The sequence below is a fragment of the Cryobacterium sp. CAN_C2 genome, from assembly GCF_015751745.1.
GTDB lineage: Bacteria > Actinomycetota > Actinomycetes > Actinomycetales > Microbacteriaceae > Cryobacterium.
In genome coordinates, this window is record NZ_JADOUX010000024.1 from 1 (window position 1) to 41,859 (window position 41,859).

Sequence of the window (41,859 nt, forward strand, 5' to 3'; positions counted from 1 at the left end):
CTCCTTCAGACGGGCTCGCTCCGGGACCGTCAGCTCCGTCTCGGTGCCGCCGTTCGCTTCGCGATGCTTGTTCAGCCAGTTGCGCAGCGTCTCGGCCACATCCTTGATCGGTTTCGACGTGTTGATCACCTCGCGGCACAACTCGTCTTTGAACTCCTGGGTGAATTTCCGGCGTGGTGCGGTCATGCGGTTCTCTACTTTCAGTGAACCCTCATTTTAAGAGGGCCCACTGTCCGAGATATCCGCAGCAGCCCACTCGTCGATCTGGCCATCCTCACCACAACGATGCGAATCGACGCACGCCAACTCCGCATCAGCGTCCACACCGAAGCGCACCACCGACACCTGGCCCCATTCACAACGCTCCAGGTACCACGTGGCATGACCGACGGATACCGCAAAGTTGCCAAGACCGTCCCCCTGCTGAGCGACTGCCTCGACCCGGAGGATGCGGCCTCCCTGATCAACGCGATGCTGCAGCCAGCCCTCAGCGCCGAGATCGAGGACGGCCATTGGGAACCAGCGCAACAGCAGTGGGTCCGCCCGAGCTGACCGGTTCGAGACCCGCGACGGAGCCACACAGGGCGCGAAGCATGGTCAGTTGCGGTGCTGACTTTTCTTCACCGGGCGCGCCGGAGTCATCAGTCGGCGACGCGCGTGTACCGTTATGCATTGGAGTCCCCCACTCCAACGATTAGCCCCGGTCCTCATGTTCGTCTTCCCCAAGCGATACATGCCGGGGCTTTTTCGTTCGTTCCGGGATCTGGCCCGTTGCGGAACAGTGGTTGGCGCTAAGCGTTGGTCCGGAGTCGAAGAAGCCGGGGATCGGTATACGCTGTGAGTGACACGGGGTGCCCGGGCTGTATGACGCTGGGCTGAGATGACACCCGTTGAACCTGATCTAGTTCGAACTAGCGAAGGGATGTCAGTGGGGGATTGCGCACCGTACTGGGGCCGAACCACATCCTTTCGCCTAATTTAAGGTGAAGAAAATCCATGCAATTAGCAGAACAGATTGTCTTGGTCACCGGTGGCGGGCGAGGCCTGGGGCACAGCATTGTGGCGGCCTTCGCCGCGCAGGGCGCCAGAGTGATCATTAATTATCGCACCAGCGCGGCCGGCGCGCAGGCTCTCGCTGCAGATTATGGAAGTAAGCAGGCGATTGCTGTGCAGGCCGACGTCACGGACGCCGCTCAGGTCGCGGAACTGCTCGCTGCGGCTGCAGCACATTTCGGTTCCCCCGTCACCACAGTGGTCAATAACGCGCTGGCGGATTTCTCGTTCAACGGTGACGCCCGCTCCGGTGCTGCAGGAATCACCTGGGAGGAGTTCGAGGCCCAGTTCTCCGGGAGCGTGCGCAGCGCGCTGAACACCACTCAGCAGGCACTGCCCGGCATGCGCGAACTCGGGTTCGGCCGAATTATCAATATTGGCACCAACCTGTTCCAGAACCCGGTGGTCCCGTACCACGACTACACTTCCGCCAAGGCGGCCTTGCTGGCCTTGACTCGCACTCTGGCAGCAGATCTTGGCCAGCACAATATCGCGGTGAACATGGTCTCTGGCGGGCTTTTGCGCACAACGGATGCGAGCGCTGCCACCCCCGAGGAAGTGTTCGATTTCATCGCCGCGGCCACCCCGCTGGGGAAGGTCACCACCCCGGCGGAATTCGCCGACGCCGTTCTGTTCTTCGCGTCCCCGTGGGCACGGTCCGTCACGGGCCAGAATCTGGTGGTCGACGGCGGCCTGGTCATGAACTGAAAGGGTTTGTAATGTCGAACCCACGCCAGCTTCATTTCAATGCGTTTCTCATGGGCTGCGGCCACCACAGCGCTGCTTGGCGTCGCCCCGGGTCGTCACTGGAGCAGCTCGGAGATATTGGTTATTACGAGAGTCTTGCTCAAACCGCGGAACGCGGCCTTTTTGACGCTGTGTTCTTCGCCGATGGGCAGTCCGTCGGCGACGTCACTGCTGGCCCTCGGTGGTTTTTCGAGCCGTTAACGGCGTTGGCGGCGATGGCACGGGTTACGGACAGGATCGGTCTGGTCAGCACTGTTTCTGCTACCTTTTACACTCCCTTCCACGCAGCGAGGATGCTGGCCTCCCTCGACCACATCAGTAATGGACGGGTCGGCTGGAACGTGGTCACCTCCATGTTCGATGCCGAGGCCCGCAACCACGGGCTGGAGGTGATGCCCTCCCACAAAGACCGATACAGCCGGGCGGCCGAGTTCATCGAGGTTGCGCTGCGCCTGTGGGATTCGTGGGCCGACGACGCCCTCATCCTGGATCGGGCCGGACTCTTCGCCGACCCGGCACGAGTGCGGCCGATCAATCATGCCGGTGAACACTTCCGCGTGGACGGCCCGTTGACCGTTCCGCGATCGCCACAGGGCCGACCGGTGCTGTTCCAGGCCGGCGCGTCCGAGCAAGGTCGGGATCTGGCCGCCCGGTACGCGGAGGGAATCTACGCGGTCGCCTATGATGTACAGAGCGCCCAGGATTATTACGCGGATGTGAAGCGGCGGATCGCCGCGGCGGGGCGCAACCCGGAGAACGTATCCATCATGCCGGGACTGGTCACCTATGTGGGCTCCACGGAGGCCGAAGCCCGCACCAAACAGGCCAAGGTCGACGCACTGCTCCCGGCGGAGCAGTCGTTGGCCCAGTTGAGTGTGTTCGTGCAGGAGGACTGCAGCGGCTGGGAACTGGATGCCCCGGTGCCGCCGTTGGCACCGCTTGGCGACTTCAGCGGCCCGCAGGGCCGGTACGCCACGATTCTGCGCCTCATCGAGGCGGAGCAACCCACGGTGCGGCAATTGCTCGGCCGGCTCGCCGCCGGGGGCGGCCATTGCACCATGCTCGGCACCCCGGAGCAGATTGCGGACCAGATTGAGCTCTGGTTCCACTCCGGCGCCGCAGACGGATTCAATCTCATGCCGCCCCTTCTGCCGGAATCGCTGGATGACTTCATAGACGAGGTCATCCCGGTGCTGCAGCGACGCGGACTCTTCCGCACCGCCTACACCGCCGGCACGTTGCGCGGGAATCTGGGACTGGAGCGGCCCATGGTGTCACGTCGGCGCTGAAATTAGAGTGACGTGCGGGATTGCTCGTGAAGAGTTGTGAGGAGTTCGAGTTCATGCTCCTTGAACACCGCCGAGGTCATCATCGACAACTGGCGTGGCCTCGGCAGGTTGATGGTGAGGTTCAGGCGCACAGACGTTGGCCGTGCGCTCAAGACGACCACCCGGTCGGCCAGGTAGATCGCTTCGCGAATATCGTGGGTGATGAGCACTGCGGTCCACGAGTTCCTGGACCACATGTCCTGCAACCATGATTGCATTTCCGTGCGGGTCAGCGAATCCAGCGCACCGAACGGCTCGTCCAACAAGAGAACGTCTCGGCCCTGAACCACGGTACGCAGTAGAGCAGCTCTCTGGCGCATACCGCCGGAGAGCTCGAACGGGTGCGATTTCTCGAAACCGGAGAGGTCGAAGGCCGGGAAAAGCGCCTGAGCGGCCAAACGGGCGTTCTTTTTACTCTCGCCGGAAGCTTCGAGGCCGAGAGCGGTGTTCTGAAGGATGGTGCGCCAAGGGAAAAGTAGGTCTTTCTGCGGCATGTAGGCAAAATGCGCGCGTTCCCCCGTGGCGGCTACGCCATCGACGAGGACGTCGCCTGTGGTGGGCTTTTCCAGTCCGGCCATGATGTTGAACAGGGTGCTCTTGCCGCATCCACTCGGGCCGATGATCGAAACGAATTCACCTGGCTGTGCAGAGAAAGAGACGTTGTCGATGACCTGCCGTGATTGCCTTCGACCGAGTTGAAAAGATTTACCAATGCCGCGCACTTCGACCTTGGGCGTTTTCGGCGGGGCGTTAGACATTCCGGCTCCTGCGTTCTTTCGAGTGCCACGGGATGATCAGCCGCTCGGCGACGTAGGTCAGGAGGAAGAAGGCGATGCTGATTGTCGCGGTGACCACGACAGCGGCGAGGACGAGGTCTGTGCGAAACGAGTTCTTCATCAGGGCCATGTAGATTCCGAGTCCTTGTTGGGCTCCGACGTACTCGGCAAAAATAGCTCCAGTGACCGCGTAGGCGATGCCGATGCGAAGCGCCGTGAAGAAAGACGGGAGGGCGGAGGGAAGCCGGACATAGATGAACTGTTTCCACCGGTTGGCACCCATGCTCCGCAGCAGATTAGTGGCTTCACGATCGGTTCGATTAAATCCGTCGATCAGTCCAACCGTGACCGGGAAGAACGTCACCAGTGCGATAACGATGACTTTGGGCAGCACACCGAAACCGAACCAGATGATCATCAGCGGCGCAATGGCGATGATGGGTATTGTCTGAGATGCCACGAGCAGTGGCATCAGCGCCCGCCGAAGCCACGGCGAGAAGTCGATCACGATGGCCAGGGCCCATGCGACCGTCAGGGAAACAGCGAAGCCGAGAAGGGTTGCTTGCAGCGTGGGTACAGTGTTCGCCCAGATGGTGTCCCGGGCGTTCCAACCCTGTTCCAGAATGCGCAAGGGAGAGGGGAGGATTGCCGGCTGCACTTGGCCCGCGGTCACGGCAATCTGCCACGCCGCCAGAAGAGCGATGACGATCACCAGAGAGGGAACCAGCGTAGTGAGTGCTGTTTTGACGCCCCGAATTGTTCGGCGGAGAACAGTTTTCGGCATGCTTTCGCCTCGAGTACTCGTCGGCGCGGTCACAGTGTTCACCTGGTTCGAGTCGCGCGACCGAGAGCGTTACTTCTCGCTGAGGTATTGGTCGGAAAATAGCGTGGCGGTGTCCAGGGGCGCGGTGAGTGGGTCGCCGTTTCCGTCAACCAAGAGGTCAGCCTGGTAGAGGAAATCGGCCAGTTGCTGCCACTGCGCGCTCGTTTGGGCGCCGACCTGACCGGTGGCGTCTTTGAGGTAGTTAGCGCTCAATTCCTTCTGGCTGCGGTAGACGAGTTCAGTATTTTCGAAGACACCGGGGTTCGCATCGATCAGGATCCTGGCCGCAGCATCCGGGTTGTCAGCGGCGTACTGATACCCCTTCTGGAGGGCCTGAACGAACTCCTTGGTAGCACTGGCGTGTTCCTTGATCCAGCCCTTGTTTCCTTCGACGATCACCGAGTATTGGTCGGGGACGCCGTAGTCAGAGAGGTTGAAGAACTTCATCGGAGTGCCGCGCAGGGACGCATCAATTCCTTCCCAGGTTGTGAAGGCCGACGTGAAGTCGACTTTGCCGGCGTAGAGCGCCTCATAAGCGGAGGTACCAAGCGTGACTTGGGTGAACTTGCCGGTGCCGCCCGCATTCTTGATGGCATGGGACGCTTCCGTGGAGAAGGTGGCGCTCGGACCAGCCGTTCCGAAGATCTTCCCGTCGAGGTCTTTCGGGCTAGTTATGTCCTCGCGGGACGCCAAAACACCGATCGCTGTGGCATCGTGCTGGAGCACCGACATGACCGAAACATTCCCCACCCCCGTTGCCGCCGCAAAAGTGGCGGTGTTCTGAAAGCTGATGCCGAAGTCGGCGGCGCCCGCGTTGATGAGGGCGTCGGTCGACGACTGGCTATAGGGGAGCACCTGAACGTCCAAGCCCGCCTCGGTGAAAAAGCCCTTGTCGATGGCTACATACAGTCCCGTGTGGTTTGTGTTCGGCGTCCAGTCGAGCGCGAAACTAATCGGCGTGGTCTCGTTGCCGGAAGCGGAGCTTAGCGGTGACGCCGACGCGCAGCCGGTCAGCGCTGCCGTGGCCGCAAGTGCCAGGGCGCCGATCATCCCCCCTGCACAGCGTCGTCGATTGCGGACGGAATTATTCGAATGTGGTGCGTCCATTGTCGTGCCCTCCTTGAATACTGGGATTTGGGCACGGGATGTGAGATTGATGGCCTCCCTGCGCTGGCATGATCCAGATCAGGTTCAACGGTCGAAGCTTGAAGAGCTCCCTCTCAGCCCGGCTCACCGGACTCCCGTGTACAAAAGCGAGCATAACCGAGAATGGACTCGATGTGCTTCCAGCCGCCGCATCCCACGGCGGCGGCGACCTGCTAAGCCTTCCCCGCGGCCCAGAGCTGATGAAAATGGTGAATGGGACCGCGCCCAGAGCCGACATGGAGATCGTCAGCATGCCTCAAACTGTCCTGCAACCAGGCCTTGGTCACAGTCAACGCCTCGTTCCAATCATTGTGCCGCGCTTGGAGAGTTGCCATTGCCGAGGACATTGAGCATCCTGTCCCGTGCGTGTTGGAGGTGGCCACCCGCGGGGCGCTCACCTGGATGATCTGGCGGCCACCGGCCAGCCCACCCGTGGCATCAACCAAGGCGTCCGGACACTGGGCCCCCTCCAGATGACCGCCCTTGACCAACACGATGACGTTGTGGGCGGCTGAAAGTCGGTGTCCCTGCTCAAGCGCTTGCGACCAGGCCAGGGCTGTCGGCTCTCGAAGCAGCACCCCCAGTTCCGCCAGATTCGGAGTGACAAGGTCGGCACGATTGAGCAGTCGGATCACGGCCTCTTCGGCCACCGGTTCCAACAGCCGATCCCCGCTGGTGGCGACCATCACCGGGTCCACGACCACTACCGGGGGGTTCACTTCTTTGAGCCAGAGATCTACCACGTCGACGATTTGCGCATTGCCCAGCATGCCGATTTTGACCGCGTCGATGGTGACGTCGTCGCTGACGGCCCTCAGCTGCTCGCGCAGGAACTGCGCGGGCGGGATGTGCACGGAGCGGACCCCGTGGGTGTTCTGAGCGACGAGCGCGGTAACGACGGCCATGCCGTAGCCGCCGTGCGCGGAGATGCTCTTCAAGTCCGCTTGGATCCCTGCGCCGCCGGTGGGGTCTGTGCCGGCAATGCTGAGTACGCGGGGGATGGGCTGGGTCATCGAATGTATTCCTCTACGAAACGTTTGGGGGCTGACGGCACCGGATCGGCCGGGTGGCGAGGACGGCGAGCGGGGCGCAACGAACTGAGAGCGACACCGGCGAAGACGAGCACCCCGGCCGCTCACGCACGAGGATCGCCGCAAGCACCACCATCATCACGGCCGGATTGGCCGCATTGATGAGCGACGCAGGCTGCGGCGTCGTGTACTGCAGCGCCGTGTACAGCAGCAGGTTGTACCTGGCGATACCAAGCGAGGCGAGCAGCAAGAGCCGAGGCCACGAGTCTGCCACCACGCGCCAGTCTGGCTTCTCCACGATCTGGGCGAGGAGGAGCAGCGGGATGCACGCGAGCAGTCAGCGTAACCAAGTGAGTTCCACGGTCGACATAGTCTGCACCGCGATATGCCCGACAACGTAGCTGCCGGCCCACATCAGTATGGCCAGAACGAGCGCGATCGATGCCTTCACTACGCGAGCGAGGGTAGGCAGGCGCGCAGCTGTCGGGCGGCCTCCGTGGGGTCGTCGGCCTCGGTGATTGCGCGCACGACCACGACGCGGCTCGCGCCGGCGGCCACGACCTGCTGGACATTGCCGAGGTCGATGCCACCAATGGCGAACCAGGGAAGACTGCTCTTGGAGTGCCGTACTTGTTCGGCCGCGTAGCGCACGAGCTCCGCGCCTACCGCACTCCGCCCCGGTTTCGTCGGCGTCGCCCACACCGGACCGACGCAGAAGTAATCCAGTCGAGGGTCTACCAACGCGGCGCTCACCTGCTGTGGGGTGTGGCTGGAGCGGCCGATCACGGTCGCTTTGCCCACCAGCCGGCGGGCATCGGGCACCGACAGATCCTTCTGCCCAACATGTAACACCGGGGCCTCGCTCAGAACGGCGATATCGGCTCGGTCGTTCACTGCCCACAGCTTGCCGCGGCGCTCGGCAACCGCCCTCAGGACGCTCAGAAGTTCCAGTTCTTCGGCGGCCTCGATCGATTTGTCCCTCAGCTGGATCACGTCCACGCCGCCGGCGAAAGCGGCATCCAGGAACGATGGGAAGTCATTCTCCGTTTTACGGGCGTTGGTGCAAAGGTACAGCTGGACCTGGTCGAGGGACATAAGAACTAGACTAAAGGCGATCTACGGGAGCCTGCACCACCAGGGGAGACAGGCTGAGAGGGCATCGGTTATTCACTTACCGGCCGACCGTGTTGCTCGCGCAACGAGACCTGATCCGGCTAATACCGGCGTAGGGAAGGAACAGCTTCATGGTCGAACCAGCCGTGCTATGCACCGTGGACGTCGCCGTCATCGGCGCTGGCATTGTGGGCCTCGGAATCGCCTGGGCGGTGGCAGAGTCGGGTCGCACCGTGGCCATAATCGACCCGGCACCAGCCTCGGGTGCAACCTATGCCGCGGCCGGAATGCTCGCGGCCGTCAGCGAAATGCACTACGAGGAGGAGGACCTCCTCGAGCTGACGCTGGCGTCGGCAGCCCTATACCCCGACTTCGTGCGCCCACTCTCGAGTGACACCGGCGATTCCGGTTACCGTATGACACGCACCCTCGTGGTGGGCGCCGACGCGGCAGACCGGCAGGCGCTGGCCGATTTGCGCGGCGCGCAACTGACGCAGGGACTCTCGGTGACGCCGCTGCGCATCCGTGAAGCGCGCGCCCTCGAACCGATGCTCTCGTCCCAGCTGTCGGGCGCGTTCAGCGTCGACGACGACCACCAAGTTGACCCCCGGCGGTTGGCCACGCAGCTACTGGGCGCGATCAAGGCCCGGGCGACGCTAGATGCCTGGGCGCACGATCACCTGATTCGGCAGAACGCCATCGGGCTGCTGCACAGCACGCAGACGGATGCTGCCTCCCGGGTCACCGGCGTCAGCCTTGTCGATGGGAGCACGGTTCGGTGCGACGAGGTCATCGTCGCGAACGGACTCGGTGCGGCGAACCTCGACGGGCTGCCCCCCGGGCCGAAACTTCCACTGCGCCCGGTATACGGAGACATCCTGCGCCTGCGCGTTCCCGAACACCTCCGGCCGCTGCTCACCGCCACGATCCGTGGCGTCGTGCGCGGGTTGCCGGTGTATCTGGTGCCGCGCTCCGACGGAACGATCGTGCTCGGCGCGACATCGAGGGAAGACGGGTCTTCCGCGGTATCGGCCGGCGGCGTGCACCGACTGCTGCGTGACGCGCAGGTGCTCGTGCCCGCTGTTGCCGAGCTCGAACTCGTTGAGTGCACCGCCCGTGCGCGCCCCGGAACGCCCGACAATGCGCCGCTGCTCGGCCGTGTTTCCCGCCGCCCGGTATCGCCGGACTCTGGTCCTGCGCCCGAAGGCCGTGACGACGAGCCAGACGAGGTCATCCCCGGCCTTATCGTCGCCACGGGATTCTTTCGCCACGGTGTGCTGCTCACTCCGATCGCGGCGCAGGTGTGTGTGCAGCTGCTGGACGGCTTCGTCGACGCCCGGTGGCTAAGATTTCGTCCTGACCGCTATTCTGTGCCTGGCGAATCCGCCGCACCGATCGAATCCGCCGTGCCGGCCACTCCCGCCGCGCAGAAAGCAGCCCATGTTTGACACCAGAGCAGTCCACACGCCGCCCCCCGCCAGTATTACTCTCAACGGAGCCCCGCGTTCGCTCGTGGTCGGCGAGACCGTCATTGATCTTGTCACCGGCGCGACCGGCCGGCAGATCGCGGCCGACGGGCAGGCCGTTGATGGCGACCGGCTCGGCGTTGCCGTGGCCCGCAATTCCGAAGTGGTGCCACGCAGCCGCTGGGCCACCACGGTTCTCGAAGCCGGCGACGACGTCGAAGTCGTCACCGCAGTACAGGGCGGCTGAACGATGTCCACGAGCATCGCAACACACCCGGTCGGGCCGGGCCCAGAGGAGTCCAACGAGGACCTGTTGGTGATCGACGGGGTGCCGTTCACGTCTCGCCTCATCATGGGCACGGGCGGTTCCCCCAGCCTGCTTGGGCTGGGCGGGGCACTGCTCGCCTCGGGTACCCAGCTCACCACCGTCGCCATGCGCCGTTATAGCCCCGACGTGGCCGGGTCATTGTTCGACCTGCTGAACCTGCACAACATTCGGGCATTGCCCAACACGGCCGGCTGCTTCACTGCGCGCGAAGCGGTGCTCACGGCCGAGCTCGCCAGGGAGGCGCTCGACACCAACTGGGTGAAGCTTGAGGTGATCGCCGACGAGCACACTCTACTGCCCGACGCCGTTGAGCTCGTCGACGCGACGGAACAGCTGGTCAGCCGCGGTTTCGCGGTCTTCGCGTATACGAACGACGATCCGGTTCTGGCCCTGCGGCTCGAGAACCTCGGAGCCGCCGCTGTCATGCCCCTCGGTGCCCCGATCGGCACGGGGCTCGGCATTCTCAACCCGCATAACATCGAACTCATTGTGGCCAGGGCCAAGATTCCGGTCGTGCTGGATGCCGGCATCGGAACCGCCTCGGACGCCGCGCTGGCCATGGAGCTGGGCTGCGACGCCGTGCTCCTGGCCACCGCCGTGACTCGCGCGCAGAATCCCGGGATGATGGCTGCTGCCTTCAAGCATGCCGTCATCGCCGGGCGCCTCGCGGCTCGCGCTGGACGTATTCCCAAACGAGAACATGCCCAGGCTTCGTCGTCCATGGGGGGACGGCCCGACCTGTGAACACGCTTCCGCCCCTCGTAGAACCGGCCGACGGGCTCACCCGCGAGGAACTGGAACGCTATTCGCGGCACGTGATGATCCCCGAGATCGGCACGCTCGGTCAGCGGCGGCTGAAGAATGCCCGAGTGCTCGTGGTCGGCGCCGGGGGTCTCGGATCCCCGGTTCTGCTCTATCTTGCTGCCGCCGGTGTCGGCACGCTAGGGATCGTCGACGACGACGTGGTCGACCTCAGCAACCTGCAACGCCAGGTCATTCATGGCATGAACGACGTGGGGCGCACCAAACTCGAGTCCGCGCGCGACGCCGTCGCCCGGCTCAACCCGCTCGTCACCGTGCAACTGCACAATGCACGACTGACCGCACAGAACGCCCTCGACGTGATGGCCGGCTACGACCTCATCGTGGACGGAACCGACAATTTCGCCACCCGCTACCTGATCAGCGATGCCGCGGCCCTGCTCGGCCTGCCCTGCGTGTGGGGCGCGATCTACCGATTCGACGGGCAGGTGAGCGTCTTCTGGGAAAAGCACGGTCCCACCTACCGCGACCTGTACCCGGAAGCCCCGCCGGCCGGCTCGATGCCGTCGTGCGCTGAGGGCGGCGTCTTCGGCATGCTGTGCGCAGCAGTGGGATCGATGATGGTGACGGATGCTGTCAAGCTCATCACCGGCGTCGGCCGCACGCTGCTCGGCCGCGTTCTACTATTCGACGCACTGACCTCATCATGGCGGGAGATCGGGCTATCGCAAGACCCGGACCGCGCGCCGGTCACCGCCCTGGCCGACTACGAACTGTCCTGCGGGTTGGCGCCGACACCGATGACAGATGCCGACGCGACGATCACCGTTCGCGAGCTGGTCACCATGCTCGAACGCCGCGATGCGGGACTGATCGACTTCGACCTGATCGACGTGAGGGACAGCGACGAACGCGAGATCGAGAGCATCCCGGGCTCACGGCTGGTGTCCCAGGGCCGGATCTTCGCCGGCGATGCCGAGCACGAACTGTCGCGCGACCGGGATCTGGTGCTGCACTGCACGGCCGGGTCGCGCTCGGCTGCAGTACTCGCCGAACTGCAACGGCGCGGCTACTCGCGGGTGAAGCACCTGCACGGAGGCATGCGCGCCTGGGTTGCTACGGGTCAGACCCCGAATCGAGAAATCCGTTGATGCCCGAGTGCGAACGTCGGTGAACTGCACTCCCAGAGCCAAGGAGGCGCTTAGTGAGTTATTAGTGATTTCGCGGGCGAGCAGAAACGTTCACTTCAGACCCCGATCAGGTCAGTCGGACCAGCCCAGTCCGAGGATGGCGAACGCCTCGACTAACTCGGCGGTTTCTGGAGTGAGTGCCACCGAGACGATGCCTGCAAGAAGAGGAGACAGGTCAGCATCAGCCGATGGCCGCTCAAAGATCGCCCACAGGGGAAGGTCATCGCCATGACGGGATCTGAATTGGATGCCATCAACAGTGGGATCAGTCAGCTGGTACAGCCAGCTGGCGACCGAGCGAGTGAGGTCGCGTGGGCCTGAATCCTTCAGCGCAGCCGAGTCAACGGCAGTCGCGCCCAACTCGTGAGCCAGCAAGGCGAATCGTGGCCGTAACGCCGAGATGGTTCCAGTGGCTGTCACCACACAGAAAGATCCATGCACACTGGCGCTGGATGCACACCGGCCCTCGAGCCAGCGGTAGCTCACGAAAGCCGGTGGCCGGGCGGGATATTCTTCCGTGTCCGCCAGATCCTCAAAAATTTGATCCAAAGCATCGGCGAGAGAGGCGTCTACCCGGTACTTCGCGAGAACTTCGATCAGGCACGCGAAAAGTAAATCGCCGGCATAGACCGTCCAAAACTGCCCATGAACGTCATCCCAGCGACCGTTGAAACGCCCGCCTTCGGCGGCGTACTTCCAGTCGCTGCACGCCCACGGTTCGGGACGGAATCCGACCCGCCACAGCTGTTGGTCGATAGTGACAATGGCCAGGTCTGTGCCACTCACGCCTGCTCAGCCGAACGCCACGAAGGAACGAGCCGCCGCAAGCACAGCGGGGCCCGCAGTCTCGAGCTCCTGCTCCCGAAGGACTCGCGCCGGCGAGACGTCATTCAGTTCCGGGTTCATGCCCTGGAACCAGCTTGCGACGGTCGACGCCGATTCGCGGTCCCGCAGTATCGCCATCACATAGAACGACGTACGCAACCGGAGCACAACGTCGCTCGACGGCGCCCTTGTTCCTTCGGCCCACTCTCGAACGGCGCGGGTCTCACGAACGCCTCCCAGATACGCCACGAGCTTCGCGCCCAATGTCTCCCGCAGCCCTCCAACGATTTCAGCCGTCGAAAGCCGAAGGGAATCTTCGTAGCCCTGACGTCCCGGGCGTGCCGTTGTAGTACTCATACACTCATCCCACATCATCTACACGGAAAAGACAAGTAGATCACAGGACGAAAGCATCCACATCACACCCAAAATCCCACCCCAAATGATTGATAATAGATATTATGACAAGTAGTAGTCAAACAACTTGCGTTAATTGCAGGTTGTTTCAAAGTGGCGATGCGCTGGCCAGGATAGCGAATTATGACGCTCATCAGGAATTATGCACGTCTACACCGGACCGACCAGACGAGAAACTACTACTTCTCGTTCGCTATAATCGATGATCGAAAAGGGCTCGCCTGACGTAACCGTGGGTTAAACACGGCCGGGGAGCACTGGCCGATGGCCGCCGAGGCTGAGCATGGCGAGGGCGATGAGGGCGTCGGGGGATTTGAAGCCGAAGGCGATGCGGGTGATGAGTCGGATCTTGGTGTTCATGGATTCGATGCGGCCGTTGGAGAGTCCGTGTTCGATGGAGGCGAGGATCGCAGCGCGGTGTTTGACGATGCTGCGTTGGAGTTTCACGAACGAAGGGATCCGGCAGCGGCGGGCCCAGCTGACCCATTTATTGAGCGCTTCGGTCGCTTCGTCGAGGGGCAGTTTGAAAATGACCCGGAGGCCTTCCTTCAGGTAGTAGGCGCGTGCCAGCCGTGGGTCGGTTTGCACGATCCAGGCGAGCTTTGCTTGCTGCTTCTCGGTCAGGTTCTCCGGATTTTTCCAGAGCGCGTAACGGCAGTTCTTGATGCCGGCCGCTCGGGCGCTGTCCGGGCGAGCGGGAGCATCGGCGGCAGGTCGGCCACGGCCCCGCCGAGCTTCGTTGTGCCGGGCAGCTTTGCGGGCATCGTTCCACGCGCTGCGTCGGACCTCGTCGAGGGCTTCGGTGGCCCACTTCACAACGTGGAACGGGTCAGCGCAACGGACGGCGTTGGGGGCTCGTTCCACGACAACACTGGCGATCCAGGCCGCGCCGTCCGCAGACACATGAGTGATCTGCGCCGAACGCTCCGGGCCCAACGCGTCAAAAAATGTCGCGAGGGTGGCTTTGTCTTGGCCAGGCGCTGCCCACACGAGGCGGCCGGAATCGTGGTCGACGACACAGGTCAAATACTTGTGGCCGCGCTTGTAGCTGATCTCGTCGATTCCGATCCGGGTGAGGTCCGCGAACTGGTCGTATTGCTTCTCGGTGTCGGCCCAGACCCGGGTGATGGTCGCGCCGACGGTGCGCCACGCGATGCGCATCAGCACGGTGATGGCGGTCTTAGATGTTTGCGTGGCCAACCATGCGACCTGGTCGTCGAAGAACAGGGTGTGACCGCTTTGGTGCCGGGCCCAGGGCACGGCGGCGACGATCACGCCGTGGACGCGGCAGGACACTCGGGGCGCGTCAGCTTCAAGGTGAACTTGAATCGAGCCCACGTCCAACGCACGCCAGCGCCGCCGCCCATCACCGAGGTCGTAACGGGGGCTGCGCTTCTGACAGGACCCGCAGCGGTTCCGCTTCGACGCCATCGGACGCACCGACGCGATCAGAATCCTGCTCTCCAGATCAAGATCGATGTCTTCGACGAACGTCTTCTCGACACCGAGAAGGGTTCGCCATATTCTTAGAGTTCGCACGCCGCTTTTTCCGTTCCCGAATTTCTTACCTTTGACAGTTAGAAACCTAGGCGGGGAGCGGCGTGCGGCCGTTAAGGCGCTCCAAAAGACCCACGGTTATGTCACAAGAGCCTCGAAAAGGGCCTTTTATCGGGAAGTCTCGACCGGAGAAGTCCGATTCTGCATCGATCCGGGGGCGGTCCAGATTCTGAATCGTGACACCGGTAGTTACTGATTATGTCTGAACCATCGGCTACCCAATCGCCGTCGAGTTACAGGCAGGCGCGGGTCGGCATAGCGTCGTTTCGCCGGTGCGCCTTCCTCCGTGCTCGGTTTCCGGGGCGGCGGCGGTAGCGGTTCGGGAGAGACGCCGGGACACCCTGCCACCCGCCAAACGCCGCTAGGCTGGGCGCTGACACCCTTACCGGTGTCAGCGACCTCGCACCGCGACAGCCTAGGCGTGCCGAACACACCAAGGCAGAGGACGCACCCGTCAACGCATTCGACCTTCGGACCGTCTTTCAGGCACGGCGGGCGAACCGTTATCGCTGCGCCCGGCGCGGCCGTCGAAGAGGTGTGCCATGGGTGATCCGTCCCGAACGAACGCGATCGAGCAGGGTGTTGTGAAGACCGAGCCGTTCCGGTCGTTCCTCCGCCTGCTCCGGCCCTACCGCGGCCGGCTCTCGCTCTCCACCCTGGCTTTTCTGGTCAAGGACAGCCCAGCTTGGCTGCTCCCTCCACTGACCGCGGCGATCATCGACATCGTCATCGCCCGTGGTCCCCTGCCCAGCCTGTGGTTGCTAGCCGGGCTAGCGACCGCACTGCTCACCCTGAACTATCCGTTCCATATGCTCTACGTACGCGGCTCCAGCCGGGCCACCCGATCGATGGCCGTCGACGTGCGCAACGCCCTCACCGAACGACTGCAGCGCCTGTCGATCGGCTTTCACAACCGGCAGAGCGCCTCGATCGTGCAGACCAAGGTGGTGCGCGACGTCGAGAACCTCGAGCTGATGATGCAGCAGGCATTCCCTACCGTACTTTCCACGGTGTTCACCCTCACCGGTGCGATCGTGATCACCGCGATCGCGGTTCCCGCGTTCGTGGGCGTGTTCGCGATCACCGTACCCGTGGCCGCGCTGCTCGTACGCTACATCCGCGCCAGGGCCGGGATGCGCAACGAGAGCTTTCGCCTCGAGGTGGAACGATTCTCGGCCGGCGTCGGCGAGATGGCCGCGCTCATCCCGATCACCCGCGGCCACGGCCTGGAATTGGTGGCCTCCAAGCGGGTCGCCGGGCATGCACGCAGCGTCAGCGTCGCCGGGCAGGAACTGGACACCCTCAACGGGCGGTTCGGCGCGTTCTCCTGGGTCTCTTACCAGGTGCTCGGCGTGGCCTGCCTAGTCGGAGCATCCGCCGCCTCGATCACCCAGCTGATCCCAATTAGCCCAGGCCAGGTCGTTCTCCTGGGTACCTACTTCACTGTGCTGACCGGGGGAATCGTTAACCTGCTGAACGTCACGCCCGTGGTCTCCCGCGGCCGCGAGTCGATGCGCTCGATCGCGGAGATCATGGAGGAACCCGACATCGAGGTCAACGACGGCCGCGACCTCGTCGCATCAGTCTCCGGGGCAATCGAACTCGACGGGGTCAACTTCCGCTACCTCGGCGGGCGTCCCGCCCTCACCGACATCACCCTCTCGATCCGGGCCGGCGAGACAATCGCCCTGGTCGGGCCCTCCGGCTCCGGCAAGTCGACCCTGCTCAACCTCGTGCTCGGCTTCGTGCGCCCGTCCACCGGCCGGGTACTGCTCGATGGCCACGACATGAACACCCTAGACATGCGCAGCGTGCGCGGCCACGTCTCGATCGTGCCGCAAGAATCCGTCTTGTTCGAGGGCACGATCCGCGACAACGTGGCTTACGGCCTCACCGGGATCGACGACGAGACCATCCTCACCGCCCTGCGTGGTGCGAATGCGCTCGACATCCTCGGCCCCGCCGATTCCCCGGCAGGCGCCGGCCTCGACGCCATCGTCGGCACCCGCGGCTCCGGTCTCTCCGGCGGGCAGCGGCAGCGCCTCGCGATCGCACGCGCCCTCGTGCGCGACCCGCGCATCCTCATCCTCGACGAGCCGACCAGCGCACTCGACGCCGACTCGGAAGGCATGGTAAAGGATGCCCTCACCACCCTGTTCCGCGACCGCACCACCCTGATCGCCGCGCACCGGCTCTCGACTATCCGGGAAGCCGACCGGATCGCTTACATCGAGAAGGGTCGGATCGTCGAGCTCGGTAGCCACGACGAGCTGATGGCCCTCGGCAACCGCTACGCCCGCATCGTCTCCCGTCAGACCACCTGACGCTACCCCCAGTCCACCGAAAAGACCCGCAATGCCTCGGTTCTACCTCAGTATCCCGGAGCTCCGGGACTACCACCCCCAGGTCGCTGAACCGGCCGACTTCGACGAGTTCTGGCGCAGCACGCTCGCCGAGGCCCGCCTATTCCCGACCGAACCCCGGCTGAACTCGCCGCTGACCCAGGTCGAGGTCTACGACCTAGTGTTCCCCGGCTTCGGCGGCCAGCCGGTGGACGCGTGGTACCTGCTTCCCGCCGGTACGACCGGGCCCCTGCCCGCCGTGGTCGAAGACAACGGTTACGGAGGCGGGCTCGGTCCCCCACGCGCGGCTGACCTGGGTCCCCGCCAGCTTACACCTATCTGTTCATGGACACCCGTGGCCACGGCAGCGTCTAGGGCTCCGGCGGCCACACCTCCGACCCGCACGGAACCGGGCCGTCCGTACCCGGATTCATGACGCGCGGCATCGAATCACCGCACGACCACTACTATCGCCGGATCTACACGGATGCCGTGCGCGCCATCGACGCCATCCGCACCCTGAACCGGATCGACCCCAATCGCGTCGCGGTCCGCGGCGGCAGCCAGGGCGGCGGCATCGCCCTCGCCGCGGCCGGGCTCACCGACGGGCTTGTCGGCGTGATCCCGGACGTGCCATTCCTCTGCCACTTCGAACGTGCCGTCGGGATGACCGAGGAAGACCCCTATCAGGAGATCGTGCGCTATCTCTCGGGACGCCAGGCTGCTTGGCTGCAGCGTCGGCTGGGCTAACCGCCTGGCGGGCCAGCCCGCTCAGCGCGGCGGCGGGATCTCCCCCGACCCGCGGTGGATCACCCGGGTGGGGAGTTCGAGCTGTTTGGTGAAGTCCGAGGGGTCGGCGAGCCGCTCCAGCGCGAGCCGGGCGGCCGAGCGCCCGAGCTCTATGGTGTCGTAGCCGACGACGGAGATGCCGAGGGCATCCGCCAGTTCGAAGTCGTCGAAGCCGATGAAGGCGACCGCCGGCTCCCGGTCACGGAGCACCCGCACGGCCCCCGCGCTCGCCCGGTTGTTGCCGGCGACGATCGCCGTCGGCGGGTCGGGACGGTCGAGGAGATCGCGCACGGCCTGCTCCGGCGAGATGGCCGGGTCGTTGTCAACGTGTTCCCAGCGGGCCGTGTCCGTCACCCCGACCTCTCGAAGTGCCTCCCGGTAGCCGGCGAGGCGCTCGCGCAGCGTGTACATCGCGGACGGGTTGCTGACGAAGCCGATCTTGCGGTGGCCGAGCGCCGTCAACGACCGCACGGCATCCGCCATGCCCTGCCGGTTCTGCAGCACCACCGAGTCGGCGAGCAGGTTGCGGGCCGGACGGTCGACGCTGATCACGGGCGTGCCCAGCTGCCGTTCGCCATCGAGGTACGACTGATCGTCGGCCACCGGGATCAGCAGCAGCGCGCGCACACGCTGGGCGAGCAGTGCGTCGACGACGACCTCCTCGCTCTCCGGCGAGTCGTCGGTGGTTGCCAGCACCATGGTTAGCCCGCTCGCGGCGAGCTCCCGCTCGATCCCGGCGGCTACGTGGAAGTAGAACGGGTTGGTGAGATCGCCAATCACAAAGGCGACGGTGTTCGAGACGCCGCCATGGCGAAGGCTCCTGGCGAGGTTGTTCGGCCGGAAGCGCAGCCGCTTCGCCGAGCCGAGCACACGTTCCCTAGTCTCCGTGCTCACGTTTCCTGCCCCGGCGAACACCCGGGACACGGTCTTGGAACTCACTCCCGCCAGCCGGGCCACGTCGGCCAGGGTCGCACGGGACTGAGTGGTCATTCTCGATTCTCCGGCACCAAAACATTCTATGTCAACGTAAGACATTTTTACAGACAATTTTCCGAGAATTAGGGAAACTTAGGCCGCTATAAACCAATGAATTACTGTAAAACCCGCTGTATTGCGTGGAGTAGACACGTTAAGACAGCGCTGACATTTGCATTTGACACGGGTTTCTTGAGTCGCCTAACGTGAGCCCCACAGCAACACCGGAGATTCACGAGTCGCGAAGTCGCGGTCGTGCCTCAGCGGGTCAAGGGTGACACCGAACAGGAGAAAAACAGATGGCAAAGAAGCTCATCGCAGGTGCGGCCGTTCTCGCGGCCACCGCATTGCTCGCCGGATGCTCATCCGGCGCATCAGGCTCAGCCGATTCAGGTGAAGTCACCGGCGAGATCACCGTGCTGACAAACCGCACCGACATCGTCGACACGACGTTCAAGGACTACGCCGCCGAGTTCGAGAAGGCGTACCCCGGCACGAAGGTCAAGTTCGAGGCGATCGCCAAGTACGAGACTGACGTCGCCACCCGCATGTCGGGCGGCGACTACGGTGACGTGCTCCTCATTCCTAACACCGTCACAAAAGCCCAGCTCCCCCAGTTCTTCGAGCCCCTCGACACCGTGAAGAAGCTCAGCGAGACCTACCGCTTCGTCACCGAGGCGGCCTATGACGGCAAGGCCTACGGCGTCGCCCAGACCGGCAACGCGCAGGGCATCGTCTACAACAAGAAGGTCTGGAAGGCCGCCGGGATCACCGACCTCCCCACGACGCCGGACGAGTTCCTCGCCGACCTCACCCTGATCAAGGACAAGACAGACGCTGTCCCTTATTACACCAATTACAAGGACGGCTGGCCGCTGAGTCAGTGGGACGGCAACCGCGCCGTCACCGGCGACGCCGACGAGTCCAACAAGCTGGTCGCATCCGACGCCCCTTGGGCTAAGGGCCAGTACCACGAGATCACCGACGGGCTGCTCTTCGACATCGTCAAGGACGGCCTGAGTGAACCCGATCCCACCACGACCGACTGGGAGACCTCAAAAGGTTCCCTCGGCAGCGGCAAGGTTGCCTCGATGGTGCTCGGTTCCTGGTCGATTACCCAGATGCAGGATGCCGCCGTGACCGCGGGGGGCGCCAAGGAAGACATCGGCTACATGCCGTTCCCGCATCAGGTCGATGGCACGTTTTACTCCACCGTCGCTGGCGACTACAAGAACGGCATCAGCGCCAAGTCCGAAAATAAGGCAACCGCCCGCGCGTGGATCGACTGGTTTGCCCAGAAGTCCGGCTACGCGGCAGCGCAAGGTGGGCTCTCCCCGCTCGCCGACGGTGAGGTGCCGGCGATCCTGTCCGACTTCACCACTGCGGGCGTCGAATACCTCGAGTTGACCCCCGCCCCGGCCGGTAAGGAGGCCCTCGAGAACGATATCGTCAGCGCCTCGGAGATCGACCTCACCGGCAACATCTACCGGGCGAAGCTCATCGACGTCGCCCGCGGCGCGGCCGACGGCGACAAGGCCTCGTACTTCGCCGAGCTGAATAAGAAGTGGGCCGACGCGGTCAAGTCCGTCGGCTAAGGTCACGCGCCCGCACCACCAGAATCACGCACGACAGTGCACACCGTGGGGAGTATCCCCGAAGAAAGGATGCCGGATGTCTGAACAACTGGCTCGCCCGGCACCCGGGGATACTCTCCGCACCATCACCCCACACACCACCCCGCCCCGCAAATTCACGCTCCGCGGATTCGCCGGCCGCTTCGTCCGTACCGAGGCGCGAGGCGGCAAGACCCGCACGGCCATTGTCATGCCGTGGCTGTTCCTGGCCGTCCCTCTGGCTCTCCTGCTGACCTTCACATACATTCCAGTCGGCAACATGATCTGGTACAGCTTCACCTCTTGGGATGGCCTCGACCAGACCAAAGAGGTCGTCGGCTTCGACAACTTCCTTCGCATCTTCACCCAGCCACAGTACTGGCAGGTGTTCGCGGTCAGCCTCTACTACTTCGCCGCCTCGTTCCTGCAGATGGCACTAGCCCTCTACTTCGCGACCATCCTCAGTTTCAAGACCCGGTTCCGCAGCCTGTTCAAGGGCATTCTGTTCTTCCCATACCTGATCAACGCCGTGGCCATCGCGTTCATCTTCCTGTTCTTCTTCCGGCCGGGCGGTACCCTCGACGCGGTCCTCGGCTTCCTCGGCATGGGCGGCCTTTCCACCCAGTGGCTCGGCAACCCGGATGTCGTCAACTACTCCCTAGCCGGAGTCGCCATATGGCGCTACATCGGCCTCAACTTCGTGCTCTTCCTCGGCGCAATCCAGTCGATCCCCGGTGAGCTCTACGAGGCGGCCGACCTCGACGGCGCCAACAAGTGGCACCAGTTCCGCTACATCATCGCCCCTGGCATCCAGCGCATCATCAGCCTGTCCTTCATCCTCGCCATCGCCGGGAGCCTGTCGGCCTTCGAACTGCCGTTCATCATCACCGGCGGGGCCAACGGCAGCACGACCTTCGTGATCCACACGATCCAGACTGCGTTCGTATTCCGCAAGGTCGGGCTCGCCTCGGCCATGGCAGTGATCCTACTCATCATCGTGCTGCTCGTCACCTGGATCCAGCGCAAGGTCGTCCCCGACGAGAAAGTGACCCTATCCTCGTGATCCGTTCTCTCTGGACCACCGGGAAGTATGCTTCCCTCGTGCTCGGCTCCCTCGTCGCCCTCGTGCCGATCGTGGTGATCGTCTTCGCCTCGCTTAAGACCAACACCGAATACGCCACTTCCGGCCCGCTCGTCCCGCCCGAAAACTGGCTCAACTTCAGCAACTTCGTCACCGCGTTCGTCAAGGGGCGTATGCTCACCGGTTTCCTTAACACGACATTCATCGCCGCCGTCTCGGTGACCGGCACCATCCTCATCGGCACCATGGCCGCCTACGTGCTCGACCGGTTCGAGTTCCGGTTCAAAAAACTCGTCTTTGCGCTCTTCCTAATCGCCACCCTGGTACCCGCCGTCACTACGCAGGTGGCCACCTACCAGGTCGTCAACTGGTTCCACCTCGTGAACACCCATGGCGCTGCGATCATCCTGTTCATGGGCACGGACATCCTCTCGATCTACATCTTCATCCAGTTCATGCAGTCGATCCCCCGCTCGCTCGACGAGGCTGCCATGCTCGACGGTGCTAGCCGGCTCGGCATCTACTGGCGGATCATACTGCCGCTGCTCGGCCCGGCGATCGCCACGGTCGTCATCATCAAAGGCATCGCGATCTACAACGAGTTCTACATCCCCTACCTCTACATGCCCGGCCAAGACCTGGCCGTGATCAGCACCTCGCTCTTCCGCTTCCAAGGCCCGTACGGCGCCCAGTGGGAGGTCATCGCTGCCGGCATCATGATCGTAATCCTGCCGACACTCATCATCTTCCTTTTCCTCCAACGATTCATCTATAACGGCGTGACCTCGGGAGCTACCAAGTAATGAAGATCCACATCGACCAGACCGTACCCACCGACCAGTCCGGAGTAGTCGGCCACGCAGGGTCTGTCGACCGAGCCGTGGACGCTCCGGCGGTCGCCCACCCGCTCCGCCGATCGCTCGGCGCCGACTGGACCGTCTCAGCGCTGGACGGGCCGGTGCCACGGGAGGTACGCCAGGCCGTGATCCCGGCCATCGTGCCCGGCTCGGTGCACACCGACCTGTTAGCCGCAGGGCTGATTGCCGACCCGTACCTCGACGACAACGAACACCTGCTCGCCTGGATCGGCCTGACCAACTGGCGCTACACCAAAACGTTCGCCTGGCAGGCGAGCGGCGGCACGCAGACTGAAGTGGTCTTCGACGGCCTCGACACGATCGCCTCGATCGAGCTGAACGGGCACCCGATCGGCGAGACTCGCAACATGCACCGCCGCTACCGGTTCGACCTGCGGCCGCGGCTGAAGTCAGGGCTGAACGAGCTCACTGTGACGTTCGGCTCGCCCGTGCGCGCCGCGGATGCCGCCAGCCTCGACCTCGGCTACCGCCCGCACGTGAACCACCACCCGTACAACGCGATCCGCAAGATGGCCTGTAGCTTCGGCTGGGACTGGGGAATCGACACGAGCACCAGCGGGATCTGGCGCCCGGTTACCCTGGAGAACTGGTCGGTGGCGCGGATCGAGAGCGTTCGGCCGATCGCCACGGTCGGGCAGGTCTCAACAGGCTCGACCACCGGGGGCGCCCCGGTCGGCAGAGTCGGGATCATCGACGTGCACGTCGAGGTCGCTAGGGCGGGCGACGAGACGCTGGTCATCGCGGCATCCGTCGCGGGCGTGTCGGCGAGCGTCGAGCTCAGTGCCGGGGAGACGACCGCGGTCGTGCGCCTCGAACTTCCGGAGATCTCGCTCTGGTGGCCGCGCGGCTACGGCGAGCAGCCGCTCTACGACGTGGCGGTCACACTCAGCAGCACCGATGCGAGCCCCGACCAGACCGCCGGCACCGTCGAACTCGACGCCACTAACAAGCGGATCGGCTTCCGCACGGTCGAGTTCGACACCACGCCGGACGATGCGGGCACCCCGTTCACCATCGTGGTCAACGGCCAGTCCGTCTTCGTGCGCGGCGCAAACTGGATCCCCGACGACGCCTTCCCGCACCGGGTCGACCGGGCACGCTATCTGGACCGTATCAAACAGGCCGAGTTCGCCAACATCAACCTGCTCCGGGTCTGGGGCGGCGGCATCTTCGAGGCCGACGACTTCTACGAGCTCTGCGACGAGCGCGGCATGCTCACCTGGCAGGACTTCCTGCTTGCCTGCGCCGCCTACGCCGAAGAGGCACCGCTCGGTGACGAGATCGAGGCCGAGGCCCGCGACAATGTCGCCCGGCTCGCCGCGCACCCGTCGCTGGCCGTCTTCAACGGCAACAACGAGAACCTTTGGGGCCACGAGGAGTGGAACTGGAAGAAACGCCTCGACGGCAAGACCTGGGGTGCTGGCTACTACTACGAGGTGTTCCCGCAGATCGTCACCGAGCTCGCCCCGCACGTCGGCTACACTCCGGGCAGCCCGTTCTCCCCCGGCCCCGCACCGCAGGACGGCGGCCACACGCCCAACGACCCCGACCACGGCACCATGCACATCTGGGACCTCTGGAACCAGCGCGACTACCCCGACTACCGGGAATACACGCCGCGGTTCGTGGCCGAATTCGGCTGGCAGGGCCCGCCGACCTGGTCCACCATGACCAGCGCGATCGGCGACTCCCCGCTGACCCCGGAATCGCCGGGCATGCTCGTGCACCAGAAGGCGGCCGAGGGCAATGTCAAGCTCACCGACGGTCTACTCGCGCACTACCCGCTGCCCGACGAGACCGATGCCTGGCACTGGGCGATGTCGCTGAACCAGGCAAACGCCATCAGCACCGCGATCCTGCACTTCCGGTCTCTGCAGCCGCACTGCATGGGCAGCATCGTCTGGCAGCTCAACGACTGCTGGCCGGTCACCTCCTGGGCGGCCGTCGACGGCTACGGCCGTCCGAAACCGCTGCTCTATGCCCTTCGCCATGCCTACGCCGACCGGCTCGTCACCATCCAGCCGCGGCCCGACGGCCTTGCCGCCATCGTCATCAACGACTCTGCCGAACCGTGGACTGGTCCGCTGGTCGTCGCACGACTCACCGACACGGGAACCGTGCTTGCCGAGCACACCGAGCACGTCACCCTGCCCGCGCGGTCCACGGTCACCGTGCCGCTGCCCGCATCCGTGTCCGCGGCAACGGATACGGCAGCAGAGCTCCTCCGCGCCGACTTCGTCGGGGCGCGCTGCCACTGGTTCTTCGCCGAGGCCAGGGACACCCACCTCGGCGCCGCTGCGCTCGACACCCGGCTCGACCGGGTCGACGGCAGCTACCGGCTCACCGTAACCGCGCACACCCTCACCCGCGACCTCGCCCTGCTGGTCGACAAGGTCGACCCGGCCGGTACCGTGGACGACATGCTCGTGACGCTGCTGCCCGGCGAGAGCGTTGTCTTCACGGTCACCTCCGCCGCAGCCCTCGACCTGGCGGCTCTGTCGGCGCCGTCAGTGCTGCGCAGCGGAAACCAACTGGTCAGGCCGTGACCCCCCTGGGCGCCCCGGTCTGCGGGATGACCTGGGGCTGGACCGGGACTCGCGGGGGCTGGGCCACCGACGTGGCCCGAAGCTCGATGGCCAGGATGAGCGAGCACGGCGTCAATTGGACCGCCCTGGCCTACGCGGCCGTGCAGGAGAACGCGCAATCGACTGAGATCCCGTTCGACCGGGAACCAACCGTCACAGACGAGGAGGTGCGCTGGGCGATCCGCGAGGCCAAGGCCCTCGGGCTCAGGGTCTGCCTGAAGCCCGTAGTCAACTGCGCCGACGGCACCTGGCGCGCCTACATCGGCTTCTTCGACTGGGAGGTGCCCGGCGAGCCCGGCTGGGCAGACTGGTTCGAGTCGTACACGGCCTTCATCCTGCACGCTGCCCGACTGGCCGAAGCCGAGGGATGCGAAATGCTCTGCATCGGCTGCGAGATGGTGCGCGCCGACAGCCAGGGCGCCCGCTGGCGCACCCTGATCGCCCGGGTGCGCGATGTCTACTCCGGGCTCATCACCTACAACTGCGACAAATACCAAGAGGACCACATCGATTGGTGGGACGCGGTCGACGTAATCAGCTCGAGCGGCTACTACCCGCTGGGCTCCTTTCCCGCCGAACTCGACCGGATCGAACCGGTCGTCGCGCGGGCCGGAAAACCGTTCTTCTTCATGGAGGCCGGCTGCCCGAGCCGCACCGGCTCCGCCAGCAAACCGAACGACTGGGCGCTGCCAGGCGCACCGTCCGGCGCGGAGCAACTGCGATACTACGAGGACATGTTCGCCGCCGCCGCCGGGCGGGAATGGATGCTCGGGTTCATGCTCTGGGATTGGCCGGCCCGCCTCTACCCGGCCGGCGAGGCATCCCGCAACGACGACTACTGCGTCTACGGCAAACCTGCTGGGACATTCCTGACCCAGCACTATCGTGCCGTGCAAGGGCTGACCCACCATGAGTGACCACCCCCGTTTCCTGTCGATCGATGCCGGCCAGACCGGCATCCGGGCGCTGCTTCGTGGCGAGGACACGGCAGAGAGGATCTTCAAATTCGCGGGGATCCTCACCGACACCGACCTGATCCCGCAGCTGGTCGACGTCGTCGCCCGGGTGGCCGAGGCATCCGGTGTCCCCATCCACACCGTCAGCGCTGGGATCTCTGGCTTCACCTACTCCCCGGCCGACGCCGCCGAGCTTCGCGCGGCTACCGACGCCCTCGGCGTGCACGAGGTTTGCCTCGCCCACGACTCGGTCACCTCCTACCTCGGCGCGCTCGGCGACAGCCTAGGTGCCGTGATCGCGGTCGGCACCGGCGTAGTCACCCTCGCCGTCGGCGAGTTCGCGGTCACCCGGATCGACGGCTGGGGCAACCTGATCGGCGACGCCGGCAGCGGTTATTGGATCGGCCGCGCCGCCTTCGACGCGGTCATGCGCGACTACGACGGGCGCGGTCCCAGCTCGGCGCTGACCGACGCGGTGCGCGCGGACTTCCCCAACTTGGAGACGGCCTACCTCGAGCTGCAGGGCGATCCCGGCCGTGTGAGACGCATCGCGGCGTACTCCAAGCAGGTCACCGCGCTAGCCCCGACGGATGCCGTCGCCGCCGCCATCTGCGCCGCAGCGGCCGCCGAACTCGTGCTCTCGGTCGCGGCCGGACTGCGCCGCGTCGGCGAGGGCACTGGGCCTGCGCCGGTGGTCTGCAGCCTCGGCGGGGTGCTGCGGGCGCCCGCGATCAATCTGGCGTTCGAGCGGGGGCTGCGCGCCCTCTGGCCGGCCATCGACATCCGTCAGCCGCAGGGTCGCGCCCTCGAGGGCGCGACCCTCCTGCCCATGCTCTCCTCTCGTAGCGCCCTCCGCGACCGGATTGCGGTGGCACGAGACTGATCCACCGGTGGTCAAACGTGTAGAGCTGGGGTGCTGCGCGCCCGAGTGCCGGCGAAAGCAGCTTGTGGCTGGTTCGGGCGGGACGCATCATGGTGGCGTCGCGGTCGAAGCCGGATGCCGTTCCCCTCCGGACAAAGGCAGCTAAACCGTCGGGCGATGACCAGATCGATGCTGCGTGGCCACCGCGTCCCGGTCTTGCTGAACCTGGTCATGTTCGCGATCACGGATGCGCCGCACACGTTCTGCGACATCAAGAGCACCGGCCGGGTCCGTCGCACCGGCCAGACGTTGCCGGAGGTCAGCAACTCGACGGCGAGCGGCACCTCGAGGATCGTCCTCGCCCGGTCGAAGCCGCGCGACAGACAAAGCGGCAATCGTGTACGCGTCGTCGTCGATACGGGCTGCTCCGAGAGCCAACTCGGTATCGTTGATCTGATGCAGGTCGCGGAAGGCGACCACATTGCCCAAGTCGTTCCGCCACGCCCTGTGCTGGGATTCGCCCTCGGGTACGGGGCGAAGGTTCGCGCTCCACGGTTCCGCGTCCAGTGTCGTTGCGTCGATGAGCGCGTCGACGCGACTCTGGATGAGTTCGGCCTGAGCGCGCAACCAGCGGCGAACCTCTGCGTTCTCGCCCTCTCCCACGGCGGGCGGCGGGCTCACCCAGCTCGGCAGGCGCACATCCGTGGTCTGCTGCGCCGGAGCGCCAAGGCGGTGGTGATACACCTTCGCGAATGACCCAACGGTGGAGTCCGGCCCGGTGTCTTCGGTACGAACAACAGCGGCGAGCCGCGCCCGCACATCGGCACCGTGTGCTTCGTGCGCTGCGAGCCGACTGGCCAGGTGTGTCCAGGCTTCGTCGGCGATGACTTGGTCGGCGATGCTCGGCTCGAGCACGTCCCGGACTGCAGTTCCCATCCGGTGGAGCCGGTCGGGGTCGAACACCCGGGCAAGGGCATCTTCGTAGGCGGGCAGGAGTGTGGCCAAGCTGGCGGCGGCATCCTGAGCACGTTGGATCTCTTCGTTCGCAGATCGCTCCGCGCTTTCGCGGGCAAGCACGGCCGTGAGGGCATCGATGATGTTGGTGCGGAGGTGGTCGGGGGCGTGGGCGTCAACCTGAAGGGTTTCTTCAACGACGGCATACATACGGTTGGACTCCCGGCCGCGGGTCGCCGCAACGTAGAGCTGTTCGCGTGAGGTGGACTGCGGGTCGACAAGGATGTGGGACGTGTCCACGGTCATGCCTTGGACCCGGTTGATGGTGGCCGCGTAGCCGAGCTCCACGTGGCTGGCCACGTACTCGGCCGGCAGGGTGAGCACTCCCCCGTGCCGGAGGCTCTTGACCTTGAGGTCGCCGTCGTCGTTGCTGAGGACGGTCCAGAGGTCACCGTTGGCGACGAAGTCCTTGCCCTGGTTGGAGCGCAGCTGCCGGTCGTTCTGCCGGGTCACGACCACATCCGCCAGGCCGGCCTTGTTCCCATCGCGGAGCAACGCCCCACCTTTCCCGGCGGCGCCTTGGGCGATCAGGTCCAGGCGGGCGCGCGCGTTCAACGCGGCAACCTCATCGTTGGTTCCCGCAACCATGATCGAGTGCCTGTTCGCACCGCGGTCGGCCGCCCAGGCGACGTAGATCTCTTCGAGCATGCTTTGCCGGATGCCGCCCCGGGTGCGGTCAGCGGTGACGTAGAAGTCCAGCGCACTGGTCGCCCCGTCCCGGAGGAGCAGCGACGCTGTGGCCTCGTCGGCATCGACGAAGCGGTGGACCTGGTCGAGGTAGCTCGCTCCCACACGCTGCTCGATCAGGCACAACGCGCCGCCGGATTCAACGGCGGCGAGTTGCGCCGGGTCGCCCAGAAGACGAATCGTCGCACCGTGCTTCTGCGCCAGTTCAAGGACATCGGCGAGTAGCGGTGTGGAGGCCATCCCGGCCTCGTCGATGAGGAGCACGGTGTGGGTGTCGATGCGGTACTGGTCGGATGCTTGCTGTTCCGGGGACCCGTTGCGATGGACGTCGACGAGCTTGTGCGCGGTCTCCGCCTCCACCTTGATCTCTTCGGCCAGGACCGTGGATGCGGCCGCGGTCGGGGCGAGGGCGAGGACCCGGCCGCCGCCGGCTTCAACGGCGCGGGCGAACGCCCGCATCGCCGTGGTCTTGCCCGTCCCTGCCGGGCCGATCCCAACCTCGAGGAGCCGGCCGCCGGATGCGAAGCGGCGAGCCAACTCCACCTGGGACGCATCCAACGGATACACGCTGGCCGCGTTGAGCTCGTCCACGGTGGCGTCAAAGGTGGCGGGGTCCAGGGTGAAGCCTGCGACGGTGCGAGCGGCGTCGATCAGGCTGTCTTCGATCGCGAGGATCCGGGTGGACGTGAACCGTTCGGTCCCATGCACCCGGTACACGCTCTCCCCACCCTGGCGCTGCAACTGCGTCGGAACCGGGTTCAGTGCCGGGGCGGTGACGGCGATCACCCGGCTCATCACAGCCTCGGCGACCGCGGCGGCAACCGGCTGCGCGTCCACATCGGGGCGCACGTTCGCGAAGACGCGAGCGATGCGTTGCGCCTCGGCGGCGACGTGCGAACGACGCCACGTCGCCCGGGAGTCTTCGACCGTGTGCAGGACCCGGTCGGCCAACTCTTCGATGCTCAGGCTCGCCAGGATCTCGTCCTGCACCGTGAGCTGCAGTGGCTGCCGAATCGTGGCGGCGAGGGTGTCCACGGCGACCTCCCCGATGATCTTGGTCGCGGCGATCCGCCACTCGGCGCGCTGACGTTCCAGGCTCTTCGGGGCGCCCTTGCCCTCCCGGGTTTCCAGGGTCGCCCGCTGCGCAAGACTCAGCTGCACCGTCTTCGGCGGGGTGTGCCCGTGCTTGGTGACGTACTCCTGCAGGAGCGTGTCGTAGGCGTCCTCGATCGCCGCCCGGCGGGAGGAGAACGACTCGCGAAGCTCCCGGCTGATCCCTGCGATCTCCCGCACGCTGCGCTTGTTCCGCCCCCGGCTCTCGTCCACGAACGTCACCCCGAGCCGCTGTCGCACTTCTTGCTCGATGAGGGTGTTGTACCGTTCGGACGCCGCCACACCCAGGGCGTGCAGGACCCGGCCGTCCAGCGAACGCCACTTGTCGTCCAGGCCCTGCACCTTCGTCGACACGGCAACGTGGGTGTGCAGGTTCGGGTCGCCGGTGCGGGAATCGCGGTGCTCGAACGCGGTGGCGACGAACCCGTGCGTGTCGATCTGAGCGACCCCGCCGGCGCCAACACGGGTGACACCGGCTTCCGTTTCCAACCAGGCAACGGTCGCCTGCCACGCAGCATTGTGCGCCTCCCGCACCTGCTGGGAAGTGTCCAGATCCCCGAGTGCCCAGAGCAGGGACACGCTCTTCACCGGGGTGAATACCAAGTCGTATCCGGCGACGGGCTGGCGGGGCGCCTTGCCCATCTGGGAGAGATGCGTGGCCACTTCCGCGTCCGTCCCCGGCCGACCCAGGGCCCCTTCGACACGGGTGGCGGCGATGGTCCAGCGGATCAGATCCCGCTCAACCCCGACCTCGGGGGTGCGACCAGTCTCTGCGTCGAACTGCGCATAGGCGTCAGCGACGGCTTCGTCCCAGCCGTCGGACTGGTGCTGGATCCGCGGGAACCGGCGCCCCAACCGGGACGCCTGCACAGCATCCTCCGGCGACGCCCCGCCGGCGACCGCAGCACGTATGGCGGCCTCCGCGTCCGGGTGCAGCCCTTCACCGAACAGGGCCTGCATCTGCGCTTCCGACACCGCCCCAGACACGCCCAGGTTCGCCAGCCCGGACCCGAGCCACTCCCCCACCGGGTTGCCTTCCGCGGTGTAATACTCGGTGAGGTCCTCGCCCCGCCGCACAGCATGATCCCCCGCTGCGACCTGACGGGTCAGGTAGGTGTAGCCGTCACCGGCGTGTAAAACGTGCACGGTCATCATGAGCTACAATCACCCCCTCTCAACACAGGTTAACGCCTGAACCGGGCCAGACACTATTAGTGCAAGAGATGTGTCTATCCTGCCTCTATCTTTTGCTTGGTTTGATGAGGATCGAATTCATGACTAGTTTGGGTGCAGATCTCAATCTTTGAGATCTGCATCTGGATTCGTGAGGGTATCTGACGTCATGTCAACAAAACAGACCGGCAAGAAGCTCGACGCCTGGGAGCGCGCACGGCTCGCCCGCACCCGCGTCGATCAGGTCCGTGCCGAACGCGACAGCAAGATCGAGGTGACACTCGCCGAGTTCTTCACCGCCGGCGACGAACGCGAGCACTTGGTTGCTCAGCTCGAGACCGTTGAGAACACCATCGGGCAGAGCGTGCAGCGCCTCTTCGACCTCGGGGAGACCACTGTCCGGGTCGCCGATCTCCTCGCCCTGGAACCCAAAGAAGTGAAGCGCCTGCGCAGCCTCGCCCCCCTTACCACCAACACGACAACCGGCACGCCGGCTCACATGTCCGCAGCCTAATTCTCGGTAACGAACCTGGCCATACCGCGACTCGTACAACGCCCCAGCCACCTCCCGCCCGCGGGCAGGGGCGTCGAGAGGATGATGCTGTCACCCCTGCCGTCGACCAATCGGTACAGACTTCTGACCGACCTCGTTTCCTGCCGCAACAATCTCACCCGAGCTGAAACAGCGAGCTCGTCTGCCTCAGCGAGCTGATCGCGGCGTCGGCATCTCTCTGGCGCAGCTCTCCAGGGTCCGGCCCCTGCGAGGGCAGAACGCTCAGTGAACGCAGGCCGGCCAGTCTGGCTAGAGCGCGCTGACCCGCCAGCTCGCCTCGTGGGTGTCGCCTGGCGCGAGGCTGACGAGGTCAATACCGGAGTTGAAGGCGTCCGGCGGGCAGCTCATCGGCTCGACTGCGAGGCCGATCCGGGTGACCCCGGGGGCCGGCAGGTCTGCGGTGTGCACCTGTAACCACGGGCATTCCGGTCCGAAGGTCATGGCTACGCCGTGACCGCCTGCCTCTCGCAGTTCGAGGGTCGCGGATCCGCTCGAGTCCCTGATGATCCCTGTGAAGGCGTGGTCGATCTCCGTGGTTCCCAGCACCCGGGGTGCCCGGAAGTCGAAGACACCGTCTGCGACGTCGACGACTCCGATCGGCAACAGCCGGTCCGGCGTGGCCTCGAGGACCCGATCGGCCGGAATGGTGAGCGTCCAGTCGTCGAGTGGGGTGTCCCCCGCGCTGAGGTAGGGATGCGGGCAGACACCGTACGGTGCCTCGCCCGCTCCCGAGTTCTGCGCCTCGATCGTCGTCGTAAGGCCGTCGGCGGCGACCGTGTACCGGGCGGTGAGGTCGAGCTGAAATGGATATCCGGGGCCCGCGGGCAGGCGCACGCCGAGTACAACCTCGCCGGGCGCATGCTCCAGCAGCTGCCAGGCCCGATCGAACACGAGCCCGTGCAGCGCACAGTCCCGCGACGCCTCGTTGACCGGCAGCTGCTCCGGCACCCCGCCGGCCAGGTAACGTCCGTCGGCGATCCGGTTCGGCCAGGGCGCCGCGATAGCGCCGCGAAAGTTGACCATCGCTTCGCCCTCTTCAAAGCTCACCACGAGGTTGCGGCCTTCAAACTGCAGCAGCCGCAGGCACGCCCCGACCGACGTTACGACGGCACGGTAGCCGCACCCCGCGATCTCATACTGCGTCCCGCTCGGCGCTTTGGTGTTCGTCACAATGTCTTCCTCTTTTCGGCCGGGGCCGGTTTGTCAGGTCCGGCGCCGACGAAAGCTTCGTCCCCGGCGGATGCCCCTGCCTGCGCGTGACTACGCGGAGGTGGCAAAATGCTCAGCCTTCACCCTCACCATGCAGGCATCGGCCCGCACGTCATCGCTGCAGCGTCACTTTCGGCACAGCACCAACCCAGGTGAGCGCGGCCACGTTCAAGCCGCGCTGGATGTAGAGCTCGTCCCAGGAATGGAAGACGAGGACATCGCTTCCATCGGGCGCCCGCACAACGTCCTGTCCACCCGGGCCGAGGTAGCTGCCGTTCGCGAGGGTCGAGCTCAGCAGGGGACCGTCGGCCTTTGTGTAGGGGCCGCGCAGGGCATCCGCGGTGGCGTAGCCGATGGCATAGGCGCCGCCGCCGTAGTCGTTCGCGCTGTAGAACATCACATAACGACCGTCCCGCTTGACCAGGGTGGGCGCTTCGATGAGCGCACCCTCCCAGGTCTGTTTCTGTTTGAGCAGGCGGGTGGTCTCGCCAACGAGTGCCGTTCCGTCGTCAGAGAGTCGTGCGATCTGCAGCCAGGTGTCGAGCCCGCGGCTGTTGCCGTCGTTTTTCCAGACCAGATATCGCGACCCGTCGTCGTCGATGAATGTCGCCGGGTCGATCGCACCGCCCTCATCTTCCGGGCAGACGATCGGCGCGCTGCCAACGGGTGTAAAGGGGCCTGCTGGCTGGCTTGCGGTCGCGACCCCGATGCACTGCGTCTGCGGCGATGTGCGCGCCCCGGTGAAATACATCACAAATCTGCCCGGTGCCTGCTCCGAAACATCCGGGGCCCAGGTTTTGCCGGGACGGGACCAGGTCGGCAGGACAGGGAGAGCGTCGGCGGCCTTGGTGGTCCACTCCTTCAGGTCCGGCGACGTCGCGACCTGGACGTTGAAGCCGCTGCCATTGGTCGCGTAGGCGTAGTACACGCCCCCGGTTTCGAGTACGTCCGGGTCGGGAAAGTCCTGGTCGAGAACGAACGGAGCCGTGGCATCCGGAGCCGTGTCGTCGCCGTCAGAAGGTTGGGTCGTGCCCGTTAGCGCGCACCCCGCCAACAGTGCGACGGCAGCGGCAGCGGCAGGGGCGACGATGCAGCGCCTCGCGACTCCGGTCATCCCTTCACCCCCGATGCGGCGACGCTCTCAACGATCTGCTTCTGCGCGAGCGTAAAGAGGATCAACACCGGCAAAGATGCAATCACTGCACCGGCCATCACGATTCCAAAATGCGTGGAATAGGTGCCCTGCAGAACCGAGAGCCCCGGCTGGAGTGTGAGGTTCTCGGGGCTGAGGAGAACGTAGATCGGCCAGATGAAGTCGTTCCAGTTGGTGAGGAAGCTCAGCACCGCGAGGGTTGCTAGCGCCGGCCGAGACAGGGGCAGGATGATCTGCCAGAAGATGCGAAAGTCGCCCGCGCCGTCCACGCGCGCAGCCTCCTCGATCTCAGCGGGGAGGGAGACGAAGAACTGGCGAAGGAAAAACACTCCGAAGGCCCCCGCCGATCCTGGCACGATGACCGCCCACAGCGTGTCGAGCCAGCCGAGACTGTCCACGATCAGGTAGTTCGGAATCAGGAAGATCACGCCGGGCACAAGCAGCGTGCCGATAATGAGCCCGAAGACCAATTTCTTGCCGCGGAACTCGAGTCGAGCGAGAGCGTAGGCGGCCGCCGAGGCCGTTACGAGAATGATTACCGTCTGTGCTGTCGCCGCGATCACGCTGTTTGCGAACCAACGGAGGATGGGAAGGTTGCCGGTGGACAGGGTGCGGTAGGCCTCGGCGGTGAACGGATTTGGCCAAGGGGATGCGGGGGAGTTGATGGCGTCGAAGTCCGTTTTGAAGGAGGTCAGCAGCATCCAGAGCAACGGCACAACGATGATCAGTGCGATCAGAACGAGGATCGCGTAGGTCACGAGTTCAGGCGCGAAGCGTCGTCTCCTGGTTCCGGAAGCCTTGCTACCGGACGCATTTGTGCCAGATACCTCGGCGCCGGAAACCGTGGTGGGAGAGGTCGTCACGAGGGACTCATTTCGTGTTGTCGCGTTGGAGGCGGAAGTTGATGACACTCACCACGGCGAGCATGGCAAAGAGCACATAGCTCATGGCAGTCGCCGCCCCCATCTGGTTCTGGGTGAGCCCCTGGTTGGCGATGTACATGATCGCGGTGCGCGTTTCGGTGCCCGGGCCACCCTGCGTGATCAAGTAGGACTGGCCAAACATATTTGCTGATGCCAGCAGGGTCACCGTCACCACAAACGTCATCACCGGGCGCAGGCCCGGCATGGTGACGTTGACGAACTTGCCCCACGCGCCGGCGCCGTCGAGCGCGGCTGCCTCGTACAGGTCCGGATTGATGCCTTTGAGTCCGGCGAGGAGGATCACGGTATTCAGGCCGAGAGTCCACCAGACGGTTATTCCCACGAGCGAGACCCAGGCCCACGGCACGTCAACGGTCCACGGGATGTCGGCCGGGAGACCGAGGATACCGAGCACGGCGTTGACAACACCGAGTTGCGGATCTAGCAGGTAGCGCCAGAGCACACTCACTACGGCAACGCCGAGAACATAGGGGGCGAAGAAGATCCCGCGGAAGACGGCACTGCCGCGGATGCGGCGGTTAAGCAGCAGGGCGATGGCGAGGGGAACCGCGAGAAGAAGCGGCACGCTGGCCAGCACGAAAATACCAGTTGCGCCCATACTCTCCCAGAAATCGTTGAAGGTCAGCGAACCGGGGGTGACCAGGTCGACGAAGTTCTGCAGCCCCACGAACGGGTGACTGTCGAGGAGCGGGTTCCAGACGTGCAGGCTGATCCACAGTCCATACACGGCAGGGAAGAGCACGAAAACGCCGAAGATGATCAGAAACGGCGCGAGGAATAGGTAGGCCGTCAGGTTTCTCCGCCGGCCGGTTCGGGAGGGGCCCCCACCCGACCCGCGGGGACCGAAGCCCCCGCGGGAAAGTGCGGTGGGTGTGTTAGCCACCGTATTGCGCGTTGTTCTGCTTGAGCAGTTTGGTGGCCTTCGCCGCAGCGTCGTCCAGGGCTGCCTTCGCCGACTTCTTGCCGAGCATGGCCTCGTTGACGGCCGTGGTTACCTCCGCCATGGCGTTGGTGATGCCGGGCGAGACCGTCTCGTAGTGGGCGTACTTGAGCTCTTTCAGGAAGGGTGCGAGAGCGGGGTAGTTCTGCAATAGGGCCGGGTCCTCACGCACCGAGTTCTGGGCGGGAAGCTCTCCGGTGGACGCCCATTCGCTCGAGTTGTCGTTCATCCACTTGACAAATGTCGCGGCGGCGGACGACTTGTTCGGGTCCTGGTTCTTGTTGGCCGGGAACATCCAGTGAGTCGAACTTGACCAGACGGCCTTCTCGGTGCCGATCTGCGGCACCGGCACGGCGGTCCAGTCCGTCGACTGCAGCGCCTCGTTCGTAGTCTGCCAGACGCCGTTCCAGTTGAACGCGGTCTCGCCCCCGATCAGTGCGTTGATGTTGCCGTCCTGAGCCACGTTTGGCGGGCTGTAGCCCTTGTCGATGAGGTCCGTCATCCAGGTCAGGGCCTTCACACCGGCGTCGGAGTTGAAGGTGGCCTCGGTCACGTCCTTGTTAAACAGGTCGCCGCCATACTGCCAGAGCAGCGATTCAAATTCAAAGGTTCCCGTGAAGACGTAGCCATCAGCCCATTCGCCCTGAACGCCCTTGGCCTTCAGCGCGTCAAGCACCGCGAGGTAACTGACCTGGTCGGTGGGCACCATGTTCTCATCGAGCCCCGCGGCGCGCAACACGTCCTTGTTGATGTACAGGCCGAGCGGGGTGACGCTCCACGGCACACCGTATTGGCTGCCTTTGAACTGGCCGGCGTCGAGGAGGCCAGCCGGGAAGTCATCGGCGGTGTAACCGAGGGCCTTCACCACAGCGTCGGACTTGAGCAGCAGGCCCTGCGCCGCGTACGTGGCGACATCGTCACCATGGCCAACGGCGATGTCCGGCCCCTTACCCGCCTTGATCGCCAGTGGCATCTTCTGCGCAATGTCGCCCCACTCCATGGCGTTACTCTTGACGTTGATGTTCGGGTGGGATGCGTTGAACTTGGCGACCAGCTTCGGAACGAGAACAGGGGCAGCGCCACCCGTCCAGCCGTTCCAGAACGTGATGTCTACCTTGGGGCCGGAGTATGCGGCGGTGGCGGGCACGCTGTCGGACGATTGTGCGGTGCCGCTGGAGCATGCCGCGAGCGACATCCCCAGGCCCACGATCGCTACTGCGGCGACCGCGCGCAGTCTGTGGTTTCTCATCTATTTCTCTCCTTTGAGTGACATCCCGGTGAATCGAGGGTGTCGCGCTCGGGAGCCGTTGGCGCCCACCGCGATAGTGAATAATTTACAGCGCTGTAAGTTCGGAGTCAAGATACGATTTGAGATCGTGACGACTTGCTAAAGTGGAGGCTGGCACGCTGCGCAGCGTCGCGAACGGCACGGTAACTCACGGCGGAGAGGACTTCCCGGGATGGCAAGCGCGCGTTTACAGGATGTGGCCGAGCTGGCCGGCGTGTCAATGAAGACCGTCTCGAACGTCGTCCACAACTACCAACACGTCAGTGCTGCGATGCGCTCACGGGTCGAGGCCGCCATAGCGGAACTCGGGTACCAGCCGAATGTCTCCGCCCGGCGTCTCGCGACGGGACGCACCGGGATGCTCTCGCTTGCGTTCAGTGACGTCAGCCTTCCCTACTTCGCCGAGCTCGCTCGCATCGTGGCAGCAGAGGCAACTCGCAGAGGCTACCGGCTCCTGCTCGAGCAGACCGACGGAACTATCGAAAGCGAGCGGGCGATCGCCTCGACCCGCGAGGCCGGCCTCGTCGACGGCATGATCTTCCAGCCATCGCGAATGCCGTCACTTGAGATCTCGAAGCGCCGCGGCGACGTTCCTCTCGTGTTGCTGGGTGAGGGCCCGGCGCCCCTGAGCGTTGATCACGTGATGATCGACAATATAGGCGCGGCATCCCGGGCGACTTCGCACTTGCTGGGCCTGGGATGCCGCCGGATCGGGTTCCTCGGCCATGAAGAATTTGACCAGTCTGAGACGTCGATGCAGCGGCTCACCGGTTTCCAGAGCGCTCTTGCCAGGGCTGGGATGGCCGTGGACATGTCGTTGATCATTCCGAGCACGGCCATCAGTCCGAAGAACTCCGCTGACGCGGTGCGTGCGGTTCTTGCCGCTGGCCACCAATTCGATGGTCTGGTGTGCCGCGATGACCTCGCCGCGATCGGCGCACTGAGGGCGCTGCAGGAGCACGGGCTGCGGGTGCCTGAGGACGTCGCAGTGGTGGGCTGGGATGACATCACGATGGCGTCGTTCACCTATCCCTCGCTCACAACGATCGCGCCAGACACTACCCAGATCGCCACGATGGCCCTGGACATGCTCGAGGAGCGAATCGGTGGCTACTCCGCGCTGGGACGTCACCGCATCGCCGATTACTCCCTCGTCGTCAGGGAGAGTGCGCCGCAGCGCCGCTGAAGACCCCGTCGCCGTGCGACGTGGTGCGATCTGCCCGGTGGTTTACAGCGCTAGAAAAATACTTCACAATGGGTCCATGGACATTGAAGCCCGTTCGAGCGAAGTTACGTGCCGTAAGACGTCAGCCCGCGCATCCCTCCAGGACGGAACCTATCCGCGCCCGCAGCTTGTGCGCTCGGAATGGGTCGATCTCTGCGGCGAGTGGAGTCTAGGCTTCGACGACGACGACTCCGGCATTGTCGAGCGGTGGTTCCTGCCCGATGCGTTTGTACGATTCGACCGCACGATCACCGTGCCATTCCCCCCGGAGTCGGCCGCATCTGGAATCCACGACACCGGATTCCACCCGATCGTCTGGTACCGGCGGGAGATCTCCATTGCCGGGCTCGCTACGGAGGGTGAACGGATCCTCCTGCACTTCGGCGCCGTCGACTACCGCTGCACAGTCTGGCTCAACGGATCACTCCTTGGCCGCCACGAGGGTGGCCATACCCCGTTCTCCTTCGACATCAACGACGCGATTTCCGCGACATCCGATTTCCCGCAGCTTCTCATTGTGCGGGCCGAAGACGACCCCTTCGACGTTGGACAGCCCCGCGGCAAGCAGGACTGGCAGGTGGAACCCCACGTGATCTGGTATCACCGCACCACCGGAATCTGGCAGCCGGTCTGGCTCGAAGCGGTGCCAGCGCTGGCCGTACTACACCTCGCCTGGACTACCGACGTTACCCTCGGGCAAGTGAGGCTGGCCGTCGAGCTCAGTCACCGCCCCACGCTGGGCACCCGGCTCGACGTCGCCCTCGAGTTCGAGGGTCTGCCGCTCGCCAACCAGCGCATGTTGGTCGACTCCGACCGGCTCGAGCTGACGGTTCCGATTCCGCGCCAGACGAACGGCCAGAATTACGAGCAACTCCTGTGGAGCGACGAGACACCGCGACTCATCGATGCCACCGTGACCGTCGGCGACGACACGGTACGCTCCTACTTCGGGCTCCGCAGCACGGCGGTAGAAGGCGGACGATTCCTGCTGAACGACCGACCACTGTACCTGCGCTCAGTGCTCAGCCAAGGCTTCTGGCCACAATCGCATCTCGCGGCGCCCTCGGCCGATGCCCTCCGCGCCGAGGTTCAACTCATCAAAGACCTCGGATTCAATTCCGCGCGCGTACACCAGAAAATCGAGGACCCGCGCTTTCTCTTCTGGGCCGACAAGCTCGGTTTGCTCCTCTGGGAGGAGATGCCGAGCGCCTATGAATTCTCGCCGACCGCGGCCCGACGGGTCGTCTCCGAATGGTCAGACGTGCTCCGCCGGGATTCCTCCCATCCAAGCATCGTGACCTGGGTTCCACTCAACGAGAGCTGGGGGGTGCAGCACATCGCTCACAACGCGGCCGTACGCGACTACGCCCGCGCGTTGTTCTACCTAACGAAAAGCACAGACCCCACCCGCCCGGTCATCTCCAACGATGGTTGGGAGCACCTCGATTCCGACATTTGGTCCATTCACGACTACGAGGCGTCCGGTGATGTCGTCGCTGCGCGTTACGCCGACCAGGCGAGCGTTGCCGCGTTGTTCAGCGGGTTCGGCCCCGCTGGGCGGCGCCTTCGCCTCTCCGACGAGCCGCTCCGGGGCCAGCCGGTGATGCTCACCGAGTTCGGAGGTATCAAGTTCGCTCCGGATGACGCGCAGGACGAGGTTCCCGCGGCCGCCTGGGGCTACTCCAGTGCGAGTTCTGCCGACGATTTCACCGCACGGTTCCATTCGCTGCTCGTTGCAGTGCAAGCGAGCGAGGTCCTCGCCGGTTACTGCTATACGCAGCTCACGGATACCGGGCAGGAGACGAATGGTCTCCTCACCGGCAAAAGGCGACCCAAGCTGCCCATCGCCGTTGTTCGCAGCATCATCACCGGGATGCCAACACCCTCCTGAAACCCCAGGCTGGAGCCATGACTTCGACGACGAACTCCGCTACGGCTGCGCCGCAATCTCTAGCGACCGGATGATTCGCACAGAACGGATCGCGTCAACGCCACCAGGCTGTTCTTCGACCTCGGCTTCGTTTTCGTGCTGATCGAGTCGACCGTCCTGGTATTGGCTCTGGAGCGGGGCTAAATAGAAGCATTGTTGGCGCCGAGCCGGGTACCACCTTCAGTCCCGTAGGAGACGCGGACAACCTGCTGATACTCGTGAGTTCCGGCCGCACCTGAATTCCCAAAATGGGTCGCCAGGCGACAGGTCATCGCGTCTCCGCAGGGACTTGACCCAACTAGGGCAAAGGATGGGCTGTGCCCTCGAAGTGCTGGATTTCTCAGGGCAAGGGCGAGTGTCACTCCCCCGGTCTATGATTCGCTTCTAGGATCGCCTGAGCGAGGCTTTGCGGGGGCGCCGTTTCCTTGGACATCGACACCGGGGCTTTCAGCAGCGCACTTATCAGCCCAGGGCAAGTGCAGCGCAGCGGAGCGCGGCAGCCCCACCGCAGTCGCCCGCACGCGTTGCCATTACACCCGCGGCGGCCGAAATGGGTCTGACTCCCGGCGCTTGATCCCGGTCGGTGCCACGGTCATCGTTGTCGGTTCTGGCGCGTGCACGATCAGCCAGTTCCTTCCGCGATCACGCCCGGCCACCTGACCGTCACTGATACCGGTCGTGAGTTCGCTCTGATCCTCGGTTCGCGGGTTCTGATCGTCAACCATCGCCGCCAGATCGGCGGTATCGAGGCCCTTCTCAGCCACGTCCGGACCGCCATGGTAGATTCCGGTGATCTCCACCGAGTGCGATCCGGGCTGGCTGCCATCATGCGGGCTGGGAACCGCGGAAGGCCAGCAACACGCCACGCTCGCCCTCACGCGCAGGAGAGCTATCCGCTGTGGTCGCCGACGCTATCCGTTTCAGCCGCCGCTCGCAGCCGCTTGGTGGGAGCCCCACCGGCACCGGTATGGGGCGTGAGTAGTAATGGAACGGGATCGTGCGGTAAGCCGTGCTTGGGGACATGTGACGGCAAACGAGGGCTTGCCGACGTAGGGAATCAGCGCCGTATCAGGGCCGAAAACGCGTCGACAACTCGTGTCGAGAATCAATGACGAAAAACGGTCGGCCTTACCGCACGTTTTCGCGCGATTACTACTCAGGCCCTTACCCGGTCAGGGCACTCTCGATGCGGTCGTCGTCAGAAATGAGGCTCATGCTGCGAGGATACGAGGCAATGAGCAAGCGCGCGTTCAGAAATCGTGTCAAAACGTTGGCCAGCTCGCTAGGGATGTCAGCCGAATTGTGGACACGCCGGGTTCGGCGTGTCGTTCGTCCCCGCGTTCGTCGCAGAATTCAACGATTTCGGACAGACGTGGCTGTCAGTTCTCGTACTCGTCTGCGCGAATGTTCACGGTCAACTGCACGCTCGAGTTAGGTTGGCATAACCACCGAAGCCGGGTGGAGGAGCGGCGTGCTCAACACCGCCGGGCACGCCGCAGGCCTGGGGCGCCCGGCCGGAGCCGTCCCCGGCCTGGTCACCAGCGCAGCCTCCACAGGCTGCCACCGCCTGATCCGCGAGTTCGGTGCCACCATCGTTACCAACGCCGACGACATGGCCAAACTTGCCACCCAGGGCTGAATAACCGAAGGGCGGGCGGCCATCCGAGCACCCGCCCCTTCTACAAGGAATGTCCTCTGCGTCATTCCAAGTACATGGGTGGTGGGTCGTGGTAGAAATCGTTTTGCTGGTGATTGTAGAGATGCACGAGTCGTGGCATCGAGGTGTCATGATTTCGCGAATAGTCAGGATTGCAGACGGGGAAATCGGTCATGGTGGTGCAGTCGTATCTAACGCCCGCCGGCAGGAACCGAAGAAAGATTGTTCCAGCCATGCCCTACGTGTCAAGGTCGAGTGAGGCCAGTACCTAACAGCAAGTTCGCCATTTGACGTAGGGCGAGAATCAGGAATCATCACCATGTCCAGCCA

Annotated in this window: 37 protein-coding genes, 1 pseudogene and 2 riboswitches; of the genes and pseudogenes, 20 read left to right on the top strand and 18 right to left on the bottom strand. The window is 64.6% G+C overall.

The genetic code is table 11. The features are described from left to right. Nucleotides 1-186, bottom strand: a 186-nt coding sequence (locus IWX77_RS15095) for a transposase (protein ID WP_196845378.1), incomplete at its 3' end; no start/stop codon positions are given. A 195-nt stretch (nucleotides 187-381) separates the two neighbouring features. On the opposite strand from IWX77_RS15095, the gene IWX77_RS15100 reads away from it, so the two are divergent. From IWX77_RS15100 to IWX77_RS15110, 3 genes are all read left to right on the top strand, one after another. Continuing rightward, complete coding sequence (locus tag IWX77_RS15100; RefSeq protein ID WP_196845379.1) at nucleotides 382-552, top strand: hypothetical protein; 171 nt, start codon at nucleotides 382-384, stop codon at nucleotides 550-552. A gap of 285 nt (nucleotides 553-837) precedes the next feature. Then, nucleotides 838-940: riboswitch (TPP riboswitch) on the top strand. A gap of 56 nt (nucleotides 941-996) precedes the next feature. Then, nucleotides 997-1,761 carry a 3-oxoacyl-ACP reductase gene (locus IWX77_RS15105; RefSeq protein ID WP_196845380.1) on the top strand — a complete coding sequence of 255 codons (765 nt, stop codon included), beginning with the start codon at nucleotides 997-999 and terminating at the stop codon, nucleotides 1,759-1,761. An 11-nt stretch (nucleotides 1,762-1,772) separates the two neighbouring features. Further along, nucleotides 1,773-3,089: an LLM class flavin-dependent oxidoreductase gene (locus IWX77_RS15110; protein ID WP_196845381.1), complete on the top strand. Its 1,317-nt coding sequence runs from the start codon at nucleotides 1,773-1,775 to the stop codon at nucleotides 3,087-3,089. A gap of 2 nt (nucleotides 3,090-3,091) precedes the next feature. On the opposite strand, the gene IWX77_RS15115 is transcribed toward IWX77_RS15110, so the two are convergent. The 6 genes from IWX77_RS15115 to thiE all read right to left on the bottom strand — a co-directional run bounded on the left by IWX77_RS15115 (nucleotide 3,092) and on the right by thiE (nucleotide 7,999). Continuing rightward, nucleotides 3,092-3,886 carry an ABC transporter ATP-binding protein gene (locus tag IWX77_RS15115; protein WP_196845382.1) on the bottom strand — a complete coding sequence of 265 codons (795 nt, stop codon included), beginning with the start codon at nucleotides 3,884-3,886 and terminating at the stop codon, nucleotides 3,092-3,094. Next, nucleotides 3,879-4,688 (bottom strand): ABC transporter permease, encoded by an 810-nt coding sequence (locus IWX77_RS15120; protein WP_196845383.1) that lies wholly within the window; start codon nucleotides 4,686-4,688, stop codon nucleotides 3,879-3,881. Before IWX77_RS15120 ends, IWX77_RS15115 begins: the two co-directional genes overlap by 8 nt. Before the next feature lie 69 nt (nucleotides 4,689-4,757). Continuing rightward, on the bottom strand, nucleotides 4,758-5,777 hold the full coding sequence (locus IWX77_RS15125; RefSeq protein WP_196845384.1) for an ABC transporter substrate-binding protein: 1,020 nt from the start codon (nucleotides 5,775-5,777) through the stop codon (nucleotides 4,758-4,760). 95 nt (nucleotides 5,778-5,872) lie between these two features. After that, nucleotides 5,873-5,982: riboswitch (TPP riboswitch) on the bottom strand. 64 nt (nucleotides 5,983-6,046) lie between these two features. Beyond that, nucleotides 6,047-6,886, bottom strand: coding sequence for a bifunctional hydroxymethylpyrimidine kinase/phosphomethylpyrimidine kinase (gene thiD, locus IWX77_RS15130; RefSeq protein ID WP_327012238.1), 840 nt, complete (start codon nucleotides 6,884-6,886; stop codon nucleotides 6,047-6,049). A gap of 13 nt (nucleotides 6,887-6,899) precedes the next feature. Beyond that, on the bottom strand, nucleotides 6,900-7,241 hold the full coding sequence (locus IWX77_RS15135; protein WP_334353678.1) for a DMT family transporter: 342 nt from the start codon (nucleotides 7,239-7,241) through the stop codon (nucleotides 6,900-6,902). Nucleotides 7,242-7,354: 113 nt separating this feature from the next. Beyond that, nucleotides 7,355-7,999, bottom strand: coding sequence for a thiamine phosphate synthase (thiE, locus tag IWX77_RS15140; protein ID WP_196845386.1), 645 nt, complete (start codon nucleotides 7,997-7,999; stop codon nucleotides 7,355-7,357). Between the two features lie 149 nt (nucleotides 8,000-8,148). On the opposite strand from thiE, the gene thiO reads away from it, so the two are divergent. From thiO to moeB, 4 genes are read left to right on the top strand one after another with little or no spacing between them, the layout of a single operon-like run. Continuing rightward, the gene (gene thiO, locus IWX77_RS15145) at nucleotides 8,149-9,465 is read left to right on the top strand and encodes a glycine oxidase ThiO (RefSeq protein WP_196845387.1); all 1,317 of its coding nucleotides are present in this window, start codon (nucleotides 8,149-8,151) and stop codon (nucleotides 9,463-9,465) included. Then, nucleotides 9,458-9,730 (top strand): sulfur carrier protein ThiS, encoded by a 273-nt coding sequence (thiS, locus tag IWX77_RS15150; RefSeq protein ID WP_196845388.1) that lies wholly within the window; start codon nucleotides 9,458-9,460, stop codon nucleotides 9,728-9,730. The genes thiO and thiS overlap by 8 nt, the downstream gene beginning before the upstream one ends. A 3-nt stretch (nucleotides 9,731-9,733) precedes the next feature. Then, nucleotides 9,734-10,555 (top strand): thiazole synthase, encoded by an 822-nt coding sequence (locus IWX77_RS15155; protein ID WP_196845389.1) that lies wholly within the window; start codon nucleotides 9,734-9,736, stop codon nucleotides 10,553-10,555. Continuing rightward, nucleotides 10,552-11,724 carry a molybdopterin-synthase adenylyltransferase MoeB gene (gene moeB / locus IWX77_RS15160; protein ID WP_196845390.1) on the top strand — a complete coding sequence of 391 codons (1,173 nt, stop codon included), beginning with the start codon at nucleotides 10,552-10,554 and terminating at the stop codon, nucleotides 11,722-11,724. Before IWX77_RS15155 ends, moeB begins: the two co-directional genes overlap by 4 nt. 111 nt (nucleotides 11,725-11,835) lie before the next feature. Here moeB and IWX77_RS15165 read toward each other — a convergent pair whose 3' ends face one another. The 3 genes from IWX77_RS15165 to IWX77_RS15175 all read right to left on the bottom strand — a co-directional run bounded on the left by IWX77_RS15165 (nucleotide 11,836) and on the right by IWX77_RS15175 (nucleotide 14,544). Beyond that, nucleotides 11,836-12,549 (bottom strand): hypothetical protein, encoded by a 714-nt coding sequence (locus IWX77_RS15165; RefSeq protein ID WP_196845391.1) that lies wholly within the window; start codon nucleotides 12,547-12,549, stop codon nucleotides 11,836-11,838. Between the two features lie 6 nt (nucleotides 12,550-12,555). Further along, a complete protein-coding gene (locus tag IWX77_RS15170) occupies nucleotides 12,556-12,945 on the bottom strand; it encodes a hypothetical protein (RefSeq protein WP_196845392.1) in 390 nt (129 codons plus the stop codon). Nucleotides 12,946-13,242: 297 nt separating this feature from the next. Continuing rightward, the gene (locus tag IWX77_RS15175; protein WP_196845393.1) at nucleotides 13,243-14,544 is read right to left on the bottom strand and encodes an ISL3 family transposase; all 1,302 of its coding nucleotides are present in this window, start codon (nucleotides 14,542-14,544) and stop codon (nucleotides 13,243-13,245) included. A 560-nt stretch (nucleotides 14,545-15,104) separates the two neighbouring features. Between IWX77_RS15175 and IWX77_RS15180 the strand changes: the two genes are divergently transcribed. Genes IWX77_RS15180 through IWX77_RS17255 form a run of 3 tightly spaced genes read left to right on the top strand, consistent with a single transcriptional unit; the run spans nucleotide 15,105 to nucleotide 17,654 of the window. Then, nucleotides 15,105-16,886, top strand: a complete 1,782-nt coding sequence (locus tag IWX77_RS15180; protein WP_196845394.1) for an ABC transporter ATP-binding protein — start codon at nucleotides 15,105-15,107, stop codon at nucleotides 16,884-16,886. Between the two features lie 31 nt (nucleotides 16,887-16,917). Further along, nucleotides 16,918-17,340 (top strand): acetylxylan esterase, encoded by a 423-nt coding sequence (locus IWX77_RS17250; RefSeq protein WP_327012237.1) that lies wholly within the window; start codon nucleotides 16,918-16,920, stop codon nucleotides 17,338-17,340. Next, a complete protein-coding gene (locus tag IWX77_RS17255) occupies nucleotides 17,337-17,654 on the top strand; it encodes an acetylxylan esterase (protein ID WP_327012236.1) in 318 nt (105 codons plus the stop codon). Before IWX77_RS17250 ends, IWX77_RS17255 begins: the two co-directional genes overlap by 4 nt. Before the next feature lie 21 nt (nucleotides 17,655-17,675). Here IWX77_RS17255 and IWX77_RS15190 read toward each other — a convergent pair whose 3' ends face one another. Continuing rightward, nucleotides 17,676-18,683, bottom strand: coding sequence for a LacI family DNA-binding transcriptional regulator (locus tag IWX77_RS15190; protein ID WP_196845395.1), 1,008 nt, complete (start codon nucleotides 18,681-18,683; stop codon nucleotides 17,676-17,678). Nucleotides 18,684-18,967: 284 nt separating this feature from the next. On the opposite strand from IWX77_RS15190, the gene IWX77_RS15195 reads away from it, so the two are divergent. From IWX77_RS15195 to IWX77_RS15220, 6 genes are all read left to right on the top strand, one after another. Then, the gene (locus tag IWX77_RS15195; RefSeq protein ID WP_196845396.1) at nucleotides 18,968-20,263 is read left to right on the top strand and encodes an ABC transporter substrate-binding protein; all 1,296 of its coding nucleotides are present in this window, start codon (nucleotides 18,968-18,970) and stop codon (nucleotides 20,261-20,263) included. A gap of 76 nt (nucleotides 20,264-20,339) precedes the next feature. Beyond that, entirely contained in the window at nucleotides 20,340-21,344 is a 1,005-nt protein-coding gene (locus tag IWX77_RS15200; RefSeq protein WP_196845397.1) for a carbohydrate ABC transporter permease, read from the top strand. Then, on the top strand, nucleotides 21,341-22,165 hold the full coding sequence (locus IWX77_RS15205) for a carbohydrate ABC transporter permease (RefSeq protein ID WP_196845398.1): 825 nt from the start codon (nucleotides 21,341-21,343) through the stop codon (nucleotides 22,163-22,165). The genes IWX77_RS15200 and IWX77_RS15205 overlap by 4 nt, the downstream gene beginning before the upstream one ends. Further along, a complete protein-coding gene (locus IWX77_RS15210; RefSeq protein WP_196845399.1) occupies nucleotides 22,165-24,786 on the top strand; it encodes a glycoside hydrolase family 2 protein in 2,622 nt (873 codons plus the stop codon). The genes IWX77_RS15205 and IWX77_RS15210 overlap by 1 nt, the downstream gene beginning before the upstream one ends. Next, nucleotides 24,783-25,742 carry a glycoside hydrolase family 113 gene (locus IWX77_RS15215; RefSeq protein WP_442784485.1) on the top strand — a complete coding sequence of 320 codons (960 nt, stop codon included), beginning with the start codon at nucleotides 24,783-24,785 and terminating at the stop codon, nucleotides 25,740-25,742. The genes IWX77_RS15210 and IWX77_RS15215 overlap by 4 nt, the downstream gene beginning before the upstream one ends. Continuing rightward, nucleotides 25,735-26,664, top strand: a complete 930-nt coding sequence (locus IWX77_RS15220; RefSeq protein ID WP_196845400.1) for an N-acetylglucosamine kinase — start codon at nucleotides 25,735-25,737, stop codon at nucleotides 26,662-26,664. Before IWX77_RS15215 ends, IWX77_RS15220 begins: the two co-directional genes overlap by 8 nt. A 141-nt stretch (nucleotides 26,665-26,805) precedes the next feature. Here IWX77_RS15220 and mobF read toward each other — a convergent pair whose 3' ends face one another. Further along, nucleotides 26,806-30,612 (bottom strand): MobF family relaxase, encoded by a 3,807-nt coding sequence (gene mobF, locus IWX77_RS15225; protein ID WP_196845401.1) that lies wholly within the window; start codon nucleotides 30,610-30,612, stop codon nucleotides 26,806-26,808. Nucleotides 30,613-30,799: 187 nt separating this feature from the next. Between mobF and IWX77_RS15230 the strand changes: the two genes are divergently transcribed. Then, nucleotides 30,800-31,144, top strand: coding sequence for a hypothetical protein (locus tag IWX77_RS15230; RefSeq protein ID WP_196845402.1), 345 nt, complete (start codon nucleotides 30,800-30,802; stop codon nucleotides 31,142-31,144). Nucleotides 31,145-31,432: 288 nt separating this feature from the next. Here IWX77_RS15230 and IWX77_RS15235 read toward each other — a convergent pair whose 3' ends face one another. The 5 genes from IWX77_RS15235 to IWX77_RS15255 form a co-directional block, all read right to left on the bottom strand. Next, nucleotides 31,433-32,353: an aldose 1-epimerase family protein gene (locus IWX77_RS15235; protein ID WP_196845403.1), complete on the bottom strand. Its 921-nt coding sequence runs from the start codon at nucleotides 32,351-32,353 to the stop codon at nucleotides 31,433-31,435. A gap of 151 nt (nucleotides 32,354-32,504) precedes the next feature. Further along, nucleotides 32,505-33,506 (bottom strand): glycoside hydrolase family 43 protein, encoded by a 1,002-nt coding sequence (locus IWX77_RS15240; protein WP_196845404.1) that lies wholly within the window; start codon nucleotides 33,504-33,506, stop codon nucleotides 32,505-32,507. After that, nucleotides 33,503-34,408 (bottom strand): carbohydrate ABC transporter permease, encoded by a 906-nt coding sequence (locus tag IWX77_RS15245; RefSeq protein ID WP_327012235.1) that lies wholly within the window; start codon nucleotides 34,406-34,408, stop codon nucleotides 33,503-33,505. The genes IWX77_RS15240 and IWX77_RS15245 overlap by 4 nt, the downstream gene beginning before the upstream one ends. Before the next feature lie 7 nt (nucleotides 34,409-34,415). Next, nucleotides 34,416-35,372 (bottom strand): carbohydrate ABC transporter permease, encoded by a 957-nt coding sequence (locus tag IWX77_RS15250; RefSeq protein WP_196845405.1) that lies wholly within the window; start codon nucleotides 35,370-35,372, stop codon nucleotides 34,416-34,418. Beyond that, the gene (locus IWX77_RS15255) at nucleotides 35,365-36,678 is read right to left on the bottom strand and encodes an ABC transporter substrate-binding protein (protein ID WP_196845406.1); all 1,314 of its coding nucleotides are present in this window, start codon (nucleotides 36,676-36,678) and stop codon (nucleotides 35,365-35,367) included. Before IWX77_RS15255 ends, IWX77_RS15250 begins: the two co-directional genes overlap by 8 nt. A 211-nt stretch (nucleotides 36,679-36,889) precedes the next feature. On the opposite strand from IWX77_RS15255, the gene IWX77_RS15260 reads away from it, so the two are divergent. Beyond that, the gene (locus IWX77_RS15260) at nucleotides 36,890-37,903 is read left to right on the top strand and encodes a LacI family DNA-binding transcriptional regulator (RefSeq protein WP_196845407.1); all 1,014 of its coding nucleotides are present in this window, start codon (nucleotides 36,890-36,892) and stop codon (nucleotides 37,901-37,903) included. Nucleotides 37,904-37,979: 76 nt separating this feature from the next. Further along, the gene (locus IWX77_RS15265) at nucleotides 37,980-39,833 is read left to right on the top strand and encodes a glycoside hydrolase family 2 protein (protein WP_196845408.1); all 1,854 of its coding nucleotides are present in this window, start codon (nucleotides 37,980-37,982) and stop codon (nucleotides 39,831-39,833) included. 569 nt (nucleotides 39,834-40,402) lie between these two features. Here the strand turns inward: IWX77_RS15265 and IWX77_RS15270 are convergent. Next, nucleotides 40,403-40,636 (bottom strand): hypothetical protein, encoded by a 234-nt coding sequence (locus IWX77_RS15270; protein WP_196845409.1) that lies wholly within the window; start codon nucleotides 40,634-40,636, stop codon nucleotides 40,403-40,405. A 677-nt stretch (nucleotides 40,637-41,313) separates the two neighbouring features. Here IWX77_RS15270 and IWX77_RS15275 point away from each other — a divergent pair. Continuing rightward, nucleotides 41,314-41,496, top strand: a pseudogene (locus IWX77_RS15275) (DNA-processing protein DprA); the annotation flags it as partial. Nucleotides 41,497-41,859 lie beyond the last annotated feature (363 nt).

Coding starts and splice junctions, on each gene's coding strand:
- IWX77_RS15100 (WP_196845379.1), top strand. CDS start 382: ATGACCGACGGATACCGCAAAGTTGCCAAGACCGTCCCCCTGCTGAGC.
- IWX77_RS15105 (WP_196845380.1), top strand. CDS start 997: ATGCAATTAGCAGAACAGATTGTCTTGGTCACCGGTGGCGGGCGAGGC.
- IWX77_RS15110 (WP_196845381.1), top strand. CDS start 1,773: ATGTCGAACCCACGCCAGCTTCATTTCAATGCGTTTCTCATGGGCTGC.
- IWX77_RS15115 (WP_196845382.1), bottom strand. CDS start 3,886: ATGTCTAACGCCCCGCCGAAAACGCCCAAGGTCGAAGTGCGCGGCATT.
- IWX77_RS15120 (WP_196845383.1), bottom strand. CDS start 4,688: ATGCCGAAAACTGTTCTCCGCCGAACAATTCGGGGCGTCAAAACAGCA.
- IWX77_RS15125 (WP_196845384.1), bottom strand. CDS start 5,777: ATGATCGGCGCCCTGGCACTTGCGGCCACGGCAGCGCTGACCGGCTGC.
- thiD (WP_327012238.1), bottom strand. CDS start 6,886: ATGACCCAGCCCATCCCCCGCGTACTCAGCATTGCCGGCACAGACCCC.
- thiE (WP_196845386.1), bottom strand. CDS start 7,999: ATGTCCCTCGACCAGGTCCAGCTGTACCTTTGCACCAACGCCCGTAAA.
- thiO (WP_196845387.1), top strand. CDS start 8,149: ATGGTCGAACCAGCCGTGCTATGCACCGTGGACGTCGCCGTCATCGGC.
- thiS (WP_196845388.1), top strand. CDS start 9,458: ATGTTTGACACCAGAGCAGTCCACACGCCGCCCCCCGCCAGTATTACT.
- IWX77_RS15155 (WP_196845389.1), top strand. CDS start 9,734: ATGTCCACGAGCATCGCAACACACCCGGTCGGGCCGGGCCCAGAGGAG.
- IWX77_RS15170 (WP_196845392.1), bottom strand. CDS start 12,945: ATGAGTACTACAACGGCACGCCCGGGACGTCAGGGCTACGAAGATTCC.
- IWX77_RS15180 (WP_196845394.1), top strand. CDS start 15,105: ATGGGTGATCCGTCCCGAACGAACGCGATCGAGCAGGGTGTTGTGAAG.
- IWX77_RS17250 (WP_327012237.1), top strand. CDS start 16,918: ATGCCTCGGTTCTACCTCAGTATCCCGGAGCTCCGGGACTACCACCCC.
- IWX77_RS17255 (WP_327012236.1), top strand. CDS start 17,337: ATGACGCGCGGCATCGAATCACCGCACGACCACTACTATCGCCGGATC.
- IWX77_RS15190 (WP_196845395.1), bottom strand. CDS start 18,683: ATGACCACTCAGTCCCGTGCGACCCTGGCCGACGTGGCCCGGCTGGCG.
- IWX77_RS15195 (WP_196845396.1), top strand. CDS start 18,968: ATGGCAAAGAAGCTCATCGCAGGTGCGGCCGTTCTCGCGGCCACCGCA.
- IWX77_RS15200 (WP_196845397.1), top strand. CDS start 20,340: ATGTCTGAACAACTGGCTCGCCCGGCACCCGGGGATACTCTCCGCACC.
- IWX77_RS15210 (WP_196845399.1), top strand. CDS start 22,165: ATGAAGATCCACATCGACCAGACCGTACCCACCGACCAGTCCGGAGTA.
- IWX77_RS15220 (WP_196845400.1), top strand. CDS start 25,735: ATGAGTGACCACCCCCGTTTCCTGTCGATCGATGCCGGCCAGACCGGC.
- mobF (WP_196845401.1), bottom strand. CDS start 30,612: ATGATGACCGTGCACGTTTTACACGCCGGTGACGGCTACACCTACCTG.
- IWX77_RS15230 (WP_196845402.1), top strand. CDS start 30,800: ATGTCAACAAAACAGACCGGCAAGAAGCTCGACGCCTGGGAGCGCGCA.
- IWX77_RS15240 (WP_196845404.1), bottom strand. CDS start 33,506: ATGACCGGAGTCGCGAGGCGCTGCATCGTCGCCCCTGCCGCTGCCGCT.
- IWX77_RS15255 (WP_196845406.1), bottom strand. CDS start 36,678: ATGAGAAACCACAGACTGCGCGCGGTCGCCGCAGTAGCGATCGTGGGC.
- IWX77_RS15260 (WP_196845407.1), top strand. CDS start 36,890: ATGGCAAGCGCGCGTTTACAGGATGTGGCCGAGCTGGCCGGCGTGTCA.
- IWX77_RS15265 (WP_196845408.1), top strand. CDS start 37,980: ATGGACATTGAAGCCCGTTCGAGCGAAGTTACGTGCCGTAAGACGTCA.